The 57,671-nt window shown below is 34.7% G+C and carries 59 protein-coding genes and 1 other annotated feature (2 of these 60 running past the window's edge); of the genes, 43 read left to right on the top strand and 16 right to left on the bottom strand.

What is annotated here, in order from left to right; all coding sequences use genetic code 11:
* The 14 genes from A5880_RS03805 to A5880_RS03740 all read left to right on the top strand — a co-directional run.
* A protein-coding gene (locus A5880_RS03805; protein ID WP_086331876.1) for an ABC transporter permease crosses the window boundary here: on the top strand, positions 1–27 show its 3' portion. The gene continues 2,058 nt to the left of window position 1, outside the view; only the last 27 of its 2,085 coding nucleotides appear in the window; the start codon falls outside the window, past its left edge; it ends in the stop codon at positions 25–27.
* A gap of 211 nt (positions 28–238) precedes the next feature.
* Positions 239–388: a teichoic acid D-Ala incorporation-associated protein DltX gene (locus A5880_RS03800; RefSeq protein ID WP_086331875.1), complete on the top strand. Its 150-nt coding sequence runs from the start codon at positions 239–241 to the stop codon at positions 386–388.
* Between the two features lie 14 nt (positions 389–402).
* Positions 403–1,917, top strand: a complete 1,515-nt coding sequence (gene dltA / locus A5880_RS03795; RefSeq protein WP_086331874.1) for a D-alanine--poly(phosphoribitol) ligase subunit DltA — start codon at positions 403–405, stop codon at positions 1,915–1,917.
* Positions 1,914–3,119: a D-alanyl-lipoteichoic acid biosynthesis protein DltB gene (dltB, locus tag A5880_RS03790; protein WP_086331873.1), complete on the top strand. Its 1,206-nt coding sequence runs from the start codon at positions 1,914–1,916 to the stop codon at positions 3,117–3,119. The genes dltA and dltB overlap by 4 nt, the downstream gene beginning before the upstream one ends.
* A 56-nt stretch (positions 3,120–3,175) precedes the next feature.
* On the top strand, positions 3,176–3,412 hold the full coding sequence (dltC, locus tag A5880_RS03785; protein ID WP_086331872.1) for a D-alanine--poly(phosphoribitol) ligase subunit DltC: 237 nt from the start codon (positions 3,176–3,178) through the stop codon (positions 3,410–3,412).
* Complete coding sequence (gene dltD / locus A5880_RS03780; protein WP_086331871.1) at positions 3,412–4,683, top strand: D-alanyl-lipoteichoic acid biosynthesis protein DltD; 1,272 nt, start codon at positions 3,412–3,414, stop codon at positions 4,681–4,683. The genes dltC and dltD overlap by 1 nt, the downstream gene beginning before the upstream one ends.
* Positions 4,684–4,819: 136 nt before the next feature.
* A complete protein-coding gene (locus A5880_RS03775; RefSeq protein WP_086331983.1) occupies positions 4,820–5,881 on the top strand; it encodes a M42 family metallopeptidase in 1,062 nt (353 codons plus the stop codon).
* An 18-nt stretch (positions 5,882–5,899) separates the two neighbouring features.
* Positions 5,900–6,697: a DUF975 family protein gene (locus A5880_RS03770; RefSeq protein WP_086331870.1), complete on the top strand. Its 798-nt coding sequence runs from the start codon at positions 5,900–5,902 to the stop codon at positions 6,695–6,697.
* Between the two features lie 185 nt (positions 6,698–6,882).
* Positions 6,883–9,258 (top strand): Ig-like domain-containing protein, encoded by a 2,376-nt coding sequence (locus tag A5880_RS03765; RefSeq protein ID WP_086331869.1) that lies wholly within the window; start codon positions 6,883–6,885, stop codon positions 9,256–9,258.
* Positions 9,259–9,481: 223 nt separating this feature from the next.
* The gene (locus A5880_RS03760; protein WP_086331868.1) at positions 9,482–10,222 is read left to right on the top strand and encodes an MBL fold metallo-hydrolase; all 741 of its coding nucleotides are present in this window, start codon (positions 9,482–9,484) and stop codon (positions 10,220–10,222) included.
* A gap of 13 nt (positions 10,223–10,235) precedes the next feature.
* Positions 10,236–11,240 (top strand): lipoate--protein ligase, encoded by a 1,005-nt coding sequence (locus tag A5880_RS03755; RefSeq protein ID WP_086331867.1) that lies wholly within the window; start codon positions 10,236–10,238, stop codon positions 11,238–11,240.
* Between the two features lie 204 nt (positions 11,241–11,444).
* The gene (locus tag A5880_RS03750) at positions 11,445–12,125 is read left to right on the top strand and encodes an O-methyltransferase (protein ID WP_086331866.1); all 681 of its coding nucleotides are present in this window, start codon (positions 11,445–11,447) and stop codon (positions 12,123–12,125) included.
* Between the two features lie 70 nt (positions 12,126–12,195).
* Complete coding sequence (locus A5880_RS03745; RefSeq protein WP_086331865.1) at positions 12,196–12,822, top strand: endonuclease III domain-containing protein; 627 nt, start codon at positions 12,196–12,198, stop codon at positions 12,820–12,822.
* 136 nt (positions 12,823–12,958) lie between these two features.
* Complete coding sequence (locus A5880_RS03740; protein ID WP_256924850.1) at positions 12,959–13,738, top strand: alpha/beta hydrolase; 780 nt, start codon at positions 12,959–12,961, stop codon at positions 13,736–13,738.
* 162 nt (positions 13,739–13,900) lie between these two features.
* Here the strand turns inward: A5880_RS03740 and A5880_RS03735 are convergent, their stop codons facing one another.
* A complete protein-coding gene (locus tag A5880_RS03735) occupies positions 13,901–14,593 on the bottom strand; it encodes an aspartate/glutamate racemase family protein (RefSeq protein WP_086331864.1) in 693 nt (230 codons plus the stop codon).
* 389 nt (positions 14,594–14,982) lie between these two features.
* Here A5880_RS03735 and ahpC point away from each other — a divergent pair, with 389 nt between their 5' ends.
* Together ahpC and A5880_RS03725 are read left to right on the top strand one after the other, a co-directional pair.
* Positions 14,983–15,546, top strand: coding sequence for an alkyl hydroperoxide reductase subunit C (ahpC, locus tag A5880_RS03730; protein ID WP_086331863.1), 564 nt, complete (start codon positions 14,983–14,985; stop codon positions 15,544–15,546).
* 97 nt (positions 15,547–15,643) lie between these two features.
* Positions 15,644–17,332 carry an FAD-dependent oxidoreductase gene (locus A5880_RS03725; protein WP_086331862.1) on the top strand — a complete coding sequence of 563 codons (1,689 nt, stop codon included), beginning with the start codon at positions 15,644–15,646 and terminating at the stop codon, positions 17,330–17,332.
* An 83-nt stretch (positions 17,333–17,415) separates the two neighbouring features.
* Here the strand turns inward: A5880_RS03725 and A5880_RS03720 are convergent, their stop codons facing one another.
* Complete coding sequence (locus A5880_RS03720; protein ID WP_086331861.1) at positions 17,416–18,222, bottom strand: SGNH/GDSL hydrolase family protein; 807 nt, start codon at positions 18,220–18,222, stop codon at positions 17,416–17,418.
* Between the two features lie 170 nt (positions 18,223–18,392).
* On the opposite strand from A5880_RS03720, the gene A5880_RS03715 reads away from it, so the two are divergent.
* On the top strand, positions 18,393–19,475 hold the full coding sequence (locus A5880_RS03715) for an acyltransferase (RefSeq protein ID WP_086331860.1): 1,083 nt from the start codon (positions 18,393–18,395) through the stop codon (positions 19,473–19,475).
* Positions 19,476–19,546: 71 nt separating this feature from the next.
* Here the strand turns inward: A5880_RS03715 and A5880_RS03710 are convergent, their stop codons facing one another.
* The 3 genes from A5880_RS03710 to A5880_RS03700 form a co-directional block, all read right to left on the bottom strand.
* Positions 19,547–20,308, bottom strand: a complete 762-nt coding sequence (locus A5880_RS03710; protein WP_086331859.1) for an SGNH/GDSL hydrolase family protein — start codon at positions 20,306–20,308, stop codon at positions 19,547–19,549.
* 74 nt (positions 20,309–20,382) lie between these two features.
* A complete protein-coding gene (locus A5880_RS03705) occupies positions 20,383–20,916 on the bottom strand; it encodes a 3'-5' exonuclease (RefSeq protein ID WP_086331858.1) in 534 nt (177 codons plus the stop codon).
* A 152-nt stretch (positions 20,917–21,068) separates the two neighbouring features.
* Positions 21,069–21,827: an exodeoxyribonuclease III gene (locus tag A5880_RS03700; protein ID WP_086331857.1), complete on the bottom strand. Its 759-nt coding sequence runs from the start codon at positions 21,825–21,827 to the stop codon at positions 21,069–21,071.
* A 129-nt stretch (positions 21,828–21,956) separates the two neighbouring features.
* On the opposite strand from A5880_RS03700, the gene A5880_RS03695 reads away from it, so the two are divergent.
* Positions 21,957–22,871 carry a Gfo/Idh/MocA family protein gene (locus A5880_RS03695; RefSeq protein ID WP_086331856.1) on the top strand — a complete coding sequence of 305 codons (915 nt, stop codon included), beginning with the start codon at positions 21,957–21,959 and terminating at the stop codon, positions 22,869–22,871.
* A gap of 71 nt (positions 22,872–22,942) precedes the next feature.
* Positions 22,943–23,839 carry a UDP-N-acetylmuramate dehydrogenase gene (murB, locus tag A5880_RS03690; RefSeq protein WP_086331855.1) on the top strand — a complete coding sequence of 299 codons (897 nt, stop codon included), beginning with the start codon at positions 22,943–22,945 and terminating at the stop codon, positions 23,837–23,839.
* A gap of 136 nt (positions 23,840–23,975) precedes the next feature.
* Here murB and cbpA read toward each other — a convergent pair whose 3' ends face one another.
* Positions 23,976–24,620 (bottom strand): cyclic di-AMP binding protein CbpA, encoded by a 645-nt coding sequence (cbpA, locus tag A5880_RS03685; protein WP_086331854.1) that lies wholly within the window; start codon positions 24,618–24,620, stop codon positions 23,976–23,978.
* A 148-nt stretch (positions 24,621–24,768) separates the two neighbouring features.
* Between cbpA and rpmG the strand changes: the two genes are divergently transcribed.
* The 4 genes from rpmG to A5880_RS03665 all read left to right on the top strand — a co-directional run bounded on the left by rpmG (position 24,769) and on the right by A5880_RS03665 (position 26,792).
* Positions 24,769–24,921, top strand: coding sequence for a 50S ribosomal protein L33 (gene rpmG / locus A5880_RS03680; RefSeq protein ID WP_010760564.1), 153 nt, complete (start codon positions 24,769–24,771; stop codon positions 24,919–24,921).
* 17 nt (positions 24,922–24,938) lie between these two features.
* Complete coding sequence (gene secE / locus A5880_RS03675) at positions 24,939–25,109, top strand: preprotein translocase subunit SecE (protein ID WP_086331853.1); 171 nt, start codon at positions 24,939–24,941, stop codon at positions 25,107–25,109.
* Positions 25,110–25,284: 175 nt separating this feature from the next.
* The gene (gene nusG, locus A5880_RS03670) at positions 25,285–25,830 is read left to right on the top strand and encodes a transcription termination/antitermination protein NusG (RefSeq protein ID WP_010760566.1); all 546 of its coding nucleotides are present in this window, start codon (positions 25,285–25,287) and stop codon (positions 25,828–25,830) included.
* 95 nt (positions 25,831–25,925) lie between these two features.
* The gene (locus tag A5880_RS03665) at positions 25,926–26,792 is read left to right on the top strand and encodes an alpha/beta fold hydrolase (RefSeq protein WP_086331852.1); all 867 of its coding nucleotides are present in this window, start codon (positions 25,926–25,928) and stop codon (positions 26,790–26,792) included.
* Positions 26,793–26,936: 144 nt separating this feature from the next.
* Here A5880_RS03665 and A5880_RS03660 read toward each other — a convergent pair whose 3' ends face one another.
* Entirely contained in the window at positions 26,937–27,575 is a 639-nt protein-coding gene (locus A5880_RS03660; RefSeq protein ID WP_086331851.1) for a TetR/AcrR family transcriptional regulator, read from the bottom strand.
* Between the two features lie 219 nt (positions 27,576–27,794).
* On the opposite strand from A5880_RS03660, the gene A5880_RS03655 reads away from it, so the two are divergent.
* The 3 genes from A5880_RS03655 (at position 27,795) to A5880_RS03645 (ending at position 30,667) form a co-directional block, all read left to right on the top strand.
* The gene (locus A5880_RS03655; protein WP_086331850.1) at positions 27,795–28,898 is read left to right on the top strand and encodes an alpha/beta hydrolase family protein; all 1,104 of its coding nucleotides are present in this window, start codon (positions 27,795–27,797) and stop codon (positions 28,896–28,898) included.
* A 387-nt stretch (positions 28,899–29,285) separates the two neighbouring features.
* Positions 29,286–30,146, top strand: coding sequence for a sigma-70 family RNA polymerase sigma factor (locus A5880_RS03650; protein WP_086331849.1), 861 nt, complete (start codon positions 29,286–29,288; stop codon positions 30,144–30,146).
* 74 nt (positions 30,147–30,220) lie between these two features.
* Positions 30,221–30,667, top strand: a complete 447-nt coding sequence (locus A5880_RS03645; protein WP_086331848.1) for a carboxymuconolactone decarboxylase family protein — start codon at positions 30,221–30,223, stop codon at positions 30,665–30,667.
* Between the two features lie 124 nt (positions 30,668–30,791).
* Here A5880_RS03645 and sdaAA read toward each other — a convergent pair whose 3' ends face one another.
* Positions 30,792–31,679 (bottom strand): L-serine ammonia-lyase, iron-sulfur-dependent, subunit alpha, encoded by an 888-nt coding sequence (gene sdaAA / locus A5880_RS03640; protein WP_086331847.1) that lies wholly within the window; start codon positions 31,677–31,679, stop codon positions 30,792–30,794.
* Between the two features lie 25 nt (positions 31,680–31,704).
* Positions 31,705–32,373 (bottom strand): L-serine ammonia-lyase, iron-sulfur-dependent subunit beta, encoded by a 669-nt coding sequence (sdaAB, locus tag A5880_RS03635; RefSeq protein ID WP_086331846.1) that lies wholly within the window; start codon positions 32,371–32,373, stop codon positions 31,705–31,707.
* Positions 32,374–32,663: 290 nt separating this feature from the next.
* Between sdaAB and rplK the strand changes: the two genes are divergently transcribed.
* The 5 genes from rplK (at position 32,664) to A5880_RS03610 (ending at position 35,695) form a co-directional block, all read left to right on the top strand.
* Positions 32,664–33,086 (top strand): 50S ribosomal protein L11, encoded by a 423-nt coding sequence (gene rplK, locus A5880_RS03630; RefSeq protein WP_086331845.1) that lies wholly within the window; start codon positions 32,664–32,666, stop codon positions 33,084–33,086.
* Between the two features lie 110 nt (positions 33,087–33,196).
* Entirely contained in the window at positions 33,197–33,886 is a 690-nt protein-coding gene (rplA, locus tag A5880_RS03625) for a 50S ribosomal protein L1 (RefSeq protein ID WP_025872837.1), read from the top strand.
* Positions 33,887–34,075: 189 nt separating this feature from the next.
* Positions 34,076–34,202 (top strand) — a sequence feature (ribosomal protein L10 leader region).
* Between the two features lie 139 nt (positions 34,203–34,341).
* Complete coding sequence (gene rplJ, locus A5880_RS03620) at positions 34,342–34,842, top strand: 50S ribosomal protein L10 (protein WP_010773252.1); 501 nt, start codon at positions 34,342–34,344, stop codon at positions 34,840–34,842.
* A 59-nt stretch (positions 34,843–34,901) separates the two neighbouring features.
* Positions 34,902–35,267, top strand: coding sequence for a 50S ribosomal protein L7/L12 (gene rplL, locus A5880_RS03615; protein WP_069633962.1), 366 nt, complete (start codon positions 34,902–34,904; stop codon positions 35,265–35,267).
* 185 nt (positions 35,268–35,452) lie between these two features.
* The gene (locus tag A5880_RS03610; RefSeq protein ID WP_086331844.1) at positions 35,453–35,695 is read left to right on the top strand and encodes a GlsB/YeaQ/YmgE family stress response membrane protein; all 243 of its coding nucleotides are present in this window, start codon (positions 35,453–35,455) and stop codon (positions 35,693–35,695) included.
* A 174-nt stretch (positions 35,696–35,869) separates the two neighbouring features.
* Here the strand turns inward: A5880_RS03610 and A5880_RS03605 are convergent, their stop codons facing one another.
* On the bottom strand, positions 35,870–37,723 hold the full coding sequence (locus A5880_RS03605) for a BglG family transcription antiterminator (protein ID WP_336576950.1): 1,854 nt from the start codon (positions 37,721–37,723) through the stop codon (positions 35,870–35,872).
* A gap of 194 nt (positions 37,724–37,917) precedes the next feature.
* Between A5880_RS03605 and A5880_RS03600 the strand changes: the two genes are divergently transcribed.
* Genes A5880_RS03600 through A5880_RS03585 form a run of 4 tightly spaced genes read left to right on the top strand, consistent with a single transcriptional unit; the run spans position 37,918 to position 41,304 of the window.
* Positions 37,918–38,238, top strand: a complete 321-nt coding sequence (locus A5880_RS03600) for a PTS sugar transporter subunit IIB (RefSeq protein ID WP_086312080.1) — start codon at positions 37,918–37,920, stop codon at positions 38,236–38,238.
* Positions 38,239–38,258: 20 nt separating this feature from the next.
* On the top strand, positions 38,259–39,512 hold the full coding sequence (locus A5880_RS03595; protein WP_086331842.1) for a PTS sugar transporter subunit IIC: 1,254 nt from the start codon (positions 38,259–38,261) through the stop codon (positions 39,510–39,512).
* A gap of 3 nt (positions 39,513–39,515) precedes the next feature.
* Positions 39,516–39,857, top strand: coding sequence for a PTS lactose/cellobiose transporter subunit IIA (locus tag A5880_RS03590; protein WP_086331841.1), 342 nt, complete (start codon positions 39,516–39,518; stop codon positions 39,855–39,857).
* 22 nt (positions 39,858–39,879) lie between these two features.
* Positions 39,880–41,304: a glycoside hydrolase family 1 protein gene (locus A5880_RS03585; protein WP_086331840.1), complete on the top strand. Its 1,425-nt coding sequence runs from the start codon at positions 39,880–39,882 to the stop codon at positions 41,302–41,304.
* Between the two features lie 122 nt (positions 41,305–41,426).
* Here the strand turns inward: A5880_RS03585 and A5880_RS03580 are convergent, their stop codons facing one another.
* A complete protein-coding gene (locus A5880_RS03580) occupies positions 41,427–41,831 on the bottom strand; it encodes a VOC family protein (protein WP_086331839.1) in 405 nt (134 codons plus the stop codon).
* Positions 41,832–41,863: 32 nt separating this feature from the next.
* Positions 41,864–43,234 (bottom strand): 23S rRNA (uracil(1939)-C(5))-methyltransferase RlmD, encoded by a 1,371-nt coding sequence (rlmD, locus tag A5880_RS03575; protein ID WP_086331838.1) that lies wholly within the window; start codon positions 43,232–43,234, stop codon positions 41,864–41,866.
* A 137-nt stretch (positions 43,235–43,371) separates the two neighbouring features.
* Between rlmD and recX the strand changes: the two genes are divergently transcribed.
* The 3 genes from recX to bph all read left to right on the top strand — a co-directional run bounded on the left by recX (position 43,372) and on the right by bph (position 46,098).
* Positions 43,372–44,172: a recombination regulator RecX gene (gene recX / locus A5880_RS03570; protein WP_086331837.1), complete on the top strand. Its 801-nt coding sequence runs from the start codon at positions 43,372–43,374 to the stop codon at positions 44,170–44,172.
* Positions 44,162–45,349 carry an A/G-specific adenine glycosylase gene (mutY, locus tag A5880_RS03565; RefSeq protein ID WP_086331836.1) on the top strand — a complete coding sequence of 396 codons (1,188 nt, stop codon included), beginning with the start codon at positions 44,162–44,164 and terminating at the stop codon, positions 45,347–45,349. Before recX ends, mutY begins: the two co-directional genes overlap by 11 nt.
* Positions 45,350–45,564: 215 nt before the next feature.
* Positions 45,565–46,098: a biofilm phosphatase Bph gene (gene bph / locus A5880_RS03560; protein ID WP_086331835.1), complete on the top strand. Its 534-nt coding sequence runs from the start codon at positions 45,565–45,567 to the stop codon at positions 46,096–46,098.
* Positions 46,099–46,218: 120 nt separating this feature from the next.
* Here the strand turns inward: bph and A5880_RS03555 are convergent, their stop codons facing one another.
* Positions 46,219–46,653, bottom strand: coding sequence for a GNAT family N-acetyltransferase (locus A5880_RS03555; protein ID WP_086331834.1), 435 nt, complete (start codon positions 46,651–46,653; stop codon positions 46,219–46,221).
* A 282-nt stretch (positions 46,654–46,935) separates the two neighbouring features.
* Between A5880_RS03555 and A5880_RS03550 the strand changes: the two genes are divergently transcribed.
* Both A5880_RS03550 and A5880_RS03545 read left to right on the top strand, forming a co-directional pair.
* Positions 46,936–48,072 carry an AI-2E family transporter gene (locus tag A5880_RS03550; RefSeq protein ID WP_086331833.1) on the top strand — a complete coding sequence of 379 codons (1,137 nt, stop codon included), beginning with the start codon at positions 46,936–46,938 and terminating at the stop codon, positions 48,070–48,072.
* Between the two features lie 165 nt (positions 48,073–48,237).
* The gene (locus tag A5880_RS03545; protein ID WP_086331832.1) at positions 48,238–49,614 is read left to right on the top strand and encodes a hemolysin family protein; all 1,377 of its coding nucleotides are present in this window, start codon (positions 48,238–48,240) and stop codon (positions 49,612–49,614) included.
* Positions 49,615–49,689: 75 nt separating this feature from the next.
* Here the strand turns inward: A5880_RS03545 and A5880_RS03540 are convergent, their stop codons facing one another.
* Complete coding sequence (locus tag A5880_RS03540) at positions 49,690–51,168, bottom strand: helix-turn-helix domain-containing protein (RefSeq protein WP_086331831.1); 1,479 nt, start codon at positions 51,166–51,168, stop codon at positions 49,690–49,692.
* Positions 51,169–51,677: 509 nt separating this feature from the next.
* Here A5880_RS03540 and A5880_RS03535 point away from each other — a divergent pair.
* From A5880_RS03535 to A5880_RS03525, 3 genes are all read left to right on the top strand, one after another.
* Positions 51,678–53,255 carry a peptide chain release factor 3 gene (locus A5880_RS03535; RefSeq protein ID WP_086331830.1) on the top strand — a complete coding sequence of 526 codons (1,578 nt, stop codon included), beginning with the start codon at positions 51,678–51,680 and terminating at the stop codon, positions 53,253–53,255.
* A 366-nt stretch (positions 53,256–53,621) separates the two neighbouring features.
* On the top strand, positions 53,622–54,134 hold the full coding sequence (locus A5880_RS03530; protein WP_086331829.1) for a folate family ECF transporter S component: 513 nt from the start codon (positions 53,622–53,624) through the stop codon (positions 54,132–54,134).
* Positions 54,135–54,375: 241 nt separating this feature from the next.
* Positions 54,376–55,530: an MFS transporter gene (locus tag A5880_RS03525; protein WP_086331828.1), complete on the top strand. Its 1,155-nt coding sequence runs from the start codon at positions 54,376–54,378 to the stop codon at positions 55,528–55,530.
* Between the two features lie 131 nt (positions 55,531–55,661).
* On the opposite strand, the gene A5880_RS03520 is transcribed toward A5880_RS03525, so the two are convergent.
* Together A5880_RS03520 and A5880_RS03515 are read right to left on the bottom strand one after the other, a co-directional pair.
* Positions 55,662–55,976 (bottom strand): DUF1827 family protein, encoded by a 315-nt coding sequence (locus tag A5880_RS03520; RefSeq protein ID WP_086331827.1) that lies wholly within the window; start codon positions 55,974–55,976, stop codon positions 55,662–55,664.
* Between the two features lie 291 nt (positions 55,977–56,267).
* Positions 56,268–57,671, bottom strand: the 3' portion of a protein-coding gene (locus A5880_RS03515; RefSeq protein ID WP_086331826.1) for an ATP-dependent Clp protease ATP-binding subunit. It continues 861 nt past the right edge of the window; the window shows 1,404 of its 2,265 coding nt (coding positions 862–2,265); its start codon lies off the right edge, out of view — the gene reads right to left on this strand; the stop codon is at positions 56,268–56,270.

The raw sequence follows: 57,671 nt of genomic DNA, 5'->3' as shown, positions 1-57,671 counted from the left end.
CGAATTATTCATGGGAAAGATCGGTAACAGATTGTTTTTTAACAGTAATTTTACGTAAAAGAAGGTGGCGCAAAACGGTTTGACTGTGTCCTACCTTCTTTCTCTATGAAAGTGACAAAACTGTTAGTTGAAAAAAGGCTGTAATCAAAAGATTATGTTTCTTTTCTTCTTTTTTTTGATTACAATGACAGTACTAAAATTTGAATATGATTATATGAGTTTTGGAGGCAATAATAACATGAGCAATTTTTTTAATCGCCCCAATGTACAATATTGGGGAAAATTTATTGGCAGAACCGTCTTTTATTTTGTAATATTGTTAGTGTTAATCTATTTATATCACTATAAAAATATTGATGGTGGAACATTTATTTATAATGAATTTTAAGGGGGAGATACTTCATGACGATTTTAAATATTATTGAAACGATCGATCGTTGGGGGATGAAGGATGCTGAGCGCCCCGCTTATATTGAATCAAATAGAACCTATACTTATGGAGAATTAAAAAAAGATTCTGACGCAATTGCCGCATATTTAAAAGAACATGTGGAGCGATCACGTCCAGTAGTTGTTTATGGAGAATTAGAAGTTGAAATGCTTGCCTGCTTTTTAGGTGCATCAAAAGCAGGTCATGCTTATATTCCAATTGAAGCTCATACACCAAAAGACAGAGTTGAAATGATTCTAGAGGTGGCAAAGCCAGCAGTAATTTTTTCTATTAAAGAATGGCCGGAGATAACTACGACGGCTGAGGTTATTTCTTTAGAAAGATTGCGAACAGTTTGCATGGAGACAGTGCCTGTAAATGATTTAAACCCTGTGGCAGGGTCAGAAACGTATTATATTATTTTTACTTCTGGAACAACAGGTGTTCCTAAAGGGGTTCAAATCAGTCATACTAATCTTTTGAGCTTTGTTAATTGGGAATTGTCTGACTTTGGTATTTCAGAAGGCATGCGCTTTTTATCCCAAGCGCCTTATTCATTTGATTTATCAGTCATGGATCTATATCCAGCATTAGCTTCTGGAGGATCATTAACACCTTTACGTAAAGATATAATCAATGATTTTAAACAATTGTTTAAAACCTTACCTACCTTAGACATTGAAGTCTGGGTTTCGACACCATCCTTTATGGATATTTGTTTGATGGAACCAACATTTGATGGAGAACATGCAGCGAGTTTAAAGGTCTTTCTTTTTTGTGGGGAAGAGTTGCCTAAAGAAACAGCACGTAAATTACTTGAACGTTTCCCGAATGCTAGTATTTTTAATACGTATGGTCCAACAGAAGCGACTGTAGCTATTTCAGGGGTTGAAGTAACGAAAGACTTATTAGATACGTACAATCGTGTACCAATAGGCTATGTAAAAAAAGATACGACTGTCTACATCATGGCTGGTGATCAGGAACTATCAGCTGGTGAGGTGGGAGAAATTGTTATTGCAGGTCCAAGTGTATCTAAAGGGTATCTGCATAACCCAGAAAAAACAGCGGAAGCGTTCTTTGAATACAAGGGGCAACCTGCTTATCGAACGGGTGATGCTGGCAAATTAAGTAATGGTATGCTGATTTATGATGGACGAATTGATTTTCAAGTAAAATTGCACGGATATCGTATTGAATTAGAAGAGATCGATCATCATCTGGCTGAAGTTTCGTATGTGAAACAAGCAACGGTTGTACCTAAGTATCAGGAACATAAAGTTCAACAACTAATTGCTTTTGTCGTTGCTAATCCTCATGAGTTTGAGAAAGAATTCAAATTGACCAAAGCAATCAAAGAAGAATTGAGCCATCTAGTGATGGATTATATGATTCCACAGAAATTTATTTACGTTGAACAATTACCGCTTACTGCAAATGGAAAGATTGATCGCAAAGGATTGATGAATGAGGTGAATGCGACATGATCGATTTTCCTCATATGATTCCTTATGCGAATCCGATTTATTTTATCTATTTATTGATTGCTCTTGCGCCGATGATCATTACATTATTAACTAAAGGAAAACGCTGGTCTTGGTATCAAGTGTTGATTACATTAGTGTTTTTATATATTAGTTTTGGCGGTGAAAGTTGGAAGCAAGGTGTTGCGCTGATTATTTATGTTTTTTGGCAAACGATTTTGGTTTGGTTTTATTTCCACTATCGACAAAAGAAAAATGCTAGTAGTGTCTTTTATTTGGCGGTTTTTTTAGCAATTTTACCATTGTTTTTATATAAAGTACTGCCTTTTGTAACAGGACATACGTCATTGTTTGGATTTTTAGGTATTTCTTATTTGACGTTTAAATCGGTGCAAATCATTATGGAAACACGAGATGGTTTGATTAAAGAATATAATATGTTTAGATACATTGAATTTCTATTATTCTTTCCAACAATCTCATCAGGGCCAATTGATCGCTATCGTCGCTTTGAAAAAGATGTGGAAAATCCACCAACACCTGAAAAATATGTTGATTTTTTAGGTAAAGGTATTCATAATTTTTTCCTTGGCTTTTTATATAAATTTATTATTGGTTATTATTTTGGCCAAGTGTTGATGCCTGTTGTTGCAAAAAGTGCGGAGAAAACAGGTGGACTGACTTGGGAATTGGTTGCTTATATGTATATTTATAGTATGTACTTATTCTTTGATTTTGCTGGGTATAGTTTATTTGCTGTTGGAACGAGTTATTTGATGGGGTACGATACACCTGTCAACTTCAATAAACCATTTTTAAGCTGGAACATCAAGGAGTTTTGGAATCGTTGGCACATGACCCTGTCTTTTTGGTTCCGTGATTATGTGTACATGCGTTTGATGTTTGCATTGATTAAAAAGAAAGTGTTCAAAAGTCGAATTGTTGCTTCTAATGTTGGTTACTTTGCCTTATTCTTGCTTATGGGTGTTTGGCATGGATTAACCTGGTATTATCTTGTCTATGGATTGTATCACGCGACATTGATCTGTTTAACAGATGCTTGGCTTCGTTTTAAGAAGAAACATAAAGAAAAAATTCCATCCAATAAATTCACTCATGCATTTGCGATTTTCTTAACTTTTAATGCAGTTTGCTTTAGCTTCTTGATTTTTTCAGGATTTTTAGATACATTATTCTTTAAATAGAAATAGTGATAAAAATAAAATACAGTCAAGGCTGTAAAATAGAGGAGAACACTAACATGAATATAGAAGAAACGATTTTAGATATTTTAGAAGAAATCACAGGGACCGATGAAGTTAAAGAAAATCGAGAAGTAGATCTCTTTGAAGAAGGCCTGATGGATTCACTAGCAACTGTTCAGCTTTTAGTTGAAGTGGACGGACAATTAGGTGTACAAGTACCTGTTTCAGAATTTGACCGAGATCAGTGGAATACACCTAATAAGATTATTGAACAAGTGAAAGCATTGCAATAATGAGTATGAAGAAAAAAATTATCGGCATTTTCGGACCGATTGTATTATCTGTATTGTTGCTTATCGTTTTTTTCTTTGCGCCATTCAAAATAGACCTAGACAGTAAAAAGGTTTTAGCAGACGCTTCTACGTCTATGGCAACGAATGTGTTAAAAGGAAATGCAATTAAAAATAAGGCTATAGCTTCAAAAGAATACGTTCCATTTTTTGGTTCTTCTGAATTGAGTCGCATCAGTTCCTTCCATCCAGCAGCGTTAGCAGCGAAATATGATCGAAGTTACCGTCCATTTTTATTGGGGGCACCAGGCACCCAATCGTTGACTCAGGCAATGATGATGCAATCTATGGGAGAAAGCCTTTCTCATAAAAAGGTTGTTTTTATCCTTTCTCCTCAGTGGTTTGTTAAACATGGCGTAACCAATGATTATTTTAATGCGTATTTTTCTGATTTACAAACCTACCAATGGGTTAATAACTTGACGATAATTACAGAAGACGATAAATATTTGGCTCAGCGCTTGTTAGATTTTCCTAAAGTGAAACAAGACAAACGTTTAACAAATGCATTAAGCAGTATTAAAACTGGTGAGTTACCAAATACATCAGATAAAGATTATATTCATTTGATGGTCAATATGTTTTCAAGAGAAGATCAGTTATTTGGTAAAATTGGCATGATAAGTAAAGAACAGGCTATAATAAAAGCTGAAAGACGCTTGCCTGAAACATACAATGACGCTGATCTAGATCAATTGGCTGTAACGATTGGTGAAAAAGCGACAAATAATAATAAGTTTGAAATTTCTAATTCGTTTTATAATAAACGAGTGAAAAAGAATTTACATCGTTTGGAAAATTCCCAAAAAGATTGGGACTATCGTTTTTCTCCAGAGTTTTCCGATTTACAATTGGTTCTTAGTCAACTCGCTCAAGATAATGCGGAGGTGTTGTTTATTATTCCGCCAGTCAATAAGCATTGGACAGACTTCACAGGCCTGTCACAAGAAATGCTTCAAGGGTTTGCGAAAAAAGTCAAATATCAATTGGAAAGTCAAGGCTTTACTAATATTGCAGATTTCACGAAAGAAAGTGATACGAAATATTTTATGGCTGATACGATTCATTTGGGATGGCGAGGGTGGCTGGCTACGGATCAATATGTGGCACCATTCCTTGAAAAAAAATCTGGAAAACAACCAAAATATACATTAGACGAATCTTTTTATTCAAAAGAATGGCAACAAAAAAATCCAGATGAGCTAAATCCATAACAGATTTTATAAGAGCAGGACAAACTTTTTAATGTTTGTTTTGTTCTTTTTTATTTATAATGAATGATGAATGGTATAATACAATAGAGTTTATACTAGAAAGGGGATCTATGAATTGAATCAACAAGAAGAACAAATGTTAATAGAACTTACAAATGCTAAAGGTGTACCTGGTAATGAAGGTGAAGTTAGAGAGTTATTTAAGAAATATGCTGAACCTTTTGCAGATAAAATTATGTACGATGGCTTAGGCAGTATTATAGCAAAACGTGTAGGTGACAAAGAAGGCCCAAAAATTTTCTTTTCAGGTCATCTAGATGAAGTTGGTTTTATGGTGACACAAATTACGGATAAAGGATTTATCAAATTCCAAACCCTTGGTGGCTGGTGGGGACAAGTGATGTTAGCCCAACAAGTACAAATTAAAACAGGACAAGGAAAAGTATTCCATGGTGTAATTGGCTCAAAACCACCTCATGTTTTAACACCAGATGCTAGAAAACAACCTTATGATGTCGCTGATATGTTTATCGATATTGGTGCATCTAGCGATAAACAAGTAGCCGAGTGGGGCATAAAACCTGGTGATATGATCACACCATATATTGACTATCGCCGGATGAATGATACTAAATTTATGTTGGCTAAAGCGTGGGATAATCGAATTGGTACGGCTGTATCATTAAAAGTTTTAGAAAATCTAGCGTTAGAAGGTCATCCAAATATTTTATTTGCTGGTAGTGATGTACAAGAAGAAGTTGGTCTACGCGGGGCACAAACAAGTACTCACCTAGTTGATCCAGATATTGCATTTGCTTTAGATACTGGCACAGCAGGTGATACACCAGGAATGACGCCTAAAGAGGCCGATTCAGAATTAGGGAAAGGACCACAAATCTTGATTTTTGATGCATCGATGATTCCACATAAAAAATTACGAGATTTTGTGATTCAGGTAGCAGAAGAAAATAATATTCCTTTCCAATATACGGTGATTACAGGTGGCGGAACTGATGCTGGAAGAATGCATTTAACTAGAAATGGTGTACCATCCTTAGCGATTACTGTACCTGTACGTTATTTACATTCACATACATCGATGATCCATGAAGATGATTATTTAAATACAGTTAAATTAGTGACAGAGGTTGTTAAACGATTAGATAAAAATACTGTTGCGAAAATTCGCGAGTACTAAAATAAGGAGCTACATGATATGAAAAGTCAAATTACAAATGCTAAACATCGAGAACAGGCTCGTATTTCTTTGAACGATAATTGGGGGGCTATGGCATGGATTACATTTTTAGCAGTTTTTATCCGCTTCATTATTGGCTCTGTTGTTGGCAATATCGTTAATTTTCCTCAGGAGAGTTTTGGAAGTAGTCTGGTATCATTTTTATTGAATAACGGCGTCTTTTTTGCACTTACCTATGGAACGTATTACTGTGCGTTACAAGTTTTACGTGGAAAAAAGGTAGGATCGCCAATGCTTGCGACTATGTTTCAAGGAAAATTTTATTTTCCAATGTTAGTCATTAATCTGATTCAATATTTAGTTGAATTAGTGCTTAATCTAGTCGTTTTACTACCAGTTCTTTTATCTTATGGAACAGTTTTGTATTTTGGATTAATGTTTAATACTGTTACAGTAGAACAATTTCAAAATCAGATTGCTGGAAATGTTCTTTTAGGTCTACTATTAGTGGTTTTTGGTTTGCTAATGATCTTGGCAGGTGTATTTATTAGCGGTGTATTCCAATTTGCAGTTTGGGTCAAAATCGATGATCCGGAATTATCTGTAGGTGATGCGCTCAAATATGCGTTATATTTAATGCAAGGTCGCTTCGGTCAATATTTATTATTACAACTGTCCTTTATTGGTTGGTTTATTGTTGGTATTCTAGTTTTAGGTATTGGGCTATTATGGGTGATCCCTTATCATGATGTAGCTATTGCAAGTTTTTACGATACTGCACGTGAAGAGAAGGTAGCGTCTTTAGTAAACAAATAATATATAAATAAATCTCCAAAAATTGTACGTAAAAACGGCAATTTTTGGAGATTATTTTGCATTCACAAACACAAATTTTGCAAGTTCAGTCTTCATCTTTGGATGACTATCGATCAATAATGGATAAAATTTTAATGAATATTTGATGTATAATGGAAGGAGAATAGCTAAAAGGTGGGAAAGCAATGAAGAAGCAAATAGTTAAAAGTAGCTTATACATAATGTTTTTCTTTTTTTGTTTTTACTTACTTACAACTTATTCGAATGATAAAGTGAACGCTGAAACACGTTCCACCAATGATATTTTTTTAGATAGCTCGAAATGGAAAGTGACATTCGAAAAAACAACATATGTTATAAACAGTGATGTTACCTATAAAGAATCATATGATCTTTCAGCAACTAAGATCGATTTTAACCTTGGTAAAGGATATATAAGACTTGAACCAGGTACTGATGTAATTGGATTATGGATATGGGAGCAGTCGTACGGTAATTATTATGATCAATGGACTCAGACTTGGAAGACTAGAGTGTACACGGCAAAGCTTAGTCAAACTGTTCCTTTAGAGAAAGGACGTTATTATCAATTTAAGGCTAAGTACGAACTAAGTTATAGAACAGCTCTGCCCAATTATGATCATGATGTTGGTTATATGGATATTGTTGGAATATCTGGGAAAAAGTTTATTATGTCAGCCAATAACTCAGAATTGGCTAAAGGAATGGTCAACGCTGTACATACAGTTAAAGCCCCTGAAACAAAAAATTATGAGTTTCAACAAAAATTTATAGCTCCTTATGACGGGGAAGCAGATGGTGTATATGCTGATGCACGATGGTTTATATCCGATATAACTTATAAAGATGTCACAAATGAGTGGCTAACATTGAAAGATAGAATAAATGGATTGTTTATAAATGTTGAACAAAAGGAGTTAAAACTAAGTACAACAACTCAAATGGTAAAAGAGTTAAAAAAAGAAGTAGAAGACTTTGATAGTATTCTAACCCCGACTGACAAGATGAGCCTAGAAAATGTGTTAACAAAAGCGCAAACACTATTAAATAAAATCAATGTAACGATAACAACAGGAGAGTTAGTTGATAATCCTGAACAACAGGAAAGTTATACTTTAGTGGGGAAAACATATCCTAACGCCTTCCTATCTTTTTCAGGTAGTGCTTCCTTACCAGAAGGGCAATTGAGTTCAGAAGTCAAAGGGGATACAAGCAACTATCAAATTCGTGCAAATAATGATGGGGCGTTTAGTTATAGATTACCTAGAGATTCTTATTTTAAAGCAGGAGAAAAAGTTGAAGTTAAAAGTATGTTGAACGGGAAGTTTGCTACAGTGACTAAAACGGTACAAGATACGACTCCTCCAGAAGCACCTAAGTTAGATTCAGTTGCTGATATATCTAGTTCATTTTCAGGAGATGCTGAACCCAATGCCACAATTAACCTGTACGAATCAGGGACTAATGTTGTATTTTTAACAGGAAAAGTTGATGACAAGGGACGTTTTGACCTCCGTATTCCGGAAGAGAGAAAACCATTAATACCTTATAAAAATTACGAAGTAACTGCAACTGATGGTGGAGGAAATACAAGTGTATTCTCGAACACTCAACAAGTAAAAGATACGATTCCACCTAGTGCTGAAGCTATTCTTCAGTATGTAAGCATAGGATCAGAGATTCCGAATGTTTCTACTATGATAAAGAATATCTATGACAATGCAGGTTCTGAAGCTGTTACAAAAATGCTGATTAAAGAGCCAGACTTAACAAAAGTAGGTCGAGCAACTGCGATAGTTGAGTTAATGGATAAGGCGCAGAATAAAACACCTATTGAGGTTCCTTTTCTAGTAGAAAGTCCAGATGTAGTGAAAGATGGCACGTACATGCTTTATGGTGAAAGCTTTAGTGCACTAGCGGTAGATTATCCGGACACAGAAAAAGAACAGATAGAATTTATTTTAGCGAATAGTAAGGGGAATGCTTGGGAATTATCAACCGCTAAAGAAAGAAAAGGATTGATTTCTGTTGATAAGACATCTGTACAAAAAGCTGCTGGAACCTATGAATTATCATTAAGTATCGGAGCAATAACTAAAAAAATAACAATGACCTTATTACCTGGTACATTAGGTATTAAAAAGCATTCGACAGATATTTCATTTGGCGAAGTAACGATTAAATCGAAAAGACAAAACATCATGCAACAAAAAGCGGTTGAGCTAACGATAGAAGACACTAGAATTATCAAAAATCAATGGCGCTTAACTGCTCAGTTGACAGATCTTTTTCAAAATGCAAAAGGAGAAAAAGAATCAGGATTAGGCTTATATGTAAAAGAGATAGGACATGAAATAATACCAATCAATAGCCAAGTTGCTAATGAAGTATTTAATTCAAAAGAAAGTGATAAGCGAGAGGTCGGTATCCTATTTTCTGAATCATCGCGTTCATTGAATTTAGAAGTTATGCCTGGAAAAATATTAAAAGAAATTGCTTATACGACTAAAATCAATTGGACGATAGAAAATGGACCATAAAAAAAGGATCTGTTGAAGGACAAATGAGTTTCTTTTTATTCTTTATTCCTATCATAGATTTTTGCTTGACCGTTTCAAGTAGAATTATAGTTATTTTAAATTAAAAAAGGAAGATAATGACAATAGACTGACGAGAAATTTTTATTCAGTTATGTAAATAATTGTCGCTATCTTCCTTTTTTATGTTACCATTAGGTTGAAAATACTCAGGAGGTTGAAACTGATGAAAATAACCGTTTTAGGCTGTCTTGGTGCGTATCCATATAAAGGCGAAGGAACCAGTTCGTACCTGCTAGAATCAGATGGTTTTAAGCTATTGTTAGATGCTGGAAGCACAACCTTAGTCAATTTAGAAGAGCATCTTGATCCATTAACATTAGATGCCGTGATCTTATCTCATTATCATTACGATCATATCGCTGATCTAGGAGTGTTGCAGTATTATCGCCAATTGTATCCAGTGATGGAGCCGACTCCTATCTTGCCGATTTATGGACATACAGATGATTCTGTTCATTTTGAAGCACTGAATATGCCTGGTGTGTCAAAAGCAGTTCCCTATTTTGAAGCGGAAGAATTAAAAATAGGTCCTTTTCTTGTTACCTTTATGAAAACAATCCATCCAGTTCCATGTTATGCGATGCGTTTTGTAGAAGAGAAAACGGGCAAAGTATTTGTTTTTACAGGGGATTCCGGTTATTTAGAAAGTTTCATTGATTTTACAAAAGATGCAGATGTATTTTTGGCTGACACTTATTTGTTCGAAGGAAATGAGAAGCATCACGCACATTTTACCGCAAAAGAATCTGGAGAAATTGCAAAAGCTGCCAATGTCAAAAAACTGATTCTGACTCATTTACCTCAACATGGCTCGTTGGAGGAATTGAAAAAACAAGCTGAAAAAGCCGCTGGAAATCAAGTGTCCGTTTGTTTAGCGAAGAAAAATTTAGTGATTGAAATTTAAGGAGTGGTGAACAATGATTTTTGTACCAAATGAAAACAATGATCCAAGAGTTAATTTAGCGATTGAAACGTATTTGTTAAAAGAGAAACCATTAGATGAACCGATTCTATTATTTTATATTAATGATCCATCGATTATTATTGGTCGTAACCAAAATACAATTGAAGAGATCAACAAAGAATATGTAGATGAACACGGGATTCATGTGGTTCGACGTTTAAGTGGTGGTGGTGCTGTTTATCATGATCATGGGAACTTGAATTTTAGTTTTATTATGCCAGATGATGGCAATTCCTTCCGTGATTTTGAAAAAGTGACACAACCGATTATTCAAGCCTTGCATGAGTTAGGAGTTTCCGGTGCAGAATTAAAAGGCCGTAATGATTTAGTTATAGACGGGATGAAATTTTCTGGAAATGCAATGTATGCCACAGCGGGAAGAATGTTCGCACATGGTACATTGATGTTTGATAGTAATATTGATGAAGTAGTTAATACCTTAAAAGTTCGTAAAGATAAAATCGAATCTAAAGGGATCAAATCCGTTCGTTCTCGGGTGACGAATATCAAACCATTTCTCCCAGCAGACAAACAAGAGATGACGACAGAAGAATTTCGTGAAGATATTTTGTTGAAAATTTTTGGTGTAGACTCTGTTGATCAAGTGAAAACGTATGAGCTAACGGATGCAGATTGGGAAAAAATCAATCAGATTTCAGATGAATATTATCGCAACTGGGATTGGAATTATGGAAAATCCCCAGCCTTTAACTTAGAGCGTCATCAACGTTTTCCAATTGGTTCTATTGATGCTCAAATGAATGTGGAAGACGGTGAAATCAAAGAAATCAAAATCTTTGGCGATTTCTTTGGATTAGGTGAGATTAAAGATGTTGAGGATATTTTAACGGGTACAAAATATGAAAAAGCAGCAATTGAAGCAGCTGTAGATAAGATAAACATCAAAAAATATTTTGGAAATATCGAAAAAGCAGATTTAGTAGCATTATTGTATTAATCTTATAATAGAAAAGATTCTGGAATGGAGTGGATGACATTTTATTCTAGAATCTTTTTTGACATCAATCCTATCAATTCGTATAATATAGAAGCAACTTCACATTCAAAAAATAAGTGAACGTACAATCTCACGCTTAAATTGTTTCATGAATGTATGTTGAAGCAAAGTGACGAGTAAGCGTAGAAAAAAGGAGCCAATAGAATGCGAAACGAAATGATGCATCGACCAGTAGTCAAAAAAGAACTTGTCGATTTTATGAGAAATAAACAGAAAAAAATTCAAGGGGAATTAGGTGTGATTGAAGAAGAAGCACATGAAGCAGGTGTTCCGATTATTCCCCATGAGACTGTTGTGTTTCTACAATTTTTCCTCAATCAAATCAAACCCAAAAATATTTTAGAAATAGGAACAGCAATTGGCTTTTCTTCTAGCTTGATGGCCCAATACGTGGGTGAAGAGGGTCATGTAACAACAATCGATCGTTTTGATGTGATGATCAGAAAAGCTAAAGTAACATACGAACGATTAGGATTGACGGATAAAGTTACGTTATTAGAAGGACAAGCAGCAGAAATTTTACCTACACTAACGGGTCCCTATGATTTTATTTTTATGGATAGTGCGAAATCAAAATATATTGAATTTCTGCCTGAATGTTTACGATTATTGCGCGTAGGAGGCGTTTTAATGGTGGATGATGTGTTTCAAGCAGGAACGATTTTAGACCCAATTGAAGACATTCCACGTAGTCAAAGAACGATCTATAGAAAACTGAATCAATTTTTAGACACAGTCATGACGCATCCAGATTTGACATCAAGTTTGCTACCGCTTGGAGATGGTGTAATCATGATTACAAAAGAAAGAGAAATAACTGAATAAAAATACATGCTTGGATCGGCTTAAAATGTGTTGATCCAGGTTTTTTCATTTGATAAAAGGAGGGAATAAAATGAAAACAGATGAACTAAAAATACAAGTGCTAAACAGATTAGTCCAACATTATGGATTCCAGCATTGGTGGGAAGACGAGAATCGTCTGTCTGACTGGGTATCAATGATCCTAATTCAGCAAACAACGGAAAAAAATGCACATCAGGCATTAAGCAATTTAGAATCTTATTTAACCATCGAAAAACTAGACTCTATTGAATTGGAAAAACTTCAAGAACTCATTCGTCCGGCTGGATTTTTCAAACAAAAAAGTATGTACATTAAAGAATTGATTCATTGGTTTATGTCTCATGGGAGTGATTTTGATAAGTTTTACGAGTATTCTACTGAAGAACTTAGAAAGGAACTTTTGACGATCAAAGGTGTCGGCCCGGAAACAGCGGATGCCATGTTACTTTATATCTTTGAACGAAACGTTTTTATCGCTGATCAGTATGGGATTCGTTTGTTTAATCGTTTAGGATTTGGTCCATACAAGACCTATGAAGAAATGAGGAAAGACTTTATTCATTTGACTGAGTCAATTCCTTATAAACTGTGTAAAGAGTGGCATGCAGTGATTGATGTTCATGGAAAGCATTTTAATAAAGATAAGAATATGGACGAATCCTTTTTAATTTCCTAAAGGATCACTTTGTTTAATCTTCATTTAAGTTTCAAAATGTACACTCTCTTTATCAGAGGAGGGGAACATCTTGAACAATACGAATCGTGTGAAAAAATGTTTTTTTCAAATACTTTCAATGGTGGGGGTTGTCATAATGCTATTTCTGTTATTTCAAAAAAGCTTAACGGCATTTGCTGAAAAGTTTACATCGACAAATGAACCTGTGGAAATTCATACACCAACGATTTTTGTTCCGGGAACGAATGGTACAGTAAATCGTTTTAACGGATTGATCAAAGAATTAGATTCCAAGGCTGATATATTAAAAGTGATTGTAGCGACAGATGAAACGGTCTTTTCCAAAGGCAAAATAAGGAGTGAGACAAAACATCCTGTCATAGTAATTGCCTTTGAAGACAGTAGCAATAAAACATTACCCATTCAAGGGAAATGGTATCAATTAGCATTAAGTTATATTCAAAAAAAATATTCATTTGAGACGTATAATTATTTCGGTCATTCAAATGGTGGATTGGTCATCACTTCTTATTTGGAAGAATTTCAGCAAGCAGCCGATCCGTCATTGTCTAAACTAATAACCCTAGGCACACCATATAATGATACTTCCAAAAAATACAATGAAGCTGTGACATCATTTGCACGAGTGAAAGAAACAAGTGAGCTATTAAAGGGATATTTAAAAAATCAAGAAAATATCCCTAATACGATTGAGATGTTGAATATTGCCGGAGAAGTAGCAGAGACCGCTTCTGACAATACTGTACCTGTGCAAAGTGTATTTTCTGGGAGATATATTTATCAAAATAACATTACTAATTATCAAGAACGATTGATTCAAGGTGAGGACACTAGTCATAGCGAACTGGTGGAGAATAAAGAAGTGATCAATAGTATAAAAGAATTTTTCTGGTAAACGATAAAAGAAGCGTTAAGCCCCGAGAACTGATACAATATCAACTCGTACCTCGTCGTATTTTACAGTAATAAGAAGGAATTCACAAAAACTGTTCTTTAAACTTTTGTGGATTTCAGCTTATTTCTAAAGAGGGGGCTTTTGCGCTCTCTCCGTTTATTATTATTTTTCTAAAGACTTCAAGGCCGCTTCGACAGCATGAATTTTAGTTGTATCAAAAAGTGGAACAGCAGTATCACTTTTTGAAATCAGCATCCCAATTTCTGTACATCCTAAAATAACTCCCTGAGCCCCTTGTTGGTGTAATCGGTCAACAACTTCTAAATAAAACTGTTTGGACTTCTCTTTCAACTCTCCTAAACACAGTTCTTCGTAGATAATTTTACTGATCTTGTCACGGTCGTTTTGATTTGGAATAATTACCTCAATTCCGTCATTTTCAATAATTTGCTTGTAAAAATTTTCTTCCATTGTAAATTTTGTTCCTAGTAAACCGACTTTTTTTATTTTATTCCGCTTTAATTCCGCGGAAGTGACTTTAGCAATATGAAGAATGGGAATATTGATTTTTTGTTGGAGTACTTCTGCAACTTTGTGCATGGTATTCGTACAAATAACAATATAATCTGCTCCCGCTTTTTCTAAAGAAAGACAAGCATCTGTCAGTAATTCAGCACTTTTATCCCATTGATTTGAAAATTGATAGGTTTCAATTTCCTGAAAATCAACACTAAATAAAATACATTTTGCCGAATGAAGTCCGCCTAGTTCTGTTTTAATCGTTTCATTGATTAATTTATAATAGCCAGCAGAACTTTCCCAACTCATACCACCCAATAATCCAATGGTCTTCATTTTCATTCCCCCAATTACCATTTTTACTAAGTATACCAAATAAATAGAGCGCTTGTTTATTTAGATATATATTCATTACGTATAGTCTGTTTAAAGAAAGGCTCTTTAAATGTTGGAGATTGTTGTTATTGAGAATGAAAGAGCTATTTTCTCAAAGAAAAGACGAAAATAGCAAAAATAAAATAACTAAACTATAATAATTCTATTGACATAATAATTTTAAATTGATACGCTAAGAGTGTAGAAAAATATCTAGCTGCATGGGCCTAGTCTGTCTGAAAAAAGAGAAAATAAGGTTGAGATGGGAAGCCTCTCATTCATCGTTGCCTGTTTTTTTAGTCGAGACTAAGCGAGCCTATTACGCTTTTAAATTTTAGGAGGAAAAATAAATGAACTTAATCAACACAAAACTATTAGACTTTGAATGTGACGCGTATCAAGATGGAGAGTTTATTAAAGTGTCAACTGCAGACGTATTAGGCAAATGGAGTATTTTCTTCTTCTATCCAGCTGACTTTTCATTTGTTTGTCCAACAGAATTAGGGGACATGCAAGATCATTACGATCATTTAAAAGAGTTGAATTGTGAAGTGTACTCAGTATCAGAAGATAGCCACTTTGTTCATAAAGCATGGGCGGATGCGACTGATACAATCGGAAAAATTAAATACCCAATGTTAGCTGATCCAAATGGTAAGATTGCTCGTTTCTTCGGCGTTTTAAATGAAGAATTAGGTCAAGCATACCGTGGAACATTTATCGTTAGCCCAGAAGGCGAAATCAAATCTTATGAAATCAACGACATGGGAATTGGCCGTAATGCAGAAGAGCTAGTGCGTAAATTAGAAGCTTCTCAATTTGTTGCAGAGCATGGAGATAAAGTATGTCCAGCTAACTGGAAACCAGGTGAAGAGACTATTGCACCAAGCTTAGATTTAGTTGGCAAAATCTAAACACATAAATAAAAAAGCTGTAAGACTTCCTTTTTTAGGGGAGTCTTTCTTAAAATTTTAGATTAAAAAATGAAGTAGAATAAGAGGAGAACGTATTATGAGTCAAGAAATTTATGATTTGATTGTGATTGGCGGCGGATCAGCTGCTTTATCTGCAGGAATTTACGCAGGTCGTGCGATGCTAGATACATTGATTATTGAAAAAGACAAAATTGGTGGACAGGTAACAACAACATCTGAAATTGTGAATTATCCAGCGATTCGCGCAACAACTGGACCTGAATTGATGGAAGATATGCGTTTACAAGCATTAGATTTTGGCGTTGAATTTACGACAGATGAAGTGATTGATGTTGATTTAAGTCAAACCGTAAAAACGGTGAAATCTGCTACCAAAACCTATCAAGCCTATGCTGTGATCATTGCAACAGGTGCTTCAGCACGTAAAATCGGTTTCCCAGGAGAAGTTGAGTTTACTGGTCGTGGGATTGCGTACTGTTCAACATGTGACGGTGAATTTTTCCAAGGCTTAGATATATTCGTCCTTGGTGGCGGATATGCAGCCGCAGAAGAAGCAGTTTATTTAACTCGCTACGGTAAATCAGTAACAATGATTATTCGAGAACCTGATTTCACTTGTGCGAAATTAACCGCAGAAGCAGCAAAACAACATCCAGATATTAAAATTGTCTACAATACAGAAGTAAAAGAAATAACTGGAGACGACTTTGTTCGTAAAGCGGTTTTTGTCAACAATGAAACAGGGGAAGAAATAACCTATGAAGCACCAGAAGGCAGCACTTTTGGTATGTTCGTATTCGCTGGAAATAAACCAAGCACAGAAATTTTTGAAGGAAAAGTCGAATTAGATCGTGGCTATGTACCAACGAATGAAAATATGGAAACAAATGTCCCAGGAGTTTATGCAGCAGGAGATTTACGTATCAAAGAATTACGTCAAATCGTCACAGCTGTGGCAGATGGCGCAATCGCTGCAACAAATGCGCAAAAATATATCACAGAAGAAAAAACAAAAGCTGGTTTGCCAATCGTCAATGAGCGTATGGAAAAACGTCTAGCCGAACAACATGCAGCAAATAAAGAAGCGGCACCTAAAAATGAGAAGAAACCTGCTAAAGCAACGAGTGGAAATAACACTTGGTTCCCAGATGCTATGAGAGAACAATTAGGCGGTATTTTTGGAAAACTAACTAAAAACGTTACATTACTTCAAGTGATGGATAGCAGTGAAGAAAAATCACTAGAATTAAACTCTTTCTTAACAGAATTTGCTTCATTAAGTGATAAAATTTCATTAGAAACTATCCAAAAAGGTGAAAAAGCAGATTTAGAATCAAAATATGGCATTGATAAATTGCCAAGTGTGGTTGTGTTGAACGATCAAGGTGAATACACAGGAATTAAATTTAGCGGTATTCCAAGCGGACATGAAGTGAATTCAATCGTCTTAGCGGTTTATAATGTGGGAAGTGCTGGACAACCGATAGAAGAGCCTGTGGTTAATAAAATCAAGGATCTACCTAAAAAGAAAGTTCAGATTTTTGTTTCATTGACATGCCATTATTGTCCAGATGTGGTAGCTGCGTGTCAAAGAATTGCATCAATCAATCATGATGTTGAAGCTGAAATGATTGATATCGGTGTGTTCCCAGAATTGAAAACAGAGAAGAAAATCATGAGTGTACCAGCAATGATTATCGATGATCAGGAAATTGTTTTTGGTTCTAAGAATATGGATGAAATTATTGAAATATTAGAGAAATAAGGAAAAAAGAGCCCAGAACAAAGTAAAGTAACCTCCAAAAATGGTACGTGGAAACGACAATTTTTGGAGGTTATTTTTATGAATTATTGATAAGTAGCTGTACTTGACTCAGAAGATGTTGAAGATGAGCTAGTGGTTTTTAAGTAGTCATTCAGTTCAACACTAATGGCATCGTAAATTCGTTCAGCTATTAATTGATGTCCCTTTTCGTTCGGATGCATGTCATTTTCTAAGCCAGAAGTTTTATTAAAGTGATTAGGAATGCTTTTAGGATTGATGGTATCGTCTCGTTCAATCCAGAGGTTTCGAATATTCGCCACTGGAACTTGATACTTTTGGCCAACAGCTATAATAATATCGTCATATAATTTGGAAATTTTTTGATCTCTATTCCAAGTTGTGACTAACACGAGCAAGATATCCTGTTTTTGTAATTCGTTAATGGCATACGACAAGTTTACTTCAAATTGTTTTAAGCTTTGTTCATCTTTGTGGGCTAAAATATCATTTGTTCCGTATTCTATTGTGACGAGGTTGGGTTTTTGTTGGATGATTTCGTCCATACTTAAAAGTCCTAAGTTATTGAGAGTCGCTCCAGGTTTATGGACCCCTTTTTCAATAACCTTCACGTGTTGTTTTTTTGCTATCATAGCTGCTAAAACACTTGTGAATCGTTGCTCTTCTTTTTCAGTGATCAAACCAGTAGAGATGCTATCACCCATTGGAGAGTAAATAATTTCGCTTAATGGAGAAGGGTGTTTTGTGATAATTTTTTGTTCCGTAGTTTTTATTGGGGATTTTTTAGGATTCCCTACTGTATAAAAATAATAACCAGCACACAGTAAACTTGATATCAATGCACCTAATAACACATAACCTATTTTATTCATAATTGATTCCTTTGCTAAAGATAGAAGATTTGTAAAAAGTACAGGTATTATTATAACAAAGTCTCATTTGGATTGCTAATTTTTCATAATGTACTTTAAAAGATTGTAAAATCAAGTATAATGTACTTTAGGTTAAAAAATTTGAAGAAGTTGAAAGGGTCAGGTAGGTAATGAAAGTTAGAAAGTCGAATTTTGAATTATTTCGTATACTTAGTGCATTTGTGATAGTCATGCATCATTATGTTGTTCATTCAGAGTGGGTTTATGGAGAAAAATTAGGGGTAAAACAGATTTTTCTTGATATCATTGGATCAGCAGGGAAATTTGGTGTTAATTGTTTTCTATTGATTAGTGGCTATTTTTTTGTAACTACAGTGTTTAAACCAAAGAAATTATTATCTTTATGGTTACAAGTCTTTTTTTATTCATTAGGAATTTTTTTGATTGTTGTATTTTTTTCAAAAGATCCATCCATTCTCACTTTTAAAAATACAATTGCAGTTAGTTTTCCTGTTATTTTTCAACAATATTGGTTTATTAGTTCCTATGTATTGCTCTATTGTTTAGCACCTTTTCTAAATATTTTGGTAAAAAATATGGATAAAAAACAACACTTGTTTCTTTTAATTGTGTTGTTCGCATTCTTGTCAGTTAAGCCAGCTATTTCGTTGTTAGTAGCTAATTTTGGTGGGGTTGAAAGCGGCATGTGGTTTTTATTTATTTACTTTATTGCGGCATATATAAAGATGTATCCAGAATCATTTGCTGAAAGTTCAAAAAGTTATTTTATAAAAAGTGGGATTGTGTTTGGTATAATCATAGTGTCGATTACGTTACTTGCTATTCATAATCACCAAAGCGAAAATGGACTTTCAAAAAGTTTGATAATGGATATACATAGTCCGCTATATCTTTTGTTAGCCATATTACTGTTTTGTGGGTTTAAAAATTGGGATATGGGATCCATACCGGTGATAAACTTACTTGGTTCCGCTACTTTGGGTGTTTATCTGATTCATGATAACAACTATGTCCGCCATTATTTATGGAAGCAACTAACTGCTTTCAAATCAACATACTACGGGATAAAATTAATCTTGGTTTCTTTTGTTATTATCATTTCAGTATATGTTGTTAGCTCGATAATTGATATTTTAAGACAGAGATTATTCACTGGATTGAGCAATATGGTTGGGGGGAGAACTAAGAAACAATCGATGATGATTCCTAAGAAGAAGGCTCGAGAAGTATAAAAAACTAAAAAAGAAGCCGAAATTCACGAAAACTATTTTTCAACGTTTTGTGAGTTTCGGCTTTTTTTTAGCTACTTAAGTTTAGAAAGATAATCTGTCCATCTAGGCTCAATAGATTCAAAAATTCGTTTTGCAATTTCTTCGTGTCCTTTTTCATTGGGGTGCATATCGTTTTTTATGTTTTTATTTTTTAAAAAATTATCTGCACTTTTGGGGTCAATTGTATCCTTTCGATTTGTCCAAAGGCCACGAATATTAGCTACAGGAATATCATATTTAGAACCGACTTTAAAAATAACATCATCATATAATTGTGATCTATCCTTGTCTCTATTCCACGTGGTCACTAATACAACAAAAATATTTTGTTCTTTAAGCTCTGAAACAATGTAAGATAGGTTTGCTTCAAATTGTTTCAAGCTTTGTTCATCTTTATAATCCAAAAGATCGTTGGTTCCATACTCGATGGTAACAAGGTTTGGCTGTTGTTTTATGATGTTATCAACACTTGAAATTCCAAGGTTGCTAGCTCTAGCACCAGCTTCATAGATGCCTTTTTCTTTCACTTGAATATCATACGCTTCAGCAATTATACTTGATAAAATACTGGGAAATTTTTGCTCTTCTTTTTCAGTAATCCATCCTGCACTAATACTGTCACCCATTGGAGAATAAACGATTTGATTAAGTCTATCTAAACGTTCAGATGAATAAATGGTCTGCTGAGTTTCTGGGACCTCTTGCGTTGTTTCTTTTGGTAGAAATAAATAATAGACTGATAATACAATGATAGGAATTAAAGCCCCTAAAAATATATAAACAGATTTGTGCATAGATGAATCCTTTCTTTAAATCTTTTATGCATATCGTTATAGTACATGATAGATGGGTAAACGACATGGAACATTTATTTTATTGTTACCAACTTTTTCAATGGTTCTACACCAAAATGTTTCTCTTGATATAACAATATTTCAGCACACGCACGGCTATCTTCCAAAGCATCATGGTGATTATTTAGTTTTATATTTAAATGATCGCAAACGGTGTTTAGCTTATGATTTGGCATTTCTGGAAATAGTTTACGGCTGGTTTTCACTGTGCATAATGAAAGGTAATTCGGTTGAGTGATACCATAATAATCTAAACAGCCGGCTAAAACACCGCAGTCGAAAGGAGCATTGTGTGCTACGACTAAACTATTTGGTTTAAAACATGATTGAATCTGATTCCAAACCTCAGGAAACTTTGGAGCATCTGCAACATCTTCTGGTTTAATGCCATGGATCTGGATATTTTTCCAAAAAAAATCAGTTTCAGGCTTTATTAATGAGTAATACTCGTCTACTATTTTATTATTTTCCACTTTTACTAAAGCGACAGAACAAGCACTATGTTTGGCATAACTGGCTGTTTCAAAGTCAATGGAGTAAAAATTCATGTTCATTATCCCTTTCATTTCAAAATTAATTCATACATGCAGTATAACAAAAGATAAGCAGCATAGTAAGGTCAAATGAAAAATATTAATAGAAATTAAGAGAAATAGTTGGAGTTAAGCGTCATGTTTCAAGCGCACTTTTGTCAAATTTTCTAATCAATCATCAAATCAACTTCTACTGGGCAATGATCACTGCCAATAATGTCTGTATGAATCTTGGCATCTGTCAAGGCATCTTTTAACCCATCGGAAACAACAAAATAATCGATTCTCCAGCCAGCATTATTTTTACGTGCATTAAAACGATAACTCCACCAAGAATACACGCCTTCTTGATCTGGATAGAAATGACGGTATGTATCAATAAAGCCGCTATCCAATAGTTCTGTAAATTTTTGGCGTTCTTCTGGCGTAAAGCCAGCGTTTTTTTGATTGGTTTTCCAGTTTTTCAAATCGATATTTTGATGAGCGACGTTTAAATCGCCACACAGAATCACTGGTTTTTCCTTACCTAACGCATTTAAATAATCACGAAAAGCATCTTCCCAAGTCATACGATAATCTAAGCGTTTCAACTCATTTTGAGAATTGGGAGTGTAACAAGTGATTAGAAAGAATTTTGGATATTCCAATGTGATTAAACGACCTTCTTGATCGTGCTCATCAATTCCCATGCCGTAGCGAACACTCATCGCTTCTTTTTTTGTAAAAATTGCAGTGCCAGAGTAGCCCTTTTTTTCAGCATAATTCCAGTATTGGTAGTAACCAGGCAAGTCTAAATCAATTTGCCCTTCTTGTAATTTTGTTTCTTGCAAGCAGAAAAAATCTGCATCTAATTCGTTAAATACATCCATAAAGTTCTTTTTCACAACAGCACGTAAGCCGTTGACATTCCATGAAATACATTTCATATTATTCACCTCTTTACCATTGTAACAAGAAAATCGATGATTTCAACTTTTTACATATCAATCATTTTCTGATAGGCTAGAAATAGAAAAAGTGTAGGGATTATTTTACTTACAAAAGGAGATTTTTTTATGAAAATAGGTGTTATCGGGTTAGGAAATATTGCACAAAAAGCGTATTTACCTATCTATGCTCAATTAAGAGACGAAGTAACGTTTGTTTTATCCACGAGAAATGACCAAGCACGTCAAGAAGTTTGTGGTAAATACGGTTTTACTGAATCTGTCTCTACGATTGAAGAATTAATTGAAACAGGAATTACGGGTTGTTTCGTCCACGTAGCAACGAATGCCCATTGCCAGGTTGTTAAACAATTATTGGCTGCAGGAATCCACGTGTTTGTGGATAAACCTTTAAGTGAAAATGTAGCAGAAGTCAAAGAAATCCAAACGCTAGCCGCAGAAAAAAATCTTTTGTTGATGGTTGGTTTTAATCGCCGTTTTGCTCCGTTTGTAGAAGAGCTAAAAGCAATCGAAAATAAAAATATGCTGTTGATCCAAAAAAATCGTGTAGCAACAGAATACGACGCCTATTTTGTGATTTATGATTTGTTTTTACATTTAGCGGATACTGTTGTTTATTTGCTGGATGATGATATCGGTCAAGTTCAAACAAAAATTATCGAAGAAAATGGTCTTTTAAAAAGAGCATTACTTCATGTGGAAACAAAAACAACCACAGCGATTGCTTCAATGGATTTATATGCTGGTGCCAATACTGAAACATATCAGCTTACAAGCCCAGAAGGAACCTTTATTTTAGAAAATTTAACAGATTTAACAATCAAAAATCAAAATGGAATCCAAGCAAAAGCATTCGGTGATTGGACACCAACTTTGGAAAAAAGAGGCTTCCAACAAATGATTGAAGCCTTTATTCGAGCAATTCAAACAAATAATGCTGCTCATTTGAAACAAGAGAAGGTTTTTATTAGCCACGAATTATGTGCCAAGATGATTCAAAATCATCAGCAACATATTTTATAGAATCAGACTAGAAAGTTTTCCTTTGACATGCTAGAATGTATAGGATGTTTGAAAGAAAGGAACGACTTTCGATGAATAAAGTAGAAGTGATGAATGAATTAAATGATATAACGTTGTTTTTTGACGAACCGCTAATGAATTTTACCTTTACCAAAACAGGTGGACCAGCAGATATCTTGGCTTTTCCAAAATCAAAAGAGGAAGTTGCAGCTTTAGTTGATTACTGTAAAAATCAAGATATACCTTGGCTTGTTTTAGGGAATGCCAGTAATCTGATTGTCAGAGATGGCGGGATTCGCGGTATGGTGATTATGTTAGAAAATATGAAACAAGTATCTGTTGAAAAAAAGCAAATTATTGTAGAAGCTGGAGCAAAATTAATTGATACAACCTATGTTGCATTAGAGAATGAACTGACAGGTTTTGAATTTGCTTGTGGGATTCCTGGTAGTGTCGGTGGAGCTGTTTACATGAATGCAGGCGCGTATGGCGGAGAAATCAAGGATATTTTTACTTCTGTTGATATTTTGTTAGAGGATGGAACAATCCAGACTTTGACAAATAAAGACATGCAGTTTTCTTATCGCCATAGTGCCATTCAAGGAATGCATGCGATTATACTTCAAGCCACATTTTCTTTGGAAGCAGGAAATGCTGATACGATAAAAGCTAAAATGGATGAACTGACTGAATTAAGAGAATCGAAACAGCCTTTGGAGTATCCTTCTTGCGGTAGTGTTTTTAAACGACCAGAAGGACATTTTACAGGTAAACTGATTCAAGATGCAGGATTGCAAGGATTGAAATGGGGGGGAGCCCAAATTTCAGAAAAGCATGCAGGTTTTATTGTAAATATTGATCATGCAACGGCGACAGATTATGTTGAGTTAATCGCTCATATCCAACAAGTTATCAAAGAAAAATTTGATGTTTCACTAGAAACAGAAGTTCGAATCATTGGTGAATAATACAATGAAAAAAGGGCGAGAAAAAGTGTTTAGCTCCTCTTATTTCCAAAGGAGCTGCTTTTCTCTCGCCGTTTATTCGGATTTTTTGGTTCTGAAATATAACTTATAGAGTTATATTTCAGAACCTTTTTTTGATTTATTCAGCGTTTGCTTGTAAGTCTTCAATTTCAACGACTTTAAGGTTTTTGCGTTCTAAATGCTCAACGATCACAGCACATGTTTCTTCCGTTGTTTCAGCAGGCAGTGTAATCAATGTACGGCGGATAAATTCATCTTCCCCGATGTCCAAAGTAATACAACTAGCAATACTGCTATGTTTGGCAATGATTTTGGTCATTAAAGCAAGATCTCCTTGCTTACCAGTTGAAGCAATCGTCAATACATAACTGCCACGCTCGATATTCCAAGATTGGGCAAGAATATTTAATAACGTACTATGAGTTAAAATACCATAGAAATAATTGTTCTCATCTAATACTGCAATGTAGGGCAATTCTTTGATCGTAAAGAATACTTTAAAAAATGATGTATTCACAAAAATAAATTTCGTTGCATTTTTTAGCAAATAAGTAACTGGTAAATTCATGTCTCCGCCATTCGCTTTATGACGATAGATGTGCATTTTATAAATATTGCCTCTAAAAATTTTTTCAGATTCATCTAAAATCGGCACACAGCGATAACCAGAGTCTTCAAGGATTGTTAAAGCTTCTTCTAATGTACAAGATTCATTCACAGTTGTAAGGTTTTTCTTTTTGATAACAACGGATTTTAATAACATATAGTGACCTCCCGTAGGTTAAATTGTTCTGACAACTTCATGATAACATACTATGAAAGAAAACCATAGTTTATTGAGTAGCCATTGACATCTTCCAAAAAGAATGATAATGTTATTGAGTAAATTTGTGAATAGAGGAGGTCGAACAATGGCAACAAAAAAATCAGCACTTGCTTGTTCAGATTGTGGCTCCAGAAACTATTCTAAAGCCGTCAGCGAAGGCAAACGTGGAGAACGATTAGAGATTAAAAAATTCTGTAAATACTGTCAAAAGTACACGTTACATAAAGAGACGAAATAGATAATGGAGGAGTTCAAATGAAATTTTTACGTAGTGTAAAAGACGAGATGAAACAAGTTACTTGGCCATCAAAAAAACAATTACGCAAAGATACATTAGTCGTAATCGAAACATCAATTATTTTCGCGGCCTTATTCTTTGTAATGGATACAGCGATTCAAACTGTTTTTGGCTGGATTCTTAAGTAATTCAAACTAGTAATTCATCCTAAACAGTGCTATAATAGCAACTGAGAGAAAAACTTCGGGGAACTGAGGTTTTTTTATTTTCACATGAGAAAAAGAAAATGAGTGTCAAGGAACTGCTTGTTACTCTTGTTTTATTAATTTATCAACTATACAAACTAAAGGAGCCGAATCACACATGGAATCATTTGAAAAAAATTGGTATGTACTGCATACATACTCAGGTTATGAGAACAAAGTAAAAGCAAATATCGAATCACGTGCGCAAAGTATGGGGATGGGGGATTTTATTTTTCGCGTCGTTGTTCCAGAAGAAACAGAAACTGAAGTGAAGAATGGGAAATCAAAAGAAATCGTGCATAAAACATTCCCAGGTTATGTCTTAGTAGAAATGACAATGACGGACGATTCTTGGTATGTTGTTCGTAATACACCAGGTGTTACTGGATTTGTAGGCTCTCACGGTGCTGGAAGTAAGCCTGCGCCATTATTACAAGAAGAAATCAACCACATTTTACGTTCAATTGGTATGAGTACGCGTCAATCTGACTTGGATGTTGCTTTAGGTGACACTGTTCGTATTATTGAAGGTGCGTTTTCTGGTCTTGAAGGTGAAGTGACAGAAGTGGACGAAGAACGTCAAAAATTAAAAGTAAACATTGATATGTTCGGTCGTGAAACAAGTACAGAGTTAGACTTTGAACAAGTAGATTCGATTCAATAAAAACTGTAAATAGCCATAAAGAGTAGTGCAAAACTAAAGAGTAGTTTTGTCCTACTCTTTTCTTACTATAGTAAGTGCTTGAAAGGAGATAAAAAGTGAAAAAAAATAATTGGTATTTACTGATCATGGCATGTATCGCACTAATACTTGTTGGATGTACAGGTAAAAAAGCAGTAGAAAATAAAAATCAGTCCAGCACTAATCTACCAGCCAAAAGTGAAGATACGACGAAATCAACGGTGCCCACACTTTTTATTCACGGCTACAGTGGAGGCAAAAACTCCTTTGGCCGTATGATCAATCGTCTCGAAGGAAATGGTCTCACTAAAAAAGAACTCGTTTTGACCATTAGCCCTCAGGGTGAAGTTCAAGCAAAAGGCAAATTGACAGGCAAGAAAACAAATCCTAGTATTCAAATTTTGTTTACAGATAATAAAAATAATGAATGGAATCAAGCTGAATGGATCAAAAATTCTTTGGTGTATATTCGGGATACGTATGGTGTAACAGAGGTTAATATCGTTGGGCATTCAATGGGAGGTGCGAGTTCGCTTCGTTATTTGACTACTTTTGGTGGTGATAACACATTACCTAACATCAAGAAATTTGTCGGCATAGCAGCACCGTTTAATAATTTTGTAGAATTATCTGATGGAGAGACGATTGATGAGGTAATTAATAATGGTCCTGCATTTCAAAGCGAACGGTATACTGATTATGTAAATGGAATCGAGAAAATGTCTAAAGATATGGGAGCCATGATCATAGCAGGAGATGTAAAAGACGGTAGCTTAAGTGATGAGGCTGTCCCTGTTGCTGATGCGCTAAGCGTTGTTTCATTATTCAAAAAACACGGCAATATAGTACAGGAGAAAATTTTTTATGGAAAAGCAGCACAACATAGCAAGTTACACGAAAATAAAGAAGTCGATCAATTAGTGGCAGATTTTTTATGGGATTAAGAGGGACGTATATCGGGAATAACTGTAAAGCGAACTTTTTTTATTTCACAAAAGCGTTTAGCTCCGAAAACTAAAAGGAGTTAAACGCTTTTGTATTGCTTTTAAAAATGTACAAATCGAATAAATCCTAGAACTACACTATTTTTATCGTTCAGCATGTTCCAAAAGATATTGCTTGTATTCTTTTTGCCCTTTTTCAGTTAAAAAAGAATAAATTAAGTTTGAGCAAGTCTGTATGTAGTTTGTTTGCTGTAATAAAGTATCATGAGCAGGGCTATTGTTTTGGTTCCAAACAGTCATAAGAAGAACCAATGTTTGGGCTAAAGAACGATATTGCTCGTCCGTTATATCTTTGCGCAAAACTTCCTCTGATCGAAGTACAAGAAAAGTAGTATAAAAATAGTCCAAAAAGATACTTCGGATGTATTCTTGTTTTTTTTGAATCTCAGGATAATCTCTTCCTAACTCCAGTAAATTTTTAAAATAGTAGCTGAAGTTTTGCTCATTTTTTTCTTTAAGTACAAAGGTATCAAATAGTTCCTTCAGACTAAAACGATGAGTCTCTCTTTGTTCTAGCCGTATTTCAATATCATGAAGGATGCGGTTATTTGCATCTTTTTGTATTTCTAAAACCAAGTCTTCTTTTCGAGGAAAATGATAGGTCAAATTGCCGATAGTAGTATTTGCGGCTTTGGCAATATCACGCATAGTTACTTGGTAATACCCTTTCTCATTAAATAAACGTTTTGCTTGTTCAACAATCATTTCTTTTGCTGTTTTCATTTGAGCCTCCAAAAGTTAATTATTTATTTAAGAAAAGTTTGATTGAGGATAGTTAATTTTCCCTTGACAATTAATACCGAGCTATGTATGATGATAGCATACAGTACTAAGTACTGCAAATTGTTTTTGATCAACCTAGAATAGGTTTTATTTTAAAACAAAAACAGTACTTAGTACGGTTTAGATGGACAGGTTATTTATTGAAAGGAGAATTTAGTTATGAATTTAAGAAAACGACCACCAGCACAAGGATTCGGACGTATGTTAGCACATGGATTAGGTGTAGAAGAATTTGTTCAATTAATGGGACGGACAGAGTTGAATACGAATACCTTAAATCGGGTTGAGAACCCAGAAGATTTCATTGATGTGTGCTTGGATATTGGTGATAAGGCTTATAAATATGCAGAAAAAGAGTTAGCTTTGGGACATAAAGAAACAGCCTCTACATTCTTTCTCAATGCATGTGGCGTATACCGAGTAGCTGATTATGGATTGATTGAACCAAATGAAGAAAAATTGATGGTGTATAAAAAAGTTCCTGACAGCTTTATGCGTGGAAAAGAACTGAGCATTTATGACAAAGTAGTTAAAGTAGAAATTCCTTTTGAACATGCAACAATGCCAGGATATTTGACGATTCCAGAAGATGCTCCAAGTGATGTTCCTGTTGTGATCGTGATTGCAGGGGCAACTGGTTATAAAGAAGAGAACTATTCGTTAGCTCATCGATATTGGGAAAGAGGTTTTGCTACCTTGATTTTTGATGGACCAGGGCAAGGTGAATCCATGTTATTTAGAGGATACACATATACTGTGGATAATTTTGAAAAAGCATTAAAAGCTGCAATTGACTTTATTCATGCAGATGAACGTGTGGGAGATAAAATTGCGCTTCAAGGAATCAGCTATGGTGGTTATTTAGCAAGTAGAAGTGCTTGTTTCCTCAATGATGAGATTGAAGCAATTGTTTGTCGCGGTGGCTGTTCTCAAACTGATCAATTAACCGTTCCAAGAAATCATGCGTACTTACGAAATTTCAAAGTGAAGTTCAATGAATCAGATGATGAAAAAGCGAAAGCAATTAGTTCACAGATGAATATTGAACCATATCTACATCAAATTACAGTTCCGTTATTAGTACAACATACTGAGCAAGATTTAGTTTGCGGAGTTAAAGGCGCTAAAACAATTTTTGAAAAAGCCTCTAGTGTGGATAAGGAGTATTACGAAATTCCAGGTTCGTTACATTGTGGTGATGATTATGATGATACAGTTGCGTCGTACGCTGCAGATTGGGTGACGGATCGTTTAATGAAATAAGTAGAGAGCACAAATAAGAGCAAACATATAAAAATTTAACTAGTTAATGGAATTCTTCTATAACCAATTTTTAAATCCCACTTCTTAAAATTGTCATCATTTATGTAACAAGTAGATTTTCACTATTCTTTAGAATTATTTATTTGGCGAAGGATATTTATTAATTGAAAAAATACGGATGGAACGAGAAATAATCGGAGCATTAAAAAGATTGCGGGCAACCTAATGACGCGATTTTTTTAATGCTTTTTTTATAGATATAATACTGGTGTTTTAGTATGTCCAGATTATATAGAACGAGTTATGTTAAAATTAAAGACAATATAGCTAGGTTCCAGTTCATTGGTATCTTGAACAAATAAGTAATAAGAAGGAGGGGATAGAATTATGGAAGACGCTATTTTAATTTTTAACAACTTTAAATCGTTATTATACTCAATTGCATATAGAATCTGCCATTCACGTGAAGAAGCTGAGGATATTTTACAGGAGGTTCAACTGAAATGGTTAGAGCAACCAATGGATTCAATCGCCAATCCAAAAGCTTACTTATCAAAGTTAGTTGTTAATCGTTCAATCAACTATCTGAATTCTGCACGGGTTAAACGTTTAGATTATTATGGACCATGGATTCCAGAGCCAGAAATAGAACATGTTGAAGATCCAATAATCGGAAAAGAAAAAATTACGTATGCTCTCTTAGTTGTTATAGAATCCCTAACCCCGCAAGAGCGAGTAGTCTTTTTACTGAAAGATATTTTTGATTACTCACATAAAGAAATCAGTCAATTACTGGATATTACTCCTGAGAACTCTCGGAAATTATTGAGTCGATCCAAAAAAACAATTAAAGAAGTAAATGTGTCTGTTGATAGATTCAGTAATTCAGAAAATCAACAATTTATTGACTTATTTAATACAAGTATAGAAAAAGGAAACCTAACACCCTTATTGACTTATCTAACGACAGAAGCAAAAATGTCAATCGATGGAGGTCAAAAACGTCGTGCACCGCTTAGAACGTTGGTTCGATCAACTCGGATTGTTACTTTTTTAAAAGGAGTCATGCCTCACGCCTTTTTTGGAGATGAGCGTTTTGTTTCTAAAATTTACCAACAGCCTTGCTTGGTTATTAAAGAGAAAGGTCAAGTGAAAAGTATACTATTTTTAGGATTAAATATAGAAAAAAATAAGGTTCAGCATATTTTTATTATTAATAATCCAGATAAATTAAAACATATTTCTTAAAAGCCGTCACATTTTATTCGATTGTTTGGTCTTAATAAGTGTAACAACAAATAGCAATCGAAGGAGAGATTACAATGACTAACACAAGATTTTTATTGCCAAAAGAAAACAAGGCAGCGTATCAAAAAATTGCAGAACTAGACCAAATTGGTAAATCCAGTAGTATTAATGAAAAGTTACAGGAATTGATTAAAATCTATGCTTCACAATTAAATGGCTGTGTATTTTGTATTGATATGCACTCAAAAGATGCTTTAGACAAAGGAGAAAAATTACAAAGAGTTATTGGATTAACTGCATGGGAAGAGGCATCTTTTTATACAGCTGAAGAACGTGCAGTTCTCGCATTTACAAAGGAAGTAACTTTAATTCAACAAGGTGGGGTAAGTGATGAGACTTATTATGAATTGCAAAAATATTACAGCGAAAAGGCAATTGGCGAGTTGCTTGTATTAGTGGGAACGATTAATATTTATAACCGCATTGGTGTAACGACACGGTTACAGCCAAAATCTGAATAAACGGCGAGAAAAACGCATCTCCTTTTGAAATAAGAGAGACTTCACAAAAATTTTAAAAGCAATTTTCGTGAAGTCTCTCTTATTTTTCGGAGCTAAATGCTTTTGTCTCGTCATCTTTTATTTATTAGCTATTTGGATTATCTGTTTGATTGTCTAGAATTTCTTTTGCTAAGCGTTGTGCAGTAGGTGTCACAGCTAGGCCACCTTCAGCTGTTTCTTTAAATATCTGCGGCATTTGACGACCAACTTGATACATTGCAGCAACCACTTCATCTGGTGGAATCACGCTACGAATGCCAGCTAAGGCCATATCAGCTGAAATAAAGGCTTGAGAAGAACCTAAAGCATTACGTTTCACACAAGGAACTTCTACTAGACCTGCTACAGGATCACAAATCAAACCCATCATATTTTTTAAAGTAATGGCAATCGCTTGTGCAGCTTGATCAGCAGAACCGCCAGCGGCACATACTAAAGCGGCACTGGCCATCGCACTGGCAGAACCAACTTCGGCCTGACAACCACCTTCAGCACCACTGATCGATGAATTATTAGCGATTACTAAACCAAAAGCACCAGCAGTAAATAAGAAATCTAACTGTTGTTCATGCGACAACTGTAATTTTTCAATGGCAGCCATTAAAACACCAGGAACCACACCAGCACTTCCAGCAGTTGGTGTAGCACAAATCAAGCCCATATTAGCATTGACTTCATTAACTGCAACAGCATTTCTGACAGCCGTTAAAATGGTTTCTCCACTTAAAAAGTTTCCACTTTGGATATATTCGTCGAGACGAGTTGCATCGCCACCTGTAATTCCAGTCACTGATGTTACGCCATCAACACCTTCCTCGATGGATTGTTTCATGACAGCAAGATTACGCTCCATTGTTTCAATGATTCGTTCACGGCTATGACCGTGGTTTTCTATCTCAGTTGCAATCATCAATTCAGCAACTGATGGGAAATCTGCGGCTTGTTTCACTAATTCTTCTATAGATAGAAACATAACTAGTTTTCTCCTTTAATTTAAATTAATCAAAATAATTTACACTGTAAATATGAGGGATCTGGACTAATTTCATTGTAATATCACCGATATCGGCATGGTCGATTTCAATAATCATGATAGCTTTTTCACCTTTTGACTCCCGCGTTACAGTCATTGTTCCAATATTGATATTTGTATCAGATAGTAGATTAGTCACTTTGGCGATCATTCCAGGCACATCTTGGTGCACAATAATAAACGTTGGCGTCCCCATTGTCAGTGAAATCTTAAACCCATTAAGTTCCGAGATTTGAATATTTCCGCCACCAATTGATATGCCTGTGACAGAAAGTTTTCGATTTCCTTTAGAAACAAGCAATTTGACTGAATTCGGGTGCTCAGCTTTTTCTTTAAGTGGTACAAATAAAACTTCCATATTATGCTCATGAGCAATCTTTAAAGAATCAGCAAGACGTTCGTCATCCGGTTCCATATCCAACAACCCACCAACTAAGGCAATATCAGTTCCATGACCACGATATGTTTTTGCAAAAGATTCATACAAGTAAATATCCACTGTATCGGGCTGTTCACCAAAGATACTCCGAACAATTTTACCGATACGAGCAGCGCCAGCAGTATGAGAACTGCTTGGCCCGATCATAACAGGGCCAATGATGTCAAAAACACTTTTGTAACGTAGATTTTCCATTATTTATTCACCTATCCTTTAGTTAAAATCAGGATTTTTCTAACGAAAGTCTATCACAATTAAAGGAAAGAAACTAGAACTGTACTAAAAATGCGAGAAAAACTTATCTTGCTCTCATTTCTACTCTAAAAATTACGCTAGAAAAGTATTGAAATTTGATCAGAAGCAGAGTATACTAATTAAGTGTGCATTTTTGCATACAGGTTTTCTTTGATTCGTCAAAGAATGACGTGGGAGGAGAAATCTTCATCTCCAATTAACCACATCACGGACTCAAGGAGGTATGTCTCGTGGCAAAAAAAGTAGAAAAATTAGTTAAATTGCAAATTCCTGCAGGTAAAGCAACACCAGCTCCGCCAGTAGGTCCAGCATTAGGTCAAGCGGGTATCAACATTATGGGATTCACTAAAGAATTCAACGCTCGTACAGCTGATCAAGCTGGTTTGATTATTCCAGTTGTAATTTCTGTATATGAAGACCGTTCATTTACATTTATTACAAAAACACCACCAGCTGCAGTATTACTTAAAAAAGCTGCAAAAATCGAAAAAGGTTCTGGTGAGCCAAACAAAACTAAAGTAGCTAAAGTATCTAGCGATCAAGTAAAAGAAATCGCTGAACTTAAAATGGCAGACCTAAACGCAGCAGACGTTGAAGCGGCTATGCGCATGGTTGAAGGAACTGCAAGAAGCATGGGAATCACTGTAGAATAATTTTTATTCTACGTCTCTCAAAGAAGTAGCTTCTCAGTTTATTTCATATTCAAAGATATGAATTACGTGGGAGGTTCGACCGTTATAACCACAATCAAGGAGGAAACAAAATGGCTAAAAAAAGCAAAAAAATGCAAGATGCATTAAAAAAAGTTGAAGCAACAAAAGTTTACCCTGTAGCAGAAGCGATCGCTTTGGCTAAAGACACAAATATCGCAAAATTCGACGCAACTGTTGAAGTTGCTTACCGTTTAAATGTAGATCCTAAAAAAGCAGACCAACAAATCCGTGGTGCTGTAGTATTACCTAACGGAACTGGTAAAACACAAAGCGTTTTAGTTTTTGCTAAAGGCGACAAAGCAAAAGAAGCTGAAGCAGCTGGTGCTGATTACGTAGGTGACGCTGATATGGTTCAAAAAATCCAAGGTGGATGGTTTGACTTTGACGTAGTAGTAGCAACTCCAGACATGATGGCTGAAGTTGGTAAATTAGGTCGTGTCTTAGGTCCTAAAGGTCTTATGCCTAACCCTAAAACTGGTACTGTAACAATGGACGTAACAAAAGCGGTTAACGAAGTAAAAGCTGGTAAAGTAACTTACCGTGTTGACAAAGCTGGTAACATCCATGTACCAATTGGTAAAGTTTCATTTGATAATGAAAAATTACTAGAAAACTTCAATACAATCAATGATGTATTGTTAAAAGCTAAACCATCAGCAGCAAAAGGTCAATATATCAAAAACATTTCAGTAACAACTACATTTGGACCTGGAATCCACGTTGACCAAGCTTCATTTTAATTAGAAAAGCTGAATGAACTTGCTCAGGACTGACAGAAAAATAGGAAATACTATTTGTGACGCTTTTTGTCACCAACAGTATTTATCTTTTTTCCGAAGTACTAGTTCATGAAGCTAGATCAAAAAGAAAAGCTGAATAAGTAAAAAAAATTATTGACTCAACTACCTTTCCCATGGTAAGGTAGTTGAGGTTAATAATTAACTGTACCGAAGACAGTAGGTGACGCAAGTCTTAATTTCCTACCGAGGACAATTGTTGATACATACAATTACGTCCCTCTATGTCAACGGTGGCATGGAGTTTTTTGCTGTGAAACACAATTTTTTATAAAAAATTGATGTTGAACAGTACTAGAGGAGCAAAGCGACTGTAGAATCATTACGAGCGGAGCGAGCCTGTACTTTAATCACAACAATACAAACTCCACCCATCAATAATCAGGAGGTGAAAATAAATGAGTGAAGCAGCAATCGCTAAAAAAGAAACCCTAGTCGAAGAAGCAACAGCTAAGTTTCAAGCAGCAGCTTCTGTAGTTATCGTTGACTACCGTGGTTTGACTGTAGAAGAAGTGACTAACTTACGTAAACAATTGCGTGATGCAAATGTTGAAATGAAAGTTATCAAAAACTCTATCCTTTCACGTGCAGCTAAAAAAGCTGGACTAGAAGGCTTGGACGAAGTATTTACAGGACCTACAGCAATCGCTTTTAGTAACGAAGATGTAGTAGCACCTGCTAAAATCATCGACGAATTTGCAAGTACTGCCAAAGCATTGGAAATTAAAGGTGGCGTTATTGAAGGTAAAGTATCTTCAGTAGAAGAAATGACATCTTTAGCAAAACTTCCAAGTCGCGATGGACTACTTTCTATGCTATTATCTGTATTACAAGCGCCAGTCAGACAAGTGGCTTACGCTGTCAAAGCAGTGGCAGAAAAAGAAGAAGAAGTTGCATAATTGCAGCCTAGTAATAAACTAATAAAAAATAATGAATTATTAAAACGGAGGAAACCATAATGGCATTGAACATTGAAAACATTGTTGCAGAATTAGAAGGCGCAACTATTTTAGAATTAAACGATTTAGTAAAAGCTATTGAAGAAAAATTTGACGTATCTGCAGCAGCTCCAGTAGCAGCAGCAGCAGGTCCAGCAGCAGCTGGCGAAGAACAAACTGAATTCACTGTAGAATTAACTTCTGCTGGTGACCAAAAAGTTAAAGTTATCAAAGCAGTTCGTGAAGCAACTGGCCTTGGCTTGAAAGAAGCTAAAGCAGTAGTTGATGGCGCACCTGCACCAGTTAAAGAAGGCGTTTCTAAAGATGAAGCAGAAGCTTTAAAAGCTGCTTTAGAAGAAGTTGGCGCTGCAGTAACAGTAAAATAATCTTTTTAAGATTGATTTTGAAGCTAGAATCCAAATGGATTCTAGCTTTTTTAGTGTGCTAAATTCAAATAAATGTTTTTTATTTAATTTTTTTCTATTTATAAAATCCTATCTTTCGCAAGAAAATAAATAATCTGTTAGCATAGTAAAGTAATCATTTTTATATTTCTAAAGGAGGCTATATTATGCATTGGTTATGGGTTTTAATCGTAGGTGGTGTTATCGGTGCTATCGCCGGAGCAATCACAAGCAAAGGAAAATCGATGGGCTGGATTTTTAATATTATTGCGGGTCTTGTAGGTTCATCAATTGGTCAATCACTTCTAGGAAGTTGGGGACCTCAAGTAGCCGGAATGGCATTGATTCCATCAATTATCGGAGCAGTGATTTTAGTTGCTGTGGTATCATTTTTTGTAGGCAAAAATTAGACAGATTCATAGAAAAAGGATGGGACAGAAGCTTAATTCTGAACCCACCGTTTTTCTGGATTTTAAGTGAGTATGCTATGACTCGAAGAGTTATAGCATACTCACTTTTTTATAGTCTGATTTTATGTTTTTATTCAAATAATCCATCAATAAATTCTTCATAATTTTTCATACCTAACAGTTTATCCAACTTTTTTGATTTGAAAATGTATCGATCATAAAATCAAATAATTGCCTAAACTTCTTCATATCATCTTGGTTCATAACGATCATAATGATTACTTGAACATAATGATTTCCCCATTTTACAGGCCGGTCGTTCAAAATAATAGAGATTCCAGTTTTTTTTGCGCTCATCTCAATTGCATGTGGTAAAGCAACGGAATTATTGAATGATGTGGCGGACATTTTTTCCCTCTCTTTAATCAAGTCAATAAAGTGAGGATTGATATATTTTTTTTTGACTAATTGCTCACCTAGATGCTCGATATACAAATTGGGTGATTTTAAATAAATGTTTCGTTCAAACCGTTCTGGTGTGAGGTAAGTTTGAACGCTTTCTTTTAGTGTATTCAATAATTTCTCCTGTTTCAAAAGCTGAATCTTTTGCAGGATTTTTTCGCTATCTTTTTCTGATAAAAACGGAGAAATCTGAACCATACCCGTCAACTCTTTTATTTCGATTGTAGATATAACTAGATCCGCATTCTTCATTTTAGTTAAACTTTCATAGTCTAGTCGATAAAAAGTTCCTAAAATATTTAAACTAGATTTGAATGTATCGCCAATTTTATAGACTAAACGTTTATGCATATCATAATATTCTGGAGTATAGATCACACAACTTAATTTATTCTCTGTCTCAAATTTTTCTTCAAAGTATGAGCCGATATGAAGAGCGATAAACGTAATTTCATCATCTGAAATTGGAATATTGATTTGTTCTTGAATTTGTTTGGCAATAAAAACAGCAACTTCGTAAATAAAAGCGTATGACTGTTTGATTTCTTCTGATAAAGGATTGTAGACTTGTTTGCCGATTTTGGCACGTGAAATCAAATTAGAAACATGTAAAGCTAGATTCAATACGAGTTTATCAGAAATATGGCTGATAAAATATTTTTCAGCGACTGTTTCCATCATGTTTGAGATAAATGTATAAACAGAGGTTTCCATATAATCTTTTAAAAAAGCATCGTTTGAGGGTGAGATTTTAGTCATTAATAAAAGCGTCAGATTGTTGATTTCATAAAGGTCCATTTCAATAGCAAAAGCTTGATCGATATCTTTTCCAATCGCAATAGCAAGCTGATATTCAATTTGATCTTTAGAGAAAAGTTCGGGAATAAGGTCCATCTCAGAGCGCTGATGATGAAAAAGCCGATTGATGGCGATAGCGATATGTAGCAATAAACTGTTAATAGCGTAGCCATTTATATAGAGATGCTGATTGCTTAAACGATCGATCACGATTTTTTGAATCATCTCGATCGAAATATCTGGGAAGATCGTCTGAAGATGATCGATAGATTGAAAATTTTTTAGTGCTTCATCTTGCAACATATCACTAGCGAGTTTTCTAAAGTTTGACTCATTCCCTTCCAGACTTAAACAATGCCCATATTTAACAATTTTTAAATGGTATTTATTCAATTTTTTTCGAAGTCGAAGGGTGTCTTTTTCGATTGTTGGAATACTGACAAATAATGATTCTGCTACATCAAAGTAGTCGACATTTTTATGTTTTATCAATAAATTCATCAAGTAATTCATACGGTCGATAGGCGTATTCAATTCTTGTTTATCTTTAGAAATGAAATCTTCGATCCGAAAGCCTCTATCGATTTTATACCCTTGTTTAGAAGATTGAATCATTTCCAATGGGGTACGTTGATTGATTCGAGCTACGTAATTGCGGATCGTTCTTGTTGACGTAGATAACGCTCCAGCCAGAAAAGATGCAGATAACCAGTTATGATGTTGGAGCAATAATTTTACCAGTGCTGCTTCTTTTTTATTTAAGGACACAATATATCCGCTCCTCTACTTTTTTATATTTCTTATTATTCGTTCTTTTAAGTAGCAAATCAAGTACAGTTGCTTCCGCCATAGTGGTAGGACTAGGAAAGAATCATATTTGATAGAGGGCTTCAAAATGTAGATGATAGGAGTGTAGTAAGCAGGCAAACTTATTACACTTTTAAAATTCGGAGGAGATAAAAATGAGTGAATTAAATGTATTACTAGTCTGCGGATCGGGAGCCAGTAGCGGTTTTATGGCAGCGAATATGCGTAAGGCAGCCAAAACAAAAAAATTAGACATGAGTATTGTAGCAAGAAGCGAATCTGAAATTGAGAATTATATTGAAGAAATCGATGCGTTGATGGTTGGACCTCATCTTGAATATATCATTGACGAAATTGATGAGATCATTCATGGTTTTCCGGTAAAAGTTATTCTAATGAAAAAAGAGTATTACGCAACACTGGACGGAGACGCTGCTATTGAGCATTTGTTAAGTTCGCTAAAAGAAAATGAATAGCTTAAAAAGGAGACGAAAATATGAATAAATTGATTTTTTGGTTGGAAAATAGTTTCTCGCCTAAAATGAACAAGGTAAATAATAATCCTTGGATTGTTAGTATCAAAGATTCGATCATGCAGACATTACCATTCATTTTCTTAGGTTCAATTTTCTCGATGCTAGCGATTTTAAATGAATATTTTCCAGCCTTGCCAAGTTTTTGGATACCATTTGGCTGGACGATGGGGAAAATTTCCTTATTTGTAGCATTTTTGATTCCGTTTAACTTGATGGAAAAAAAGAGACTGCGTAAGCAAAGAATCGTTGCAGGGATGAGTGGGTTAGTTTTATTTTTGATGATCATTTCACCACAAATCGAGAAAGATGGTGCTGTTGGCTTTGGGCATGATGCATTAGGTGCTGGCGGAATGTTTGTTGCGATCGTTGCTGGATTGATTGCTGGTTTTGTACTAGTCACATTAGGAAAGTTCACGTTCTTCAAAGAAGAATCAGTGATTCCTGATTTTGTCAGAGCTTGGTTTGATTCTATGCTTCCGATTGGGATCATTGTTATCTTTGGTTGGGTCGTGGTTTTGATCATGAAAGTGGATTTATATAATATTGTTTTAAGTATATTTATGCCTTTATCTAGCTTTATGGAATCTCCTGGTGGTTTTGTGGGCATGATGTTTTTGATTTGTTTCCTTTATTCGATGGGGATCTCCACTTGGGTTTTAACACCTGTGGTTCAACCGGTCTTATTAAAAGCTATTGCTGAAAATATCGCACTTGTTCAAAATGGCACGGCTTCTGTTGAAACGTTGAATTTAGTTACAAGCAGTACTCTATATTCAGCTTATCTTTGGATCGGTGGAATTGGTTGTACAATGCCTTTGGTTTTGATGATGATGCGGGCTCGATCAAAAAAAATCAGTGCTTTAGGGAAAGCGTGTATCGTTCCTTCGATTTTTAATATCAATGAACCGGTGATTTTTGGAGCTGTCGCTTGGAATCCTTTGTTGATGATTCCGATGTGGTTGCAGGGAATTATTTTACCAATCGTGATTTATATTTTTACGAAAGTAATTCCGTTTGCACCAATTCCTAAAGTTCAATTTGAACTCTGGTATTGTCCGTTTCCATTTGCTACTTGGTTTACGACAGGAACGATCACAGGTCTTATTTTGATGCTTGTCATATTTGTATTATCTACAGCCATTTGGTATCCATTCTTTAAAGCATATGACGACCAAGAAACGAAAGCAGAAAATCAATTGTTGAAGGAGGCTTAATAGATGGACGATATACTGTCACAGCAAGCTATGAAAATTATTTTATTCGCCGGAGATGCTAGAGTCAATTGTAAAAATGCTCTTATTGCTGTTGAAAAAAATGACTTTGAAGTAGCTAAAACAGAAATGAAAGTTGCTAAAACCAATATTACTGAAGCTCATAAAATACAAACTAAAGCAATACAAGGTGAAATGGGAGAAGAAAGAAACTCGCCTGATCATTCATTGTTATTCACACATGCTCAAGATACATTGATGACAATCTACAGCGAAATCAATCTGGCTAATCATTTAATTAAAATAGCTGAAGGAATCGATGAACGTTTAACATTGCTTGAAAAATAATAAGAGAAAAGAGGTCAAACATATGCATCAAGTACCAACTGGATTTCCGAAAGATTTTTTATGGGGTGGAGCTGTTGCTGCCAATCAATGTGAGGGGGCTTTTGACTATCAAGGCAAAGGTACAAGTGTAGCAGATATCAACGAGTTTAGAGCAGATCTCCCTTTAGAAAAAAGATCGAATGCTGAAATTTCTACTACTTACATCGAAGAAGCACTAAAAAATAAAACAGGCGTTTTTCCAAAAAGATGGGGCATCAACTTTAAAGAAACGTATCCTGATGATTTAAAATTATTAGGAGATCTGGGACTCAATTTGTTTAGAACATCGATCGATTGGTCTAGGATTTTTCCAAATGGTGATGATCTTGAGCCAAATGAAGCTGGTTTACTTTTTTATGATAAGCTGATTGATGAAATTATTGCTAATGGGATGGAACCTATGATTACATTGTCCCATTATGAAATGCCGCTAAACCTTACATTGAACTATAAAGGGTGGTATTCAAGAGAAGTTGTAGATTTCTTTGTTCGTTACTGTAAGGTTATTTTTGACCGATATCAAGGAAAAGTAAAATATTGGATCGTGATCAATCAGATCAATTTGATCGGTCATGAATCATTTAATCATTTAGGAATTGCAGAAGATAAAGTAGATAATCTGCTGGAAGCTAAATATCAAGGGGTACATCATATGATGGTCGCTTCTGCTTTAGCTACGGAATATGCGCATCAAGTTGATGAAAATTATGAAGTTGGGATGATGCTTTGTGGCGGTCCAGAATATGCGGCTACTTGCGAGCCGGAGGATGTCCTAGCAACGTTGAAAATCAATCAAATGCAGTATTTCTTTGCGGATGTGTTAATAAGAGGTTACTATCCAGGCTATGCGTTTCGATATTTTGAAGAACATGATATTAATCTGGAATTTGCTGAAAAGGATGAAGAGATTCTGAAAAATACAGCTGATTACCTCTCGTTTTCTTATTACTATACACAAATTTGTGATGCGAAACATATTGAACCGTATCGAAACAAAGCATTACCGGCAAATCCATGGGGCTGGACAATTGATCCTCTAGGACTTAGAACATTACTGAATTCTTTTTATGATCGTTATCAATGTCCGATTTACATCACAGAGAATGGTATTGGTTGTTATGATCAGTTAGAAAAAAATGATAGTGTTCATGATGACTATCGTATTGATTATTACAAAGCTCATATTGAGCAAATGAAAGAAGCAATTAAGGATGGTGTGGATCTCAGAGGCTATTGTGCTTGGGGACCGATCGATATAATCAGTTGTTCTTCTTCTGAAATGAGTAAAAGATATGGATTTATTTACGTGGATCAAGATGATTACGGAAAAGGAAGCCAAAGACGTTATTTGAAAGATAGTTATCACTGGATGAAACAGGTAATTACTAGTAATGGCGAAAAACTATAATATTAGTTTTATTGGTGTACATGAACAGCGATTCCGATTATATAAAAGTGTTTAGTACAATTATCATTAAAAAAATCCCTGCATTACGCGGGGATTTTTTTTTATTACATTCACTTTAAAGATTAAACTAAATTGAATGACCAACTAATACCAAATTGGTCTGTTAATTGACCGAATAAATCTGACCAATCCGTTTTTTGTAAAGGCATCACATGGGTAGCGCCAATTGATAGCTTTGTGAAATAATTTGTCAATTTCTCAGGATCAGTTATTTCTATGACTAAGCCAACATTTCTGCCATAAGAAATTTTATTCATAAAACTAGGTGTGTCTGAGAACATAATGGTATGCTCTTCAATTTTAAGGCTAGCATTCATGACTAGCGTTTGACTTTTCTCATCTAAATCAGGTATTCCTAAAGTAGCATAAGTGACTAAATCAAGGCAATTTGTTTCAAAGACTTGTTCATAAAATGCGATAGCATCTTTCGACTGATCTTCAAATGTAATATAAGTTGCAATTGGCATTACTAATTCCTCCGTTCTATTTGTCTTAGATTTTATCGTTTAGTCAACTTCACGACAACTTCGCATCGTGCTGTTTGTGGAAACATATCCACTGACTGTAAATATGTCACATCAAAAACTTTAGCTAGATCGACTAAATCTTTAGCTAGAGTGGAGACATTACAAGAGATATAGACCATCTTTTTAGGTGGCTGCTTTAAAATGGCTTTCAGCAATTTTTGATCCAATCCGGTTCTAGGTGGGTCAACAATGATTGCATCAGGTTTAAAGCCGCTTTGAAGCCATTTAGGCAACAGTTCTTCCGCAGTTCCCACTTCATAATGAGTATTGGTTACACCTAAACGTTCAGCATTCATCTTAGCATCTTCGATGGCTGCTGGAATGATATCCATTCCTCGAACTTCTTTTGCTTGTTTAGCGATACTTAAACCAATAGTTCCAACACCGCAATAAGCATCAACGACAGTTTCATTTGGTTGTAGATCTAAAGCTTTCAACGCTTCATTATATAGAACTTCCGTTTGTTCTGGATTTAGCTGGAAAAAGGCTCTAGGAGATAAATCAAAGGTTACTTCGTTGATTTGTTCTTCAATACTTTCTTTACCCCAGACGTGGATTGTTTCATCACCCATAACAATCGAAGTTCGTTTATTTTGAACGTTTTGCATAATCGAAACAACTTCTGGAAGATGTTGTGTGATTTCATCGATCAAGGCCTTTTTTTGTGGGAATTTTACGGATTGCGTAATAAAAACAACTTGGACTTCATTTGTTTTGACACCGACACGCACCATCAAAGTTCGGAAGATGCCGCTGTTTTTTCGTTCATTATAAATTGGTAATTGATATTTGTTCAATAACTCTACTAAAGCGTTCATGACTTTAGTTGTCGCTGGTTGTTGAACGAGGCAATCATCAATAGGAACTAAACGATGAGAATCGGCTTGATAGAGACCAGCCTCAACTTCTCCTTCGATTTTACGTAATTGAAATTGCGCTTTATTCCTATAATTCCAAGGATTTTTCATGCCGATAGTTTTAGGTAGTTGATAATTCTCATAGTTTCTTGGTCTAAACTTATTTAGCGACTGCTTCAAAAGATCCTTTTTAAAGAGTAGTTGCGCCGGATAAGCTAAATGTTGCAGCTGACAGCCACCGCAAGCTTCGTAAACTGGACAAGGCGGCACGACACGTTCAGGTGCTGCTTTTATGATTTTCTTTAATTGGCCTTCTACAAAACGAGGGGCTATTTTTGTGATTTCTACAGAGATATCTTCTTTTGGTAAGGCACCTGGGACGAAAACGATCGTCTTTTTATAATACCCGATGCCTTCTCCATTGATGCCTAAACGTTTTATTTTTAAAGGAATCGTTTGTCCTTCTTTTAATAGTTGTGTGGTCATAATTCCATCCTTTTGATCCATAGATCCATTAATCAGATATATCAATAGTTCTTATTTTAGCATAATTTGTCTAGTTTAGCTTCTACCAATTATATGTTATAGTAGAATATATGTTCTCACTAGAAAGGCGGGAAAAGATGGAAACAATCACGAAAATTACAAAAGACAAAGGACAGTTTTATCTTATCTGGTTGTCTTCAGGAGAAAAATTACGTGTATCTGAGGATACGTTAGTCCACCAACGCTTGTTAAAAGGACAAGAGTTGTCAAAAGAAATGGTGGAAAAAATAAAAAAAGCTGGGTCTTATGATGTAGGTTTGCAGATGTCTTTAAATTATTTAAGCTATCAGTTACGCTCAAAAAAAGAAATCTTAGATTATTTGAAAGAAAAGGAAATTTTGCCAGAAGATCGAAAAAGCATCGTGATCCGTTTGGAAGAAATGAACCTTTTAGACGATAAAATATTTAGTGAAAGTTATGTTCGTACTTTGATGCGAACAAGTGATAAAGGACCCAAAATGATTGAACAACAACTAAAACGAAAAGGCTTGAATGACGAAGACATTCAACATGGGTTAACTTTTTATACTATGGATGAGCAAGTAGAAGTAGCAAAAGCAACGGCTGAAAAGGCGATGAGACGTTACCGTACAAAAAGCTTTAAAGATGCTGTGCAAAAAGTCCAAATGCATTTGATGCAAAAAGGATTTAATCGTGAAGTGATCGATTTGGCTTTAGAAGAGCTATCATTTGAAAAAGATGAAGAGCAAGAATTAGAGGTAATCAGAAAAGAAGGCGATAAATTATGGGAAAAACATCGCAAATTAGATCCCTATAAACGCCTAATGAAAGTCAAACAAGGTCTGTTCCAAAAACGTTTTGACTCAGATTTGATTCAGCAATATTTTGACGAAAAGGAATTAGAAAATGAAGAATAATAACTATTGGGAAACGTGGGGAGAAGAGAAGCTTCGTTCTTTTCAAGAAACATTTATTGCTTGGTATGAAAAAGAAAAAAGAAACTTACCTTGGCGAGTTAACTTAGATCCATATCGAATTTGGATTTCAGAAATCATGTTACAACAAACTCGTGTCGATACAGTAATCGATTATTACTATCGTTTTATGGAATGGTTCCCAACGATCCAAGATTTGGCGAATGCACCAGATGAAAAACTATTAAAAGCTTGGGAAGGGCTGGGCTATTACTCCAGAGCAAGAAACTTAAAAATTGCCGCACAACAAATTGTAAATGAATTTGATGGTCAAATGCCTAGAACGATCGAAGAAATTCGACAATTAAAAGGGATTGGGCCTTATACTGCAGGAGCGATTGGAAGTATCGCTTTTCAACTTCCTGAACCAGCAATTGATGGAAATGTGATGCGTGTAGTAAGCCGTTTGTTTGAAATTGAGGATGATATCGCAAAAGCTAGCAGTCGTAAAGTTTTTGAAGAAGCGATGTATAAAATTATTGATGAAGAACGACCAGGAGATTTTAATCAAGCGATGATGGATTTAGGCTCAGCAGTGTGCACGCCGACGTCACCTAAATGTGAAAGGTGTCCCATTCAATCCTATTGTTTAAGTTATCAAAAAAATACAATGACCAATTTTCCAGTAAAATCTAAAAAACTAAAGCCAAAAGATGTGTATTATATTGGCGGTATTATTGAAAATAAACAGCAAGAATTTTTATTAAGTCAGCGTGATGAGAAGGGATTATTAGCCAATATGTGGCTATTTCCGATCAATGAAATCACAAAAGAGCGCTTTGAATTTTTACAAGAAAATTGGGCGAAAGAACAGCAACAAATGTCATTAGATTTTGAAGAACATAGTATGGTTGCAGAAGATACTGTAGACATTTTTGAAGAGTATTCGCAAGTGGTTTGGCAAAAACGAACATTAGGTGAAGTGACTCATATTTTCAGCCATTTAAAATGGCATATTCTCGTTTTTTATGGCCGTCAGACTGGTTTTACGGAAATTACTGAAAAACAGCGTTGGGTCAAAGAAACTGATTTTTCAACATTAGTGTTTCCTAAACCCCAACAAAAGATGATTGAACTTTTTGAAACAGATCGAAAAAATAATAAAAATGAGATGGGCTAGATAATATACAGATAACAACGTTTTGTTTGACTTTATTGGGTACTTTTCAATAGCTGTTCATTTTATTCTCTATGTTTCAAAATAAAACCAAACTCCTTAGTATGCAAAGTTGAAAATTATGATATAATTGTAATGACATCGGTGTAATGAACACCCAAACGAAGAATAATCAGCTTTTTAAGTGATTTTTTCGTACTAGGGAAAGTTGGGGGACTATGGCAATTCCAAAAGAAGGTGAATTTGTAACGATTCAAAGTTACAAACACGACGGACATTTGCATCGAACATGGCGAGATACTATGGTATTAAAAACAAGTGAGTATTCAGTGATTGGTGTCAACGATCATACGTTGGTGACAGAGTCTGATGGACGTCGCTGGGTGACTCGAGAGCCTGCTATTGTTTATTTTCATAAAAAATACTGGTTCAACATAATAGCGATGATTAGAGAAAAGGGGGTTTCTTATTACTGCAATCTAGCGTCACCTTATCTTTTAGACGATGAAGCGTTGAAGTATATCGATTATGATTTGGATATCAAGGTTTTTCCTGATGGGGAGAAACGTCTGTTAGATGTGGATGAATATGAATTTCACAGTAAGATCATGGAATATCCAGAAGATATTGATTTTATTCTAAAAGAAAATGTTAAGACATTAGTAGATTGGATTAATAATGAAAAAGGCCCATTTTCCGATGCTTATGTAGATATTTGGTATCAGCGTTATCTAGAGTTATCGAAGAAATAGCCAATGTAAGATGTTAAATGAAAAAGAAACTGAACCAAAGCCTAATTAAGTCTTGGTTCAGTTTCTTTTATTATTAATCAATAGAATATGATTATAATGGCTACCGACTTATTCTTAAGTCTAAAGAGCTTTATTCATTTTATAATGCTCAATATCAGCATCTAGAAATTTTTCGCCTTCTTTTACATAGCCCATCCTTTCATAAAAGCCAAGTGCTGTTATTTGAGCGCCCAAAGTCACTATATGATAACCTTGTTCTTTAGAAAAGCTCTCAGCAGCTTCAACAATCAATCGACCATATTCTTTTCCTCTGAATTTTTTTTGAACGGCCATTCGTTGCAATTTAATCACCCCATCTTCAAGAGGGAGTAAACGGCAAGTTGCAACGGCTACATTTTCATCCGAGTATAAGACAAAATGGATACAAGCAGCTTCATATTTATCAATTTCAATTTCTTTAGGAACATGTTGTTCTAACATAAACACTTGATGACGGATAGAAAGAGCATCTAGATAGATAGCACTCATAGTATCTTTTGTGTGAACGATTTTCATTTGACACCTCTATTATAATTATTTTACTTAATTATACATTAAAAAAATAAACATTAGAACTTTGGAATAATTGGATGGTTTTCGTTTGTAAAAATGGTAGTGACACTGTACATTTTAGCTAATGAAAAAAATACTACTTTTTTATTTCAGCTTTTTTTGAACGAAAGATAGGTATAAAGTACTATTGCTATCTCACTTAAGAAATGTTATGTTAAAATCTATTAAAAGCGTTTATGGACGAAGTAAAAAATAGACTTTTTAATAATAAAAGGAGGGGTCTCTTTGTTTGAAAAATTAAGACAGTCAAAATTATTTTTCTGGTCAGCAGAATTACTCGTTATTGCAACGTTGATTTTTGTTTCAACAAAAATCAATTTTCTGTTTACACCAATTGGTACATTTTTTTCAACATTATTTGCACCAGTTTTGGTCGCAGGATTTTTGTATTATATTTTAAATCCAATCGTCAACTTATTGATGAAAACGAAGATGAAACGAATATATGCAGTGCTTTTAGTTTTATTGATTTTGCTAGTGGCGCTTATTTTGATTTTAGTGAGTGTAATCCCTAAGCTAGCGTCTCAATTAGCTAGTTTGGCATCAAATATGCCAACAGTTTTCAGCAATGTAGAAGCTTGGGTTTATAAAATGGCGGAATTACCTTTGTTTAAAGAGGTTGATTTGACTAGTTATATAGAGAAGTTGGATATTTCTTATGGAAAAATTATTCAACAATTTTTAAGTGGTTTGTCTACTAGTTTAGGTTCAGTAGTCTCAACCGTTGCTTCAACGACAATTGTTATTTTTACAGCGCCATTTATCCTATTTTATATGATGAAAGATGGCGACCGCTTAGTACCTGGGATAAAAAAATTTTTACCAGAAAATCGTCAAGAAAGTATTGCGCAATTATTATCAAAAATCAATAAAACGCTAGCTAACTATATTAGCGGACAAGCAATCGAATGTCTATTTGTAGGTACATTCACTGCTATTGGTTATTCTTTAATTGGTGTTCGCTATGCCTTTTTATTCGGCGTGATTGCGGGTTTTACCAATTTAATTCCTTATCTTGGACCATATCTAGGATTAGCACCAGCAGTTTTTGTAACTGTGTTTGATGAACCGATTAAAGCTGTATTTTGTTGTGTTGTTGTTTTAATCGTTCAGCAAATCGATGGAAATATTATTTATCCAAATGTTATTGGAAAGTCATTGCAGATCCATCCTTTAACAATCATTATTGTATTATTAGTTGCTGGAAATATCGCTGGACTTTTAGGAATCTTTTTAGGTGTACCATTTTATGCAATTGCTAAAACAGTAGCTATTCATGTGATGGGAATGATTCGAGAAAGTAGAAGTGAAAAAATTGTATTAACTGGTGAAGGCAATGACTTGACGATGAAGGAAAAATAATAACGAATATTGAAATTGATTGCTATTTGTGATAGTATTTTAACGTGACTACTTGCTGTGGTCACGTTTTTTATCAGATTACTTAGTAAACAGTTTGTTACTAAATGAAATTGGAAAACGGAATATTACGTTTTCTGAATATTTTAAGAGGAGAGAGTGCACATTATGAATGCTGACCCCGAGAGTCAGTCGCTTATCGCGCAAATTTTATTATTGATCGTATTAACTTTGATCAATGCGTTTCTTGCTGCTGCGGAAATAGCCGTTGTTTCAGTCAATAAGAATCGTGTCGAACAAAAAGCAGAAGAAGGAGACGCCAAAGCGAAGAAGTTATTAAAAATTTTGCAAGATCCTACTAGCTTTTTATCAACGATTCAAGTAGGTATTACATTAGTGAACATTTTATCTGGAGCTTCTTTGGCTGATACCTTGTCAGCAAGACTAGCGCCTGTACTTGGCGGCGGAACTGCTGCAAAAAGTATAGCGAATATTATTATTTTAGCTATGTTAACCTATGTTTCCATCGTTTTTGGTGAATTATATCCGAAACGAATTGCAATGAATAAATCGGAAGAAGTAGCTCAAGCGACCTCTGGATTTGTGCGTATATTAGGAGTGATTGCTCGACCGTTTGTGTGGTTGCTATCAGCTTCGACAGATTTACTTTCAAAACTTACACCTATGAAGTTTGATGACGCTGATTCAAAAATGACACGTGATGAAATGCGTTACATGTTAGAATCAGAAGGTGTTTTAGATAATGATGAACTAGAAATGCTTCAAGGTGTTTTTTCGTTGGACACAAAAGTAGCGCGTGAAGTAATGGTTCCGCGTACAGATGCTTTTATGATTAACATTGAAGATGATATAGAAGAAAATATTACTTCGATTTTATCAGAAAACTTTTCAAGGATTCCTGTCTATAATGAAGACAAAGACAAAATCGTGGGTGTCTTACACACTAAAAATTTACTAAAAGCAGCGCATAAATTAGGTTTTGATAATATCGAGTTAAAAAATATTATTCAAGAACCATTATTTGTCCCAGAAACTATTTTTATTGATGATTTACTCTATGAATTGAAAAGAACGCAAAACCAAATGGCTATTTTGTTAGATGAATATGGTGGTGTCGTTGGTCTAGCAACATTGGAAGATTTACTAGAAGAAATCGTTGGTGAAATTGACGATGAAACAGACGAAGTGGAAAATTTATATGCTAAGATTAGTGATCATGAATACTTGATCCAAGGTAGAATGTTGATTGATGAATTTAACGAAGCGTTTGGCACAGATTTGCATATGAGTGATGTTGATACGATGGCTGGTTATCTGATTACCGCATTAGGGACAATTCCTGATGAGGGAGAGAAACTATCATTTGATATTGGCAACATCACATTGACTTCAGAAGAAATGGAAGGAACTAGAGTATTGGCTTTAAAAGTTGTATTTCATGATGAAGAAATCGTAGATGAAGAACCAGAAGAAAATCGTCGTTTCTTTCGTAAAGAGCTGGAAGATGATGAACCTAGAAGGTAAGGTTTAAAAACAAAGAATATAGAAAGAAACTGGAGTATCTTTGAAACGTTCAAAGTAAGCTCCAGTTTTTTTGATTTATTCCTTTTGATTGTGAATTTTTTTTATTGCTTGATAAAGATCAATGTATTGCTCGTCATTATCAGCCGAAAAGCGAAAAATAAATGAAGGCAAAGGACTTTCTTCTGGAATTAAGTAAGCTGAAGTGGCAACAATGAAATCAAACGAAGAAAAATTATCATGTTCATAGGCTATTAATTGCACAAATGGGAGTTGCTCGATAAATTGTGCTAGAGGTTGAACGAGTAAGTAGTTAGATTCAGCAATCAAAGCAACTCGTAGCACGTTATTCTCTTGAAAAGAAGCATAAATGGGTACCAATAGTGATGCCAACATATCTGATAAAGGATGGATAGAATCTTTAAGCCAACCACAATTTTTTCTTTTAGAAATTTTTTGAAAGAGCGTTTTGAACCGTTTAAAAAGTTGATAATAATATTCGTTTTTAGCATATAAAGAATGATTGATTAAGTGGAATAATGATGGAAACGGTTTTTGAATGATAGCTGCAGTAAAAATAATATTTGCAACATTGCCAAAAAGTATAGGTTCATTCTCCCATAAAAAACGATCAGGCATAAATTCATCACTAAATACGGTACAAACTTCTTCAAGGATTTTAGTTGCTGGATTAACGTGACTTTCCAAATAGATTTTTAATAAAGAGAGGCGATAGTCATTGTTTCTGAAAAAATTAGGCGCACTGATTAATAAAAAAGCTGCAAATTGTGTCTCGGCTTCCAGGATTTTATTCTCTTGAATAATGCTTTTGAAGAAAGAGTTTGAATAACCAGTATGAGCAGGAATATAAGGATCAATATCTGTTTTTTCTGTAAGTTGGTAACCTGTTTTGGCTCTTAGATAAACGATATCTAAAAACAGTGTAATTTGTTTGTTAGCAGCGTAACTATAGCTATCTGGAAAATAAGGGCTGACGATGTCAATAATTTCTTTATAGTCCATCGAAGGATTTTTGATTTGTGGTAATTTTGCTCCGTGAGTTGCTAGCCAAATTAAGGCATATAGAGTCATTCGGATAACACGCTCATCACCATATAATTTTAATTGGGATGTGTTCATTTTAATAGCAAATGTTTTTAGATAGTCACTGAGTGGTTTGGATTTTCGTACAACAGTTGTCCGACTATGAAAATTTTTTTCGCAAAAGGCATCTAAATCATCTTCTGGTGAGTAAACAATGGATACTAATAATTGACAAGGTATACTTTGACGAATTAGGTATTGGTAATACATATCATAGGAAATCGTTGGCTTGTAATGAACACCATCAACTTGGATTAACTCCACTTTTTTACCGATTATTTTTGTAAGATCTTGTTGGATTAAATCTAAGAGATAGACAACACGACTATAGGAATAATCAGTTCTTGTTTCAAAAAACTTGATACTGTGATGGGATTCAGATAGTTTAGTTAATAACTTAAACAGAGTCAATTTACGTCGCGCAGTATCTTCTAACATTAGTTTTTCAATCATTTTTTGTCTCCTTTGAATAAAAATTATCAATAATATAAAAAATGTAAACGTAATTTGGTTATTTTAGCTATCTTCCGATAAATATATAACAATACTCTTATTTTAGATGTTTATATGATAGTAGTTTGTTCTTTTAAAATAACTAAATTTAAATCAAACAAATAGTTCCGATCATTTTTTGTGTTGATTTGCACAATTGTGTAGCTAACTTTATACTTAGGTAAGTTAAGTGTAAAACTTTTTTTAGTGAAATGCTAGGTTTTAGCAATGAAACTATCTTCCCCAATTTAAGAGACAAAAACAAAATTATCCAAATTTTGTTTTTGTCTCTTTTTTTCTGAAAAATGAACGAAAGACTTTGAAACAAAGGGCAATTCCATGATATACTACACTAGTTAAATAATAAAAGAAATAGGGAGAATTTTCCAATGTGAACAATCCTTTAAAATAGATCGTTAAAATAATTAACATTTTCTCAAGAGAAGACTACGAATAGATAGGAGTAATAAATGAATAATCCACACTTAAAAGAACAGGTAGACAGCCGCAGAACGTTTGCAATTATTTCCCATCCGGATGCTGGTAAAACGACAATTACTGAACAGCTTTTATTATTTGGTGGAGCAATCCGTCAAGCCGGAACCGTTAAAGGGAAAAAAACAGGTAATTTTGCAAAATCTGACTGGATGGAAATTGAAAAGCAAAGAGGAATCTCTGTTACAAGTTCCGTGATGCAATTTGATTACGATGATAAACGCGTAAATATTTTAGATACACCAGGACATGAAGATTTTTCAGAAGATACTTATCGGACATTGATGGCCGTAGATAGTGCAGTGATGGTCATTGACAGTGCAAAAGGGATCGAAGCTCAGACAAAGAAATTATTTCAAGTGGTCAAAAGACGAGGAATTCCGATTTTTACCTTTATCAATAAACTTGATAGAGATGGACGTGAGCCGCTAGAGTTGCTTGAAGAATTAGAAGAACTACTGGACATTGAATCTTATCCAATGAATTGGCCGATTGGTATGGGAAAAGGGTTGGAAGGTTTATACGATATTTACAACCAACGTGTGGAAATCTATCGACCAGAAAACAATAATGGTGAGCGATTTATTCCATTAGTTGATGGAGATATACCTAGTGACTTACCGTTGCATAAAGAAAGTGTCTATCAGCAAGTATTAGAAGAAGTAGAATTGTTAGTAGAAGCTGGTGATGCATTTGATACTGAGAAGATTGCTCGTGGAGATCAAACCCCAGTGTTCTTTGGTTCAGCGTTAACGAATTTTGGTGTACAAACGATGTTAGAGACCTTTTTACAATTTGCACCATCACCATATGGGCATAAAACAGAAGATGGTCAAGAGGTCAGCCCTTATGAAGAAGAATTTTCTGGATTTGTTTTTAAAATCCAAGCGAATATGAATCCTGCCCACCGAGATCGAATTGCTTTTGTTCGTATTTGTTCAGGAACCTTTGAACGTGGCATGGATGTGACCTTAGGGAGAACTGGTAAGAAAATTAAATTGAGCAATGTAACTCAATTTATGGCTGATTCACGTGAAAATGTGGAAGAAGCTGTTGCAGGAGATATTATTGGGATTTATGATACAGGGAATTACCAAATTGGCGATACATTATTTGAAGGAAAGTTGAAAGTAAAATATGAAGAGCTGCCTTCATTTACGCCAGAGTTATTTATGAAAGTTAGTGCTAAAAATGTGATGAAGCAAAAATCTTTTCATAAAGGAATTTATCAACTTGTTCAAGAAGGGGCAATTCAGCTGTATAAAACGTACCTTACAGAGGAATATATTATTGGCGCGGTAGGGCAATTGCAATTTGAAGTTTTCCAACATCGTATGCTGAACGAATATAACGCTGAAGTGGTTATGACACCGATGGGCTCAAAAATCGCTCGTTGGATTGATCCAGCTGATCTAGATGAACGAATGAGTTCAAGTCGAAATATTTTAGCAAGAGATCGCTTTGACCAACCATTATTCTTGTTTGAAAATCAATTTGCGATGCGTTGGTTTGCAGATAAGTATCCGGATGTAGAATTGAAGAGTTTGATGTAAAAAATACGTTGAGATTAACATTTTAACGCAGCGCATCAGCTAATTCTTATTACGAAGGACGTCTGTTACAAAATAAGAAGCGAATAAAACACCCCTGTGGATTCATGTAAAATGAAATCGACGGAGGTGTTTTTCTAAAGGGACAAGTGTGATGGATCCTGCATGTAGTTAAAATGAAATAACTGGCAAATTTAAATGGATTAAAAGGCGGATAAAATAAAGCAATTTAAAATAGGCGGAAAAAAGAATAAAAAATATATAATTTAATGGGTAAAAACAAGAGGAAAAAGCGATTTAATCTCTATTAGACGTCGTTTCTTTTTTGTGTTATAAATGTAGGTATTAAAACGTTAAAGGAGAAACCATATGACCAAAGACAAAGTTCGCTTAGTAGCTCGTGGAGGTCTTTTTATCGCATTGCAAATAGTTTTAGGTAGCTTGTTGTCCATTCAGTTTTTAACCCTAAAAATTTCTTTTGCTTTTATAGTGACAGCAATTTCTGCTAGATTTTTTAGACCTTTTGAGGTAGCGTTGATAAGTGCTGTAGGGTATTTTTTAGGAATGATTTTATTTCCTAAATTTCCATTTTTCCCTGGATTTATCCTCACTGCTTTTCTAACAGGACTTGTTTTTGGTTATGCTTATTCTGGGCAGATAACAGTAAAAAAATTGTTGTTAACTAATTTTTTTGTCACGTTTGGGTTAAATTTGTTTTTGAATAGCTTATGGCTGAATATGTTGTATGGTACTTCTTGGGACGTACTTATGAGTACTAGGTTTATTCAACAACTAATTCAATTTCCAGTTTATTGTGTGACATTATTTATTCTTTTTCGGTTACCAATTATTAGCCAACTTCGGAAAGAAGAGTTGAATTAAATTGTCTTAATGAAAATAGGTAAGTAGCTGACTATTGAGAGAACAATTCTTTCAATAGTCAATTTTTACGTTATTTTATAATAAGTAATTGATTTATAAGAGAAATTGGTACATCTATTTTTCGTTGAGATAGAAGACTTTAGAGAAAAAATATGAGCAAATTCTTATTGAAAAAGTAAGTAAACAAGCATGAAAAATTTCAGCAAGTGGTATAAAATGAACATTAGTGGGGGATGAAGTCGTGAAGAGTAAAAAAAGTATGATGTATTTGGCAATTTCTAATTTGTTTTTAGTGTTTCTGGGTGTGGGTTTAGTTATCCCTGTTATTCCGCAGCTAAAAGAAGAAATGCATTTTTCTGGCGCAACAATGGGTATGATGATTTCAATTTTTGCTATAACACAATTAATTATTTCACCAATTGCCGGGGTATTATCAGATAAACTTGGACGTAAAAAAATGATTGCAACGGGGATGCTTATATTCTCAATTTCTGAGTTATTATTTGGATTAGCACAGGCGAAAAGTGGTTTTTATATTTCCAGAGGTCTGGGAGGAATTGCTGCTGCATTAATTATGCCATCTGTTACAGCGTTTGTAGCCGATATGACAACTATTGCAGAACGTCCCAAAGCAATGGGATTGGTTTCAGCAGCTATTAGTGGTGGATTTATTATTGGACCTGGTGTGGGTGGCTTTATCGCTTACTTGGGAATTCGTGCTCCTTTTTATGGTGCAGCAATTTTGGCATTTATCGGATTTATATTGACGTTAACAGTATTGAAAGAGCCAGAGAAACGGATTCAAGCAGCCGTTGAAGCGAAAAAAGGTTCATTTATGGATATTTTGAAAAACCCAGTATTCACTTCATTGTTCGTAATCATTTTGATTTCTTCATTTGGTTTACAAGCATTTGAATCAATCTATAGTATTATGGCAACGATTAATTTTGGTTTTACAACAGGTGAAATTGCGATGGTTATAACGGTTAGTGGGATTTTAGCACTTATTTGTCAATTATTTTTCTTTGATGCAATTGTGCAAAAGATGAGTGAACTAGGGCTGATTCAATTAACTTTCTTTGCAAGTTCAATATTTATAGCAATAATTGCATTTACAAATAACAACCTTGTTGTGGTTTTTTCCACTTTTATCGTATTCTTAGCTTTTGATTTATTTAGACCAGCAGTAACAACATATTTATCTAAACATGCTGGAGACCAACAAGGAACGATAAATGGATTAAATTCAACATTTACAAGTTTTGGTAATATCTTGGGACCGATGGCGGCAGGATATATGTTTGATATTAACCACTTTTTCCCATATTATGTCTCAGCTGCGATTCTTTTGGGAACAGGATTTTTATCACTTTTTTTAAGTAAAAAAAATAAATAGAAGAAAATCTAACAAAATAGAATTATTTTATTTATGCTTTTTAATGTAGAATGAATAAAAAACGAAAAGCAAGGGTGCGAAACTCCTTAAGAAGGCAATTGCCTCATAATGTTTCGTACCCTTTTTCTTTTTTATTTTTCAATGGCACTCTTAGTTAACGGTAAAGAGATTTCAGTAATGTCTTTTAATGAAATAATAGAAATGTTTTCACGATCACATCGATCTTTTGGTAAGCGTTTTAAAAAGTAAGCAAGGATTTCATTAATTTCTGTTTTGCGAAGGGCACGTTTTTTATTGACGATTACTATCTCTGCATGTTGGGAAGCTTCGGTGTAAATAACGGTCGTATTTCCGGCAGAATACACTTTTACAAAATAAGCATCAGTATTTTCCAGTTGTTTATTCACCAGTTGCTTATAGCTATTGGTTACATTGGCTAATTTCATTTTTCTCACCTCAATATTTTGTTTTTTTGATAATAAAAAAGCAGAGTATTCACAGATCTATAAGAACTAGAATAATCTTTTTTTTACATGTCTATAAAGTTGATTCATTATAATTATAATTTTTTTTAGCATAAATAAAAAGAAATTTGTCTTCAAAAATACTAAAAATGGCTGGGACATAACTCTACGAGTTATATCCCAGCCAAATGAAAACCGAATAAAGGGTGGAAGCGAAAGCAACTACAACGCTCCGCTTCGGAAATAAGTGGAGGGTGAACAGTACTTATTTAGTTATTCTGTTTCAGTATTTTCAGTACTTTCAGTACTAATTTCATTAGGTAATGTATGGATTTCTCCAGTGACAATAATTTTACCATCTGCGTCTAGTTTAGCAACCAATTGATGCTCTTCAGGATGATCTAAGTAATACTCTGCGATTCCGTCTTCAATTTGTTCTTGGATTGTTCGGCGGAGTGGACGTGCACCCATTGCAGGATCGTAGCCTAAATCAACTAGTTTTTCTTTAACCTCAGTTGGGACATCAATATGGAGTTTTTGATGTGCCAATAAATTATTCACTTCATCTAGCATTAAACTAACGATATTCATCAAGTTTTCTTTACTTAATGCTTTAAATTCGACGATTCCGTCAAAACGGTTCAAGAATTCAGGTGTAAAGAAATTGTTCAATTGACCTAAAACAGATTTAGTAACCCCATCACGAGCGGCTCCGAAACCGACATTTGCTTCGACATTACTAGTTCCTGCATTACTTGTCATAATAATGATCGTATCTTTAAAGCTTACGGTGCGACCTTGGGCATCCGTTAAACGCCCATCATCTAGAATCTGCAAGAACATATGCAGTACATCTGGATGTGCTTTTTCAATTTCATCCAATAAAATCAAACTATAAGGGTTACGACGTACTTTTTCTGTTAGTTGTCCAGCTTCATCGTACCCAACATAGCCAGGAGGTGAACCAATCAATTTAGACACACTGTGTTTTTCCATATATTCACTCATATCAAAACGAATCATAGAGTCTTGTGAACCAAATAATTCATAAGCTAATTGTTTAGCTAATTCAGTTTTACCTACACCAGTTGGTCCCACAAATAAGAAGGAGCCGATTGGACGATTTTGTTTGCCTAAACCTACACGGTTACGGCGAATCGCTTTTGATACTTTATCAACAGCATTATCTTGTCCTACAACATGTGCTTTTAGGTCAACAGCCAAATTTTTCAATTGTGTCTGTTCTTTTTCTTTTAAATCACCGACTGGAATACCAGTTTTTTGTTCGACAATTGCTTCGATATTTTGCTCATCGATCACAGGTGTTTCTTCATCGCTAATTTGTTTTTCTTTCATTGCTTGTAGTTTATTGATTTGGTCGCGGTAATAAGCAGCTTTTTCGAAGTCTTCTTCTGCAGAAGCTTGTTGTTTTTGTTGCTCAGCATCGGCTAATTTCTTTTCAATCGTTTTTGGATCAACGATTTGAATTGTTAAGTTCATCTTAGAGCCAGACTCGTCTAATAAATCAATCGCTTTATCAGGTAAGAAGCGGTCTTGAATGTAACGATTAGACAAAGTTGCTGCTGCTTTAATTGCTTCATCCGTGTATTTTACATGATGATAGTCCTCGTAACGTTTTTGCAAGCCTTTGAGTATGGCAATTGTTTCATCTACGGT

It is taken from the genome of Enterococcus sp. 4G2_DIV0659 (genome assembly GCF_002140715.2).
Lineage (GTDB): Bacteria > Bacillota > Bacilli > Lactobacillales > Enterococcaceae > Enterococcus_L > Enterococcus_L mansonii.
The sequence above is the reverse complement of the archived record's forward strand: the minus strand, read 5'-3'. Positions and strand labels throughout refer to the sequence as shown.

Coding starts and splice junctions, on each gene's coding strand:
- A5880_RS03650 (WP_086331849.1), top strand. CDS start 29,286: ATGGAAGACGCTATTTTAATTTTTAACAACTTTAAATCGTTATTATAC.
- A5880_RS03740 (WP_256924850.1), top strand. CDS start 12,959: ATGCTATTTCTGTTATTTCAAAAAAGCTTAACGGCATTTGCTGAAAAG.
- A5880_RS03760 (WP_086331868.1), top strand. CDS start 9,482: ATGAAAATAACCGTTTTAGGCTGTCTTGGTGCGTATCCATATAAAGGC.
- secE (WP_086331853.1), top strand. CDS start 24,939: ATGAAATTTTTACGTAGTGTAAAAGACGAGATGAAACAAGTTACTTGG.
- A5880_RS03545 (WP_086331832.1), top strand. CDS start 48,238: ATGAATGCTGACCCCGAGAGTCAGTCGCTTATCGCGCAAATTTTATTA.
- A5880_RS03720 (WP_086331861.1), bottom strand. CDS start 18,222: ATGAATAAAATAGGTTATGTGTTATTAGGTGCATTGATATCAAGTTTA.
- A5880_RS03755 (WP_086331867.1), top strand. CDS start 10,236: ATGATTTTTGTACCAAATGAAAACAATGATCCAAGAGTTAATTTAGCG.
- A5880_RS03600 (WP_086312080.1), top strand. CDS start 37,918: ATGAGTGAATTAAATGTATTACTAGTCTGCGGATCGGGAGCCAGTAGC.
- A5880_RS03695 (WP_086331856.1), top strand. CDS start 21,957: ATGAAAATAGGTGTTATCGGGTTAGGAAATATTGCACAAAAAGCGTAT.
- cbpA (WP_086331854.1), bottom strand. CDS start 24,620: ATGTTATTAAAATCCGTTGTTATCAAAAAGAAAAACCTTACAACTGTG.
- murB (WP_086331855.1), top strand. CDS start 22,943: ATGAATAAAGTAGAAGTGATGAATGAATTAAATGATATAACGTTGTTT.
- dltD (WP_086331871.1), top strand. CDS start 3,412: ATGAGTATGAAGAAAAAAATTATCGGCATTTTCGGACCGATTGTATTA.
- A5880_RS03725 (WP_086331862.1), top strand. CDS start 15,644: ATGAGTCAAGAAATTTATGATTTGATTGTGATTGGCGGCGGATCAGCT.
- A5880_RS03540 (WP_086331831.1), bottom strand. CDS start 51,168: ATGATTGAAAAACTAATGTTAGAAGATACTGCGCGACGTAAATTGACT.
- A5880_RS03535 (WP_086331830.1), top strand. CDS start 51,678: ATGAATAATCCACACTTAAAAGAACAGGTAGACAGCCGCAGAACGTTT.
- A5880_RS03530 (WP_086331829.1), top strand. CDS start 53,622: ATGACCAAAGACAAAGTTCGCTTAGTAGCTCGTGGAGGTCTTTTTATC.
- A5880_RS03745 (WP_086331865.1), top strand. CDS start 12,196: ATGAAAACAGATGAACTAAAAATACAAGTGCTAAACAGATTAGTCCAA.
- A5880_RS03590 (WP_086331841.1), top strand. CDS start 39,516: ATGGACGATATACTGTCACAGCAAGCTATGAAAATTATTTTATTCGCC.
- A5880_RS03595 (WP_086331842.1), top strand. CDS start 38,259: ATGAATAAATTGATTTTTTGGTTGGAAAATAGTTTCTCGCCTAAAATG.
- rplA (WP_025872837.1), top strand. CDS start 33,197: ATGGCTAAAAAAAGCAAAAAAATGCAAGATGCATTAAAAAAAGTTGAA.
- nusG (WP_010760566.1), top strand. CDS start 25,285: ATGGAATCATTTGAAAAAAATTGGTATGTACTGCATACATACTCAGGT.
- sdaAA (WP_086331847.1), bottom strand. CDS start 31,679: ATGTTTCTATCTATAGAAGAATTAGTGAAACAAGCCGCAGATTTCCCA.
- A5880_RS03770 (WP_086331870.1), top strand. CDS start 5,900: ATGAAAAGTCAAATTACAAATGCTAAACATCGAGAACAGGCTCGTATT.
- rplL (WP_069633962.1), top strand. CDS start 34,902: ATGGCATTGAACATTGAAAACATTGTTGCAGAATTAGAAGGCGCAACT.
- rlmD (WP_086331838.1), bottom strand. CDS start 43,234: ATGACCACACAACTATTAAAAGAAGGACAAACGATTCCTTTAAAAATA.
- ahpC (WP_086331863.1), top strand. CDS start 14,983: ATGAACTTAATCAACACAAAACTATTAGACTTTGAATGTGACGCGTAT.
- A5880_RS03750 (WP_086331866.1), top strand. CDS start 11,445: ATGCGAAACGAAATGATGCATCGACCAGTAGTCAAAAAAGAACTTGTC.
- dltA (WP_086331874.1), top strand. CDS start 403: ATGACGATTTTAAATATTATTGAAACGATCGATCGTTGGGGGATGAAG.
- A5880_RS03700 (WP_086331857.1), bottom strand. CDS start 21,827: ATGAAATGTATTTCATGGAATGTCAACGGCTTACGTGCTGTTGTGAAA.
- dltC (WP_086331872.1), top strand. CDS start 3,176: ATGAATATAGAAGAAACGATTTTAGATATTTTAGAAGAAATCACAGGG.
- A5880_RS03580 (WP_086331839.1), bottom strand. CDS start 41,831: ATGCCAATTGCAACTTATATTACATTTGAAGATCAGTCGAAAGATGCT.
- A5880_RS03710 (WP_086331859.1), bottom strand. CDS start 20,308: ATGCACAAATCTGTTTATATATTTTTAGGGGCTTTAATTCCTATCATT.
- A5880_RS03610 (WP_086331844.1), top strand. CDS start 35,453: ATGCATTGGTTATGGGTTTTAATCGTAGGTGGTGTTATCGGTGCTATC.
- recX (WP_086331837.1), top strand. CDS start 43,372: ATGGAAACAATCACGAAAATTACAAAAGACAAAGGACAGTTTTATCTT.
- A5880_RS03555 (WP_086331834.1), bottom strand. CDS start 46,653: ATGAAAATCGTTCACACAAAAGATACTATGAGTGCTATCTATCTAGAT.
- rplJ (WP_010773252.1), top strand. CDS start 34,342: ATGAGTGAAGCAGCAATCGCTAAAAAAGAAACCCTAGTCGAAGAAGCA.
- A5880_RS03765 (WP_086331869.1), top strand. CDS start 6,883: ATGAAGAAGCAAATAGTTAAAAGTAGCTTATACATAATGTTTTTCTTT.
- A5880_RS03655 (WP_086331850.1), top strand. CDS start 27,795: ATGAATTTAAGAAAACGACCACCAGCACAAGGATTCGGACGTATGTTA.
- A5880_RS03775 (WP_086331983.1), top strand. CDS start 4,820: ATGTTAATAGAACTTACAAATGCTAAAGGTGTACCTGGTAATGAAGGT.
- dltB (WP_086331873.1), top strand. CDS start 1,914: ATGATCGATTTTCCTCATATGATTCCTTATGCGAATCCGATTTATTTT.
- mutY (WP_086331836.1), top strand. CDS start 44,162: ATGAAGAATAATAACTATTGGGAAACGTGGGGAGAAGAGAAGCTTCGT.
- A5880_RS03715 (WP_086331860.1), top strand. CDS start 18,393: ATGAAAGTTAGAAAGTCGAATTTTGAATTATTTCGTATACTTAGTGCA.
- A5880_RS03645 (WP_086331848.1), top strand. CDS start 30,221: ATGACTAACACAAGATTTTTATTGCCAAAAGAAAACAAGGCAGCGTAT.
- A5880_RS03735 (WP_086331864.1), bottom strand. CDS start 14,593: ATGAAGACCATTGGATTATTGGGTGGTATGAGTTGGGAAAGTTCTGCT.
- sdaAB (WP_086331846.1), bottom strand. CDS start 32,373: ATGGAAAATCTACGTTACAAAAGTGTTTTTGACATCATTGGCCCTGTT.
- A5880_RS03705 (WP_086331858.1), bottom strand. CDS start 20,916: ATGAATTTTTACTCCATTGACTTTGAAACAGCCAGTTATGCCAAACAT.
- rpmG (WP_010760564.1), top strand. CDS start 24,769: ATGGCAACAAAAAAATCAGCACTTGCTTGTTCAGATTGTGGCTCCAGA.
- A5880_RS03800 (WP_086331875.1), top strand. CDS start 239: ATGAGCAATTTTTTTAATCGCCCCAATGTACAATATTGGGGAAAATTT.
- A5880_RS03585 (WP_086331840.1), top strand. CDS start 39,880: ATGCATCAAGTACCAACTGGATTTCCGAAAGATTTTTTATGGGGTGGA.
- bph (WP_086331835.1), top strand. CDS start 45,565: ATGGCAATTCCAAAAGAAGGTGAATTTGTAACGATTCAAAGTTACAAA.
- A5880_RS03520 (WP_086331827.1), bottom strand. CDS start 55,976: ATGAAATTAGCCAATGTAACCAATAGCTATAAGCAACTGGTGAATAAA.
- A5880_RS03660 (WP_086331851.1), bottom strand. CDS start 27,575: ATGAAAACAGCAAAAGAAATGATTGTTGAACAAGCAAAACGTTTATTT.